This is a genomic window from Catenulispora sp. MAP12-49 (assembly GCF_041262705.1).
In the GTDB taxonomy this organism is placed as follows: Bacteria; Actinomycetota; Actinomycetes; order Streptomycetales; family Catenulisporaceae; genus Catenulispora.
In genome coordinates this window covers 112,941-170,611 of record NZ_JBGCCP010000007.1, presented here as the reverse complement: position 1 = coordinate 170,611, position 57,671 = coordinate 112,941, and the positions used below count along the sequence as shown (strand labels likewise).

Sequence of the window (57,671 nt, the reverse complement as noted above, 5' to 3'; positions counted from 1 at the left end):
AGATGCCCGGCGGGCGTCCAATCCTCGGGCGTCCAGATCTGGCTCGCGTCCGCCGGGTCCACGCACTTGGACTACAACATCGTGAATCCGTACCTGCCGACGACAGCCCCCGAGCCGGAGTACGCCGTCGGGGACCAGCTCTACCGGACGGCCGCGGACCTGACGGCGAGCACCGGTCTGGGCACGCACGACATCGTGGCTGATGCCCGCCTCACCAACCCCTTCCCGCAGTACACCCCGGCTGAAGGCTCCCCGGCGATCGACTCCGCGGACGAGAACGCCGTGGGTGAGTATCCGACCGACATCTATGGGAACACCGCCGTCGACGACCCGCTCGCCGCGAACACCGGGACCGGCGACGGGATCCGCGACCGCGGCGCCGTCGAACTCACCCGCGCGGCCAGGGACCCACTGAGCATGACCGTCGACAAGACGATCGGCATCACTCCCACAACGGTGACGGCGACATTGACCTCGCAGCTGTGGACCCCGGTGGCGTCCTATTCCTACGACTTCGGCGACGGAACAGTCGTCTCCTCGACGAAGACCCAGATGCAGCACACGTACACGACGCAAGGGTCGCAGGTCGTGTGGGTCACGGCCCTCGACGCGCAGGGCAACACCATCACGCGGGCGGCAAGCCCGTGGGTCAACATCTGGAACCCGGTGAACCCGGTTCTGTATCTGGATCCTGTCTACGGCAATCCGATGGCGGTCACCGCGGACGCGGGTCTGACGACCAACGCCTCCAGCGAATTCATCGACTTCGGCGACGGCAGCGGCTCGCAGCCTCTCGACCCGTCGAACGCCGCTCTGACCCATCAGTACACGAAGCCCGGCCCCTACACCGTGACCCTGTCGGCGATCGACAAGGCACGCGACCCGGCGGTCAAGACCAGCCAGAAGTTCACCGCCGTCCTGCCGCCTGCGGGGACCACGCCGCCGTCCACGCCGCCGCCGGGCGCAGCAGTGCCGATCGTCCACCGCATCGCCGGATCGGACCGCTACGCGACCTCGATCGCCGCGTCGCAGGCCCGCTGGGGCGCCGCGGCCAACCTCGACGGCGCGCCGGCCGGTGACCAGGCGCAGGCCGTCGTGCTGGCGCGCGGTGACGCGTTCCCCGACGCGCTCGCGGGCGTCCCGCTCGCCACCTACAAGCACGGCCCCCTCCTGCTCACCGACCCGAATGCGCTCCCTGACGCGACGCTGCAGGAGATCCGCCGCGTCCTTCCCGCCGACGGCAAGCACACGATCTACATCCTGGGCGGCCAGTCGGCCGTGTCCCCGACGATCGAGGCGCACCTGAAGGTGCTCGGCTACAACGTTGTCCGCTACGGCGGCACCGACCGCGCCGCCACCGCGCTGCAGATCGTCCACCTCGGCCTAGGCGACCCGGCCGACATCATCCTGGCGACCGGCGACGACTTCGCCGACGCGCTCGCCGCCGGCCCGGTCGCCTCCGACGGCGCCGAAACCGTGAACGGCAAGCCGGCGGCGATCCTGCTGTCGGGCAAGTCAGCCACTGGCGACGCCTTCACCGACCCGGCCACCGCCGCGTACATCACCGCTCGCGTCAACGCCAACGGCGGGACCTCCGGCTGCGTCAACCCGGGAACGATCATGGCTGCGGGCGGCCCGGCCCTAAACGCGTTCGAGGCCTTGCCCGCGGTGCACAACACGACGCACACCAAGTTCGCATGTATCGACGGCATCGTCGGCAAGGACCGCTACGCCACCGCGAGCCAGCTGGCCGGCCAGTTCGGCCCGGCGGTGAGCCACCCGGGCATCGCCACCGGAACCACCTTCCCCGACGCGCTCAGCGGTGGCGCCTACGAGGCGAGCATCGGACAGCCGCTATTGCTCACCGACCCGGCATCCCTGCCGGCGTCAGCGGCAGCTGTCCTCCAGGCGGTCTACAGCAACGCCTACCTTCCTTGGCCGCGTTCCGTCGCGATCTTCGGGGGGACGTCCGCGGTCAGTGACGCGGTGCGCAACCAGATTGTTGCCACGGTCCACGGACAGTTCCGCTAAAGGTGGGAATGCGCGGTGACGGCCGCGTCCTCAGGTCGAGACGCTCGGCGATTTGACGCAGTTCAAATGCGCATTCTGCTGTGCTGGGGAACGTCCTTCGCTCGGCTAGGATCGCGCCACTGTCTCGCGGTGGGGAGCCGCGTTTCTCGGGAGGGCAAGGCCAATGCGCCGCACCATCACGTCCATCGCTTTATCAACGCTCGCCGTCGGCTCGGGTTTGGCGGTGGTCCGTCCGGCTGACGCGGCGACCGCTGGCGAGCCGAGCGCGTCGCAGCTTTCGTACCGTGCGGCGCCGGGGAACGGCCTGATCTCGGCCCAGGCTGGGCTGCTCTCGTCGGTCGAGGTCAGCGGTACTGCTTCCGACCTCCACGTCTACGCCGCAGACGGAACGAACAGCTGGACGGTCAACCTGGGGGCGGCAACCGGGTCGACACTGACCGCCGGGAGCACATACACGAACGTGGGCCGGTCCCCGAGCGCTTCGTCGGCCTCGCTGGACCTGGCCTTCGACTCCAGCGAGTGTTCGACGCAGTACGCGGATTTCACCGTGTACCAGATCTCGACCGACGCCAAGGGCAACGTCACCTCGCTGGAGGTCGGCTTCGACCAGAACTGCTCGACCTCCGCTTCGGCGCCGAGCGTCAATGCCCTGATCCGGTACAACGCGACCGGGCCGCTGCCCGCGGGCGCGCCGACCGGCCTGCCGCCGGCCGCGCCGCAGGGCACGACCGGCCCGCTCGCGTTCGTGCGCAACGGGCAGATGATCCTGGACACCAACGGGGGGACCGACGGCGCCGACCTGGGTCCGTCGACCGCGAAGATGACGTTCGGCTACGCGGTCCCGGTTGGTGGGGCCGCGTGGTCCCCGTCAGTCAACCGGATCGTCTACACCCGCGACTCCCGGCTGCACTCCTACCTGCCGGACGGCAGCGGCGACATCGCGATCACCGCCGACGGTCCGTACGTCTACAACCCGGACCTGGACCCGGCGGTCGCGCCGGACGGCACCGTCGCCTTCTCCCGCGGCACCGCGATCATGCTGGCTGCCCTCGACGGCAGCTCCGCGGGCCAGGAGTACACGCTCTACACCGACAACAACGCCTACGCCCGGCACCCGACGTGGGCCGCCGACGGCTCTTTGCTGTTCGAGCGCACGGCCATGCAGAACCCCGGTAACCCGGGGCCCACACCCCAGCCCGACGTCTACCGCTTCGCAAACGGCGCTGCCAGGTTGTTCCTGGCGAACGCCGCGCAGCCCACCGTCTCGCCCGACGGGAGCCGAATCGCCTTCCTGCGCACCGACTCCCGTGGCATCAAGCAGGTCTTCACGGTCGGTGCCGACGGTGTGAGCGGCCTGACCCAGATCACCCACGGCGACACCGACGCGACCGAGCCGTCCTGGTCGCCTGACGGCTCCATCCTCGCCTACGTGATGCCGACCTGGAACGAGGTCATCGAGGTGCCGGCCGCCGGCGGCGCCCCGGTCGGCAGCATCCCGAACGCCGACGCCCCGGCCTGGCGGCCGAATCCGCTCCCGTCGCACGTCACCCGGATCGCCGGTACGGACCGGATCCACACCGCCATCGCCGCCTCCCAGCACGACTTCGCCGACCACAACAGCGCCGATCGGTCGCGCGACCAGGCCGGCGCCGTCGTCCTGGCCAGGTCCGACACCTACGCCGACGCGCTCGGTGGCTCCTCCCTCGCGGTCCGCAAGAACGCCCCGCTGCTGATCACCTCACCGACTGCACTGGCCCCGGACGTGACCCGCGAGATGCAGCGCGTGCTGGCCCCCGGCGGAACCGTGTACCTGCTCGGCGGCACCAGCGCCCTGTCCCCGGCGGTGGCCAGCGCGGTCCAGAAACTGCACTACAACGTGGTGCGGCTGGCCGGCCCCGACCGCTACGCCACGTCGGTCGCGATCGCCAAGCAGGTCGACCCGAACCCGCGGGTGCTGCTGATCGCCAGCGGCGACAACTTCCCCGACGCCCTCGCCGCCGGCGCCACCGGCCAGCCCCTGGTCCTCACCGCAGGCTCGACGATGCCCACGGCGACCCTGGCCTACCTCAACACCGTGGACCCGGTCGACCCGGGCTTCGGCGGCGTCACGCAGATCGTCACCGTCGGCGGCCCCGGCGACAAGGCCGTGATCGACGCCTACATGGCCGGCAAGCTCCACTGGGGCGAGGAGATGAGCCGCATCAAGCTGGTCGGGGCCACCCGCCAGGACACCGCCCTGCTGGTCGCCCGCTCCTTCTTCGGCGGCGTCTCCGAAGCAGCCTTCGCCACCTCAGCCACCTGGCCCGACGCCCTCTCCGGCGGCGCGATGATCGGCCACGACGGCGGACCACTGTTGTTGACCGCCCCCAGCGGCCTCTACGGCCCGGACGCCGACTACTTGCACGGCTTGGCCGGCACCGGCGGCCTCACGTCCGTGGACGTCCTCGGCGGACCGGCGGCGCTGCCGACGACGATCTCGCAGCAGATCGCAGCGCAGCTCGGGGTGGCCGGCACAGTCGTGGTCAACCAGGCGCACCGCGACCCGATCCCGCTCGGGACGCGCGCTGCCGCGGGGGCGGTGACGGCCCAGCGGTAAGGATGGCGATGCGTCGGCCCCGGCAGCAAGTGCCTGATGCTTGTGGGAATGACCGACGTTCGGCGGTGCGGAGCGCCTGGGGGTGCTCCGCATCTGCCGTCTCTATCCGTTGTTCCCCCGGGGCCACTGGCGTGCGGCGGCGGGGCAGCAGGCTCGGTGACCCCACACTAGGCCGGTCGGAGCCGGTCGGAGCCGGTCGGCAAATCCGATCTCTGTTACGGTCCCTCGATCGGACAAGCGCTCTCCGAGCGGATCGGGGTGATGATGATGCCGCAGTTCTCGGGTCGAGAGAAGCCGGTACGGCTTTACAGCGGTGGTGAGACAAGAGGACGCCGTGCGGGCATCATTACGGGGAAAGAGATACGAATCCTGAGAACCGATACCTTCACAACCACAGCAGGGTGAGCATGGTGCCCGCGGTCAGATAAGGCCCGAGCGGGATCCGGCTCTTCAGCCGACCGCGGAACAACTGCACTACGCCCCAGACGGTGGCGATCCCCCATGCGACCGTGAGCCCCTCAACCACCGACCCCCAACTCCGGGCGCTGAGTGGCGATCGTCGACTACTACCGTGCGTACACACAGACGGCGGCGTGGGTGGAGAACGACTCCCCGCTACCGACCGGCCACACGCCACCGGGTTCTTCGGCATGTTCGGCCCGGCCGTGATGGCGGCGGTCGGACCTGGCATCCGCACCGCCCACGCCCCACTGTTCGCAATGGTCTATCTCATGATGCGGCTGTCGCCCTCGCAGGTCTGGGAAGGCCAGACAGCATCCGAACGGGCTGGGATTGGGAGCAGTTCGGCCTTTTCCCGGCCCCGGGGGGCCTTCTCCAATGGGCGACCACAGAGCGAGGCCACGGCTTCTACTGGCTGACCGGCGGCCGAGATCCGAACGGGTGGCCGGTCCTGGGACACAACCGCGACGACCTTCGGTGGCACCGGTTCGACGGCTCGGCGGCCGAGTGCGTCTTCAGACTGCTGACCGACCCGGATCTGCGATTCTCCGAAGCTGCCGGGATCGATCGGCCCTGGTTCGGCAGGACCGCCCCGACGAACCTCTGCGCGGCAGCCTCATAGAAGGCCTTCCGGCCACCGTTGCCGTCCGTCGCGATGGTCGTGGCGTTGCCCTTCTCGGCCCGCAGGCGCTCATCGAGCATTCGCAAACAGGCTCCGCAAGCGCTCGTTTAGGGTTCAGCCATGAGTGCCGAAGAACTCCCCGACCGTCTGCGCCGCTTCGCCGAGTCCGAGACGGCCTCGTCGCCGCTGTACAGCGAGCTGGCCGGGCGCATCGCAGACGACACGGACCTGCGAGCTGCGGTCGCGGCACTGGCGGAGGACTTCTCACCGACATTCTTCTTCGCGGCTGTGCACTTCGTACTCACCAGCCACCCCGACGACGCCCTCGCGGCCTACTACCCCTCCCTCGGCGGCGAGCGCGAGCCCGACGCCGAGCTGTCGGCCGCCCTCATGGCATTCCTGTCGGCTCATCGGGACCGTCTGGCCGACGTGCTGGCGACCCACGACATCCAGTCGAACGACCCGTTGCGTGCCGCCCAGCTCCTTCCGGCGCTGGGCTGGGCCCAGGCGTGCTTCGGGCGCCCGCTCGGTCTGATCGAGGTCGGGGCGAGCGCCGGGCTGCTGCTGCACGCCGACCGGTACACCTACCGGTACGACTTCCAAGACGGCTCACGCCTGGAGCACGGCGACCCCTCAGGCCTGCTGCTGCCCTGCCCGGTCTTCGGCGCCGCGACGCCGAAGTCGCTGGCCCCGTTCGTGAGCAAAGGGCTGCGGGTGAGGTCCCGGGTGGGCCTGGACCTGAACCCGCTCGACCCGTCCGACCCGCAGGCCCGAGCCTGGCTGCACGCGCTGGTGTGGCCGGAGGACGCCGCGGGGCGCTCCCGGCTCGAGGCGGCCCTGGAGTCGGCCGCGCAGCGGCCGGTCCGGCTACGCAAGGGTGACGCGCTGCGGATCCTCCCCGACGCGGTCATCGGGGTCCAGGCGCCGGCGGTGCCGTGCGTGTTCGCGTCGAACTCGCTCTCGCACTTCCCGGCTGACAGCCGGACCGCCTTCGCGAGCCTCGTCCGCCAGCTCGGTGCGAGACATGACCTGGTGCTGGTATTGAAGGAACCGGCCGCGGCAGGCCTGGGACTGTTCGCCCCTGATACGCCATTCTCACCGGACGAGGAGGAGAACCTCGCCGCGGTCGTGTTCCAGTCCGGCCGCGAGCGCGTCTTCTCGCTGGGGCGGGCCGGCGCACACGGCGCCTGGCTGGACTGGGACCCTCGGCCGCTGTAGTGCCCTAGAAGGCCGGAACGTGGAAGCCGAGGTCGGCGTCGTCGATGGCGCGGAGCCGGCCAGGTAGGGCGGTGAGGTCATCTGAATTTCACCAGGTCGACCAAACCCATGTGACCACCACAGACCTGGATTTCACGGATCTGAGGTGACGACCCTCGACGGGCCCCCGGACGATCACGTCGACCCAGAACCATCGGTACTACGACGTCGCCCGTGGTGCGTTTGTCGAGGCGTCCGGCATAGCGCTCGGAGAACGCCTGCAATCAATCACCGGCCTCATGTCCCTGGCCGCCGCGCGGAACTACCAGGGCGCAACGGTTGCGTACGACCTGGTAGCGGGCAACCACGCGGAGGAGAACATCATCTACAGCCTCGCTCCTGATGAGATCATTGCGTTCGGTGGAACCTCGCTCAGCCCCTGTGAGGATCTGTGCTATCCGAAAATGATGATCGATGGCATGAAGTTCGGCGGAGGTTTCGGCGGGCGAGCTGATAAGTCACCGTACTCCTACTTCTGGTTGGAAGACTTCGATGAGGCGGTGTCGAAGCAGTGAAGCAGGTTGAAAGTGCGCAGGGGTTTTCCGTTGGTCAGACCTTGCGGATCTGGGCGGAGCCGGAGGAAGTGCACGTCGTCGGCACCCTGTACGGGGGGCTGCTGGTCGAGTGGCCCTGGCGGCAGCCGGACCCGGAGTCCAGAAACCGTTGGGCGGCGATGGGCTTCCCGCTGGATCCGGACGACCGACGCTGGAAGAACACCCCTTGGCGCCTGATGCCGGAGCCTGCGGACCTGAAGGTTGGGAGCAACTGCTACGTGGGGATTCCTTCGACCGTGGTCCGGGTCACCACGATCCTGGACCTCGAGGGCGAGGCGGACTATGGGTGGCTGCCTCGCCCGGAATGGGAGGTCGGGCTGTGTCCGGTTGAAGACCTCGATGGCGAGGACGCCGGGTACGTGATGTACGTCCAGTCGCATGAGCCAATCGAATTTGAGGTGATCGAGTCGTAGGCGCCACATTTCGCCGATTGGCAGCGGAGCCGGAACGGGGACGCCTCTCCTGCCGGCGAAGCTCTGACACCGTGTGTCCGGCGACTCTGATCTTGGACGTCGGGGTTTCGTAGGCTGAGCAGCATGCCGCACGAATCGAACGACCAGCTGCTCGGGCGGCATGGCGAGATCGAGACCCTGGATCGCCTCCTGCGTGAGGTTCGTGAGGGGCACAGCCGGGTGCTGACGCTGCGGGGCGAGGCTGGGATCGGCAAGTCCGCCCTGCTCGACCATCTGGCCGTCCGGACGGCGATCGGCATGGAGGCGTTCGCCGAACGCGCCCGGCGCGAACTGCTTGCGACCGGCGAGACCGTCGCCAAACGCAGTGGGGGAGCAGTGGTGCTCACCCCGCAGGAGGTGCAGATCGGCCGCCTCGTGGTGGCCGGGCACTCGAACGCCGAGGTCGGCGGTCAGCTGTTCCTCAGCCCGCGCACGGTCGAGTGGCACCTACGGAAGATCTTCACCAAGCTGGGAATCTCCTCGCGCCGCGAACTCGACGGCTCGCTGCTGGTCGGCTGAGCGGGTTATGGGTCCCCCCGGGGTGGTGGGTGGAGACGAGGCGTGTGGTCATGCAGGTGAGGTTCGGTGACGTGTGAGGTCGGTGAGGAGCGTGTCGATGACGTGTTCTTCTTCGACGCGGAGTGCGTGAGTCTCGATGTGATGCCGTAGGTCGGGGTCCCACGGGGTGTCACGGGTTTTGGCCTGGGGGAGAGCCGTGCCGAGCCTCCGGGCGACTGCCTCCAGGTATGCGGCGCTGTCATATCGCCAGGGGGCAGCTGGGGCACCGCTTTGTTCGGCGAGGTTGAAGACGCTCGTAGCGATGCGGATGCCGCCCCAGTCGAAGTCGCCGTGATAGCGAAGGTTCGCGCCCCGGGCGAGGAGCTGACGGAGCAGCCGGTTCGCGGCGACTGACGGGGTGCCCTCCAGGCAGACCAGGGGTGGGCATGTGGAGCCGAGTGCGGTGGCGGCTGCCGAGACGACGGCCGGGTTTTCACAGACGCTGATCGTGGTTCCGGTCAGGTCGGCGGCGATGGTGTGGTCTGTTGTCGTTGTCGTTGTCGTTGTCGTTGCCGTCGGCAGGCTGTTGAGGTCGCGGAGGGTCAGGACGAGGGGTTGACCGGCGGCGGCGCCGAGCCTCAAGAGTCGGGGCAGGAAGCCCTCGTCGCGCGGTGGCGGGACGTTGAGGGCCAGGATGCGGGAGGACAGGTCATCGGCGGCGACGCCGGCGCCGGCCCAGGCGTCGCGGCGGCCCTCCGAGGTGGCGGTGTCTGATGCCGCCAGGCCAGTGAGGGATCGGATGGCGCTCAGAACGAGGGCTGTGAGCGGCCGGCCGTCGTCTAGGGCGTGCGCGTGACCGACCGTTTGGGCGGCGAGGATCGGGCGGACGATGCCCGGGTGCGGCAGGGCGGACAGGACGCGTGCGGCCTGCTCGGCAAGCCCGGCTCCCGCTATCGGGTCTGTTGCCTGTCGTTTGAGCAGGCCCGTGGCCCGCACCTGCTGCAACCAAGGGGTCAGATCCGGACGATCGGCTGCGAGCCGGTCCAGTGGTTCCAGGGCTGACTCCCAGGCGCGGTCGGCGGCGGTCTCGACCTCACGGCGGACGGCGATCGGGCCGCGAAGGGCCTGGACGGCGGCGACCAGGCCGTCGGGACTGATCCCTGATTCTCTCAGGACGGTGTCGACGTCGGCCAGGCGCGCGGTCAGGGACTTGCCGCGCCCTGGTGGCCGGCCGAGGAGAAGCTCGAGAGCACGCCGCTGCGCGGGGGCCGGATCGGCCAGCGTGGCTGTGCCGTGGGCTGGTTCGGTTCCCGAGGCGATACGTTCGGCGACCCGGTCCACCAGCCATGCCGTGTCCGGGGAGCCGAGCAGGCGTTGCAGGCGCGGCATGTCGAGGCCTGCGGGGATACGGTCCGTCATCGGGATCCGACGTCGAACAACGCGCCGTCGGTGTCACTGGATGGGGAGTCGCTGTCGCGGGCCCGCTGGGGCGGCAGGTACGGCTCAGCCCGCTGTAGGCGGACGCGATCGCGTCCGTCCCAGCGCCACGGCGTGACCAGGACCGCGTCCACTCCCTGGCTGCGGGCCAGTTGCGCGATGCCGATGCCGGGCACGGTGGGGTAGCAGGCCCATTCCCGTTCGGAGGTCATGACGACGTCCAAGTCGAATTCGGCGACCAGTCCGAGGTATTTGGCCCGGGAGTCGTCATCGACGCCTGCGAAGGCCTCGTCCAGCGCGATCAGGCGTGGGGCGTGCCGGTTCCCGGACGAGTAGTGCGAGGAAGCGGCGGCGAACAGGGGGACGGACGCGGCCAGGACCCGCTCGCCGCCCGAGGCGGGGCCCGAGGCCGAGATCCAGGTGCCGTCCGCGCGGCGTTGGATGCCGAACTCGTGCCAGGCGCGGTAGTCGAAGGCGCGGGTGAGCTGGTCGTGCCAGGTGTCCGCGGGGTTGGCGGCGCGGTCGTCGGCGATGCGGCGCTGAAGGAAGTCGCCCACGGCGGCGCGGTCGGCGGGGCTCCAGGCGTCGACGGCCTTGCGGAGCAGCCGGGTGCGGACGGCGTCGAGGCCCTCCGGCGCGTTCTTCGCGGTGCGCCAGATCAGGCGCAGGGCCATACCGGTGGAGGTGGGCCGGGCTTCGAGGTCGTCGTTCATCGCCTTGACGGTGGCCTCGGCCTCGGTGATCAATTCCTGGAGGGCGCCGGCTACTTCGCCGACGAGGTGGTTCTCCAGCAGTTCGCGCTCCTTCGCCGACAGCAGGCGGGTGCGCTGGGCGACTTCGGTGTCCAGGGCCGCGGCCAGCGACGGCACGTCCTGGGTGCGGCCGGCGAACTGGACGTCCACGACCATCAGGCCGTCCTGCAGGGTCATGCCGACCTGGTGGCCGTGGCGGGCCAGTGCGCCGGACAGCTCCTGCTGCTCGCGCGAGACGCGCTGCTGGACGCGTTCCCACGCGCTGTCGGCGTCGTCGACGGCGGTCAGCGCGGCGTCGACGGCGCGGGCCAGGGCGACCGCCGGGGCCGGGACCCAGGCGTCGGCGGGATCGGCGTGTTCGAGGTCTGGCAGCGCGGCCGCGAGCAGGCCGGTGGCGGTGAAGCGGCGCAGGGCGGCGATGGCCTCGTCGCGGACGGCGGTCGCCTCCCCGATGTCGTCCTGGAGCTGCTGGCGGCGGCCTTCGGCGCGTTCACGGTCCTTGAGAGCCTGCTCTCGGCGGGCGCCGACGGACTTCACGGCGGCTTCGGCGGCTGTGAACGCCGAGCCGACGGCTTCGAGGCGGCGGTAGAGCTCTTCCACCGCCGCGCCGGAGGTCGCGACCAGGGTGCGGTGCCGTTCGGCCGCGGCCTCGGCGGCGGATCGGCTGGTGAGTTCGGCCTCGTCGGCTTCGGCCAGGCGGGCGGTGGCGTCGTGCCGCCGGGCTTCGGCGTCGGCGGCCTCGGCCGCGGACCGGGTGGCCGTGGTCAGCGCCGACCACAGCCCGGACAGGATGGTCCGGTATTCGTTGAGCGCTTCGGTCACGGACTCCAGTGCGCCGAGGTCCGCGGGCAGGTGGACGTCCTCGGCGAAGGCGAGCAGCGCCGCCGCGGCCTCCTGCGCTGCCTCGGCCGCGGGCTCGACGGCTGCGAGCGCCTCCTCGCGCAGGTCGGCGGCGGCCCGAGCCGCTTCGGCATGAGTCGCGGCGCGGCTGTGGGCGTCGCGCAGCACCGCGTCCGACGGCCGGGTGCCAAGCTCCTCGGCGAGGGCGTCCAAGCGCGCGGCGACGGCGCGCGAGGAGTCGGCCAGTGCTTCGATCTGTGCGTCCAGGAGCGCGGCCTGGTCGGCGAGGTCGGCCAGGCGCGCGCGGCGCGCGGCTTCCCGTGCTCCGTCGCCGATGTAGAGGGCTGATTCCTTGCGCCAGCCACCGCGCAGCGCGCCCAGGCGGAAGCGTCCGTCCGGACTGACCCAGGTGTGGTGGCCGTCGCCGTCGCCGCTGGCCGGGACGCCGCCGATCGCGGCGAGGACAGCCGCGACGGTCGGCTCGGTGAGCGCGGCGGCCTGTGGATCAGCCGTGTCGATCGCGGGGCGCAGGGCTGTGGCAAGGGTGGTGTCGGGAGCCGGGCCGGTCGGCGAGACGAGCGTGTCGCCGGCAACGTCGATCAGGCGGCCGTCGGGACTGACCCAGGCGTCCAGGAGGCCGCAGGCCTCCAGAGCGGCCTCCAGGCCCGCACGGTCCGATTCCGTGATGTGGTCGTGGAAGTCCACGACCTTCCACAGGGGCGCGCCCGGCCGGTCGAGGCGGGTATCCGCCTGGCGCGTGTGCGGGATCGGCGGGGCGCTGTGGTGCCCCTGCTCCAGGCCGGCGATCATTTCGGCGACGATGGACCGGTCCTTCTGGACACGGGCGCGTCGGGCGTCGATGTCCGCACTGCGGCGGTTCAGCACAGCGGCGTGGGAACGGCCGGTCTCGTCGGCCCGCAGCATCATCGGGTTGGGGCCGTCGAGCGTGTCGACCCAGAGCCCGAGCTCGGAAAGCGCCTCCTCGCGATCCGGCAGCACGATCTCGGAGCACTCGGCGCTCCAGGTCTGCCATGTGCCGACAAGGGATGTGCCGCACGCCGCGACGGTATCGGCGGCGGCGGCGGCCTGCTCGGCGGTCGCGGTCGCGGTCGCCGCGGCCCGCTCGGCAGCGGCTCGCGCCGCGCCGAGTCGCCGTGCGGCCGCGTCGGATGCCGTGTGCAGACCGCGCAAACCGGTGATCGCCTGTTGGCGGTCGCGGATCAGTGCCTCGGCAGACGTGCGTGCCGGCAAGGTGTCGAACGCTGCGGCGTCGAGTACTGCGATGGCGCCGCGAACGGCGGCATGATCGATGCCCGCGGTCTCGGCCGCGGTCTCGGCATCGCGGTGCTGCGCCTGGACGGTATCCGCGTCGGTGTCGGCGTTGTTTCGCGCCGTCGCGGCGCGAGTCGTCCAGGTTTCGGCGTCCCGCAGGGCGCGGTGGCGGTCGTCGGCACGACTGCGCGCAACGCCGGCCAGCGCGTCGGCTGACGCCGCCAGCCGTTCGATCTCGCGAGCGGTGTCCATCGCGGGATCGCGGTTCAGCGCGTCCTTCTGCGCGGACAACAGGGTCTTGCGTTCGTCGAGTTCGGCCAGTTCTCCCTCGGCGGCGATGAACGCGGTGTTCGCCTCCTCCTGGGCCGTCGTCGCCGCGCCCAGGTCGCGGCCCAGCTTCTCGTACTTGCTGTGGGTGTGCCGTACCCCCGCGGCTGTGCGCTTGGCGGCGACCTGGGCGTAGCGGCGGTAGTGGGAGAGGAAGGCTGAAGCCGCATTGTGCGCCTCGACCAGGGCGGCCAGCGCATCCCGCTCGTCCTGCAGACCCCGGAAGGCCTCGGCGATCTCCCCGACCAGATTGTCGGCCAGCGGTGGCAGCGCCTCGGTGAGGGCCTTCGACAGCAGTTTCTCGTCAGGCTTCTTCGACAGTTGCGGTTGCCGCAGCTGGATCAGGAGGTTGACGAGGGCTTCGTAGCGTTCGGCGCCCAGCCCGAACAGTGCCTCGTCCACCGCGCGGCGGTACGCCTTGGCGGTGGTGTACACCGCGTGCGGCCCGATTTTCTCCTCCAGCGTCTTGCGGGAGTACGACACGCGGTGTTCGTTCCGCAGCGGCAATTCCGGCCCGACGCGCAGGTCGGTGACGAAGAACCAATGGTCGGCGATGCCCCTGCCGCGCACGGCCTTCAGGCCGCAGCCGATCGTCCGGTACAGCGGCACGCCGTCGTCGCCGATCCGGCCGAACTCCAGCCAGGTGTATCCCAGGCGCTCGTCGTGCGGGTGCTTGTCGCCGAGCAGGAGGTTCCACTCCATCCGCTTGTTGCGGTCGCCGTCGGGCTCGACACGGGACGGAATCAGTTCCCCGTCCAGCAGGAATGGCAGCGTCAGTGCCAGGACCTTGGACTTGCCGGTGCCGTTGTTGCCGCGCAGCAGCAGCCGGCCGTCGTGGAAGCGGAACTCCTCGGCGTCGTAGTAGAACACGTCGATGAGGCCCGCGCGCAGCGGCTGCCAGCGGTCGCGGACCGGCTGGGGCAGCGCTTCGGCCGTGGACGTGGTCGGGGTGTTCACGAGCGGACTCCGGCCTTCTTGATCGTCGGTTCGGTCATGGCGAACCGCATCAGCGCCGAGCGCGGGTGGACCCGCGGCTCGCCGTGGTCATCGGGGACGCGGATCACCAGGTTGAGGGCTTCCAGCTTGGCGACGGCCTGCTCGGCCAGGTCGGCGGCTGCCGCGGGTTCCTGTGCGGTCTTGCGCCAATATGAGGCGTGGACCTTGGCCTGGGCTTGGATGAAGCGGGTGAGTTCCGGCAGCGACGGGGCCCTGCCGTCGGTGGCGAGCTTGGTGGCGATCAGCAGGGTGACGTGGCCGTCGGTACCCTGTTCCGGCATGCGGACATCCGTGAGCATGTCGTCCGGGTCGACCATGGCGATGCCCTCTGCGCGCATCTCGGGGATCAGGCCGGTCAGCTCCGTGATGCGGCGGGTGATGGCGACGCGCTGGTTGACCAGATAGGCGCGTTCGGCCTCAGTGAGGTCGGCGTAGTAGACGACCGGGTCATCCAACAGCCGGCGGGTCATCGCGTGCCGCAGCGAGCGTAGGCGCAGGTCGTCGGTGTCGGGCAGCGGTTCGGCGGCCAGCGCCGTCAGGCGGTCCTCGAAGGCCGGAGCGGTCACGGTGGACGCGCCGCGCGAGGTCGCGAGCAGCCCGCCGGTGACCCGGCGGTCCACGTCGTAGAGGACGTCGTTGCCGCCGTCGGAGACGAAGGCCTCCTCATCGCCTTGGACCCGGGTGAGCACGCCCCAGGACAGCAGGAGTCTGACGACGGCGACGAGGTCGGCGCGTTCTTCGCGGCGTTCCATGGCGAAGGTGATCCCCGCTTCGGTCAGCGCCGGGTCGGCCGCGCCGGTCAGCACGCCCTCGGCCAGGCGGCCCAGCGTGGTCTGCGACTCCGAGCGCTCCAGCGCCGCCAGCGCCAGGCACAGCAGCACGTAGCGGCGCCGGGTGAACGGGACTTTGGTCTTCGGCGTGCGCGCCGGACGAGTCGCGTCACCCAGGTCGGCCGGCTTCTTGAACAGGCGCGCGGTCTCGGCGTCCACGGTCAGCCGCCAGCCGGTCTGCTCGGCGAACCAGCCGGCCAGCGCCGCGGCGTGTTTGCGGACCAGGCGGAAGTCGTCGTCGCGGGCGGTCAGCAGCGGTGCGGCCAGCAGGGCCCGGGCGGCGCGGCGGCGTTCGACGTCGTGGTCGGCGGCGGCGGCCGTGGCCGGGGCGGACGGCGTGAGCGGCGTGAGTGGCGTGGTGTCCAGGACAGTCATCGGGGCGGGTCCTCCCGGCCGTGCGCGGACAGGTCGATGATCTCGATCACGTGTTCCGGGCCGGACAGCGTGCCGTCCGCGGTCGGGATCCGCACGATCCTCGCGGCGTCGACGAGCTTGAGCCGGATCTCCATCGTGCCGTCGCCGCTGGTGGCCGTCGTCGTGGAGACGCCGGGACGGCGCGCGGCCAGCGCGTCTCCCAGGACGGACAGGAACAGGCGGAACGCGCGCGGATCCAGGCCGTCCGGGCCGGCCAGCTCCGACAGGAGAACCGGGCCGTCGGTGGCCAGCAGGCGCCGGGCCTCGGCGATCTCGGCGGCCTCGCGTTCGGCCAGCTCGGCGAGTTTCCGACGTCCCGCTTCGCGGTCGATCGCCTTGTTCGCGCTGCCGCGCCGCTCGTAGGAACCGGTCTCGCGCAGCCTGGGGCTGATCAGCAGGGGAGCCGCGTCGGCCCACGGGGTTCCCGGCTGGTATTCGGCGGCCTCCCAGGCGCCCTCGGTCTGGGCGTCGACGGTCAGGTGACGGGCCGGGGCCAGGGCGAACGCCGCACGCCAGAGCCGGTGGGCCGCGCCGTCGTCCGGAGCCTGGGCGAAGAACCGCGCCAGCGCGCGGAAGTCGGCAGACCGGTCCGAGCGGCCGCCGCGTCGTTCGTTGAGGGCGGCCACGGTGTTCACCAGATTGGTGATGCCGCTGACCGCCGCGTTGCGCAGCAGGCGCGCCTGGGACGGGCGTCGGGTTCCGGTGCTGACGAACCATTCGCGAAGCCCGCGCCAGCGGTTCTCCCAGTCGCGCACCGCCGACTGGACCGCGGCGGTGTAGGCGTCGAAGCTGCCGACGTCCGCGTGGCGGTCGGGTACGGCGTCCACCGCCTCGCGGCGGGCGGCGGCCTCCAGGACCCGCGCTATCCCAGCGGTCTCGATCCGCTCGATCAACCCGGCGATTTGCGCGCCGCGGTTGGCCAGGTCGGCGATGAACTTGTCGATGTACTCGATCAGCCGGTCCTTGTAGGCCAGGAACGCGTCCTCGTCGCCGTCGGTGAAATCCACCGCGCGGCGGAGCGAGGACATGAATGCTTCAGCGTTGTCGGCCAGACCGGTGAAGCGTTCCGTGAGGGCGAACAACAGCAGCCCGACGGTCGCCTGATCCGGTGCCTCCGATGCCTCGGCGTGGACCAGGAGCGCGGTGAGCTGTTCGGCGATGTCGGCCAGGGCCACCGTCTGCAGGCGCCCGCGCAGGCCGAGGGCCTGTTCATAGTGCTCGATCGCGGACAACGCGGCTTGGCCGTGCCGGGTCAGCTGGTAGATCTTGCGGGCGCGGTTGAAGTCCTCGACCGTGGTCACCCGGCCCGTGTCGGCGTCCGAACGAAGGTTGCCCCATTCGACGAGCTTGTCGAGGGCCTGGATCAGGGCGTCCGGGTCGGGGAGCGGCGGGACATCGGCGGGCTGCGGCACGCCGGCGCCCGGGACGATCGGATCAGAGTTCCGCGGCCAGTCCGCCAGGACGTCCTCGGGCCGCAGATGCACCGTGAAACGCTGCTTGGCCAGGGAGAAGACGCCGAGCACCGCGCTGTAGAGCTGCGCGTTCGGGGTGCCGAGGTAGGCGAACGGCTGCGGCGTCGGCACGTCGGTCACGGCGTCTATTGTGGCAGCCCGGTGAGGCGGGTTGGAGCCAAACGGGTGAATCGGACAGGTGATGGCCCGTCGTCTTGTGGACCAGGCGACTTTCTTGACCGGATGCCGACGGCTGTGGTGGACCTCGTGCCGGCCGTCGTGGGAAGGTGCCGGCGTGACGCGTAGCAGTGTTCGAAGTGAGGCGTTCGACAGGCGGTTCCGTGAGGCGGCGTTCGCGTGGCTGCAAGGACGCGGGGGCCTGCCGATCGTCACGCGCGAAGAGTTGATGGCGTTCGAGTTCGAGGGCGAACGGATCGGGCTGATTGATCAAGGGCGGGGGATCCGGCGTCCGGCCGGGCTGCCCGGGGCGGTGTCGATCCTGACGACGTACTCGCCGAACCAAGCCTCCGCGCCGTATGCGGACGTGCCAGGTGAGGACGGGTTCCTGCGGTACAAATACCGCGTCGGCGCTGCCGGCGAACCGGACAATCGGGCGGTCCGAGAGGCGATGGCGGCGATGCTGCCGATGATCTGGTTCTACGGGATAGCGGCGGGCACCTATCTGGCAACTTTCCCGGTGTACGCGGTCGCGGAGGAAGCGGCAGACCAGCAGTTCGTGATCTCCGCGGACGTGCCGGTCGATCTCGCGGACGTCAACGCGGGTTCGCTCATCGAGCGTCGATACCGACAGGTACATGCCTACCAGCGCGTTCATCAGCCCGTGTTCCGTGCACGGGTCATGCGGGCCTACGACCAGCGATGCGCGATGTGTTCCCTGCGCCATGTGTCGCTGTTGGACGCGGCGCACATCCGGCGGGACGCACATCCGATGGGGATCGCGGCGGTGTCGAACGGCATGGCGCTATGCAAGATCCACCATGCGGCATACGACCAGAACATCCTGGGGATCCGTCCCGACCTGGTGGTACAGGTGCGGGCGGACATATTGGAGGAACTGGACGGGCCGATGCTGCTCCACGGTCTGCAGGAGATGGCCGGAGTTCGCCTCGCCGTTCCGCGGCACCGCGTCGAGAAGCCGAGTCAAGACGCCGTCGAGGAACGCTACGCCGAGTTCCTGGCCGCGACGCCCTGACCTGTATTCGCATGCGCGTGTCGCCCCTTGCATGTCGGCTGCGGCCAAGGAAAGTAGCTTGAATCTACATAGATTCGATCTACATGGCGCCACCTAAGCAGTGTCGCGAATGCGTGCGATGCCGTCTCACTTACTGCCGACCAGGGCCTCGTCGCGCAAGACGTCGAGGTTCATGAACCGCACGTCGCTGTCGCAGAGCTCGCGCATCTGCGCTGCGATGCGCTGGGTCTCGGGGAGTTCGCTGTTGCGCATCGCGGCTTCGTAGGACGGGAATTCGATGATGTCCACGTAGCGGCCGGTGCGGTCGCGGTCCTGGGTGTGTAGGTCGTGGGTGGCTGTGCGCTTGCCTTCGGTTGCTGTGATCCACTCGTCGAGTAGCTTGTCGAACTCCTCGGCGTGGGTCGTTTCGTATTCCATGATCTGGATGAACGCCGTCATTTTCACGCCTCCTTGCCTGCGGTGAAGTAGTTGTAGACGTTGTACACGGTCAGTGATGTGGCGGGTTCGACGCCGACCTTTGCTGTGTAGGGGAGGATGTGGCTTTCGGCGAAGGCCTCGAAGGTGGCGCGGTCCTGCCAGACGTCGATGGTGCGTGCGCCGCCTTCGATTTCGGTGACCCAGTGGAACAGGCCGCCGTCTGCGCCGCCGGTCTTTGGGGCGAAGCCCATCAGGTCCATCACTTCGTCGTATTGGCGCATCTTGCCTTGGAACTCCATGACCACTGCGATGGGCGTGATTGTGTTCGCGAGTGTCCCGGCGGTCAGGTAGTTGTAGACGTCGTCGAACGTGGTTGTCGGCGGGTCTGTGATGCCCGCCTGGCGGCTGAGGGGTGCGATCTGGTCGCGGGCGAACTCCTCGAAGCGTTCGCGGCTGGTCCAGACGTCGGTGAGTGTCATGCCGGCGCCGTCGACTCTTGCCCAGTGGAACAACAGTCCCGACGGGCCTGGCCCGCGTGGAGTGAGACCCATCAGCGCGCATGTGCGGTCGTACTGGTCGGTAGTGGTGGTGGGGAAGTTCAGCGTGACTCCGACGGACATGGCCGTACTCCTTTCCGGAGTCGGAAGCCTTCTCCTCACCCTAGGCCTGGCCGGCGTGACCAGGACCTGGGCGGAGCGGTGCGGTGCCCGGACCTGCGCGAGCTTAGGGACTTCTAGGCCATTCGGTTGACCCGGCATCCCGTCTACGATCAGTGCGCCGGCTGGCTGTCGGCGCCGATGTGCGACGAGGGCACGAGGAGACACTGATGGCACAGCAGAACGGGCCGATATCCCAGCAGCAGCAGCCGCTTCCGGATTCGGCCAGGGGGCGGCTCGCACAGTCGCAGCAGGGGCGGCCCTGCTTCACCTCGGATCTGTCGGTGAACGAGTTCGTCTTGGCCACGCAGGCCGGGTTCACGCCTGTTGGGCTGGTGATGGGGACGAGCATCTATCACATCGGGATTCAGCCGACGCGGTGGAACACCAGTCAGGAGCTGGGTGTCCTGACGCAGGCGATGTACACCGCGCGGGAGTTGGCGATGGCGCGGATGGAGGCTGAGGCCGACGTGCTGGGTGCCGACGGCATCATCGGGGTGGAGGTGCGGGCGCGGCGGTATGCGTTCTCGGCCGAGATCATGGAGTTCGTCGCTGTGGGGACGGCCATCAAGGCCGAGAACAGTGCCGCGCCGTTGCGGACGCCTGCGGGGCGGCCGTTCACCTCGCACCTGTCGGGGCAGGACTTCTGGACCCTGTGGCAGCACGGATGGGTTCCGCGTGCGCTGGTGCTGGGGACCTGCGTCTACCACGTCGCGCACCTCACCTTCCGGCAGGCGCTCCAGGCCTCGGGCCAGAACACGGAGCTGGCCACCTACACGCAAGCGGTCTACGACGCCCGCGAGATCGCGATGAGCCGCATGCAGTACGAGGGCAACCAGGTCGGCGCGGACGGCATCGTCGGGGTCACGGTGCATGAGAACGACTGGGTGTGGGGCGAGCACGCCATCGAGTTCTTCGCGATGGGTACCGCGGTCAGCAAGCTGCATCAGGACGCGTCGCCGGTGTCGCCGCAGATGACGATGCCCTTGTCAGGCTGAGGAACGCTGCAAATATTGGGCGGGCGCCTGGCAGTTCGGTGCCGGCGCCCGCGACATCGCATCGCTATCGAGCACGGACAAGCGGCGGGTTCAACCGCGCGAAGGCCTCCTGCCGCTCGTAAGGGAAGTACGGATAGGGCGCCTCCTTCCCGCTCGCCGCGTCGAGCCGCGCGACCTGCTCCGCGCTCAACTCCCACCCGACCGCGCCGAGGTTCTGCCGCAGCTGCTCCTCATTGCGCGCCCCGATGATGACGGACGAGATGGTCGGCCGCCGCAGCAGCCAGTTGATGGCGACCTGCGGCACGGCCTTCCCCGTCTCCGCCGCGATCTCGTCCAGCACGTCCACCACCGCGAACAGCCGCTCGTCCTCGACCGGCGGTCCGAATTCCGCCGTCTGGTGCAGCCTGCTCCCCGCCGGCAGCGGCTGTCCGCGCCGGATCCGTCCGGTCAGCCGGCCCCAGCCGAGCGGGCTCCACACCAGCGCGCCGACCCCCTGATCGGCGGCCAGGGGCATCAGCTCCCACTCGTAGTCGCGGCCGACGAGCGAGTAGTAGACCTGGTGCGCCACATAGCGCGGCGCGTGCAGACGGTCGGCGGCGGCGAGGGACTTCATCAGCTGCCAGCCCGAGAAGTTCGACGCGCCGACGTAGCGGATCTTGCCCGCGCGGACCAGATCATCGAGGGCTGACACGCTCTCGTCGACCGGTGTGTGCGCGTCGAATGCGTGCAGCTGGAACAGATCGATGTAGTCGGTCCCCAGGCGCCGCAACGCATTCTCGGTCGCCTTCACCAGCCGCGACCGTGACGTCCCCGCGTCCTGCGGGCCGTCGCCGACGGGCAGGCCGGCCTTGGTCGACAGGAGTACCTGGTCGCGCCGCCCCTTGATTGCCGCGCCGAGCACCTCCTCGGACGCCCCGTCGGAGTAGACGTCCGCGGTGTCGAACAGCGTCACCCCCGCGTCCAGGCTGACGTCGATCAGCCGCCGCGCCTCGCGGGCGTCGGTGTCGCCCCACGCGCTGAACAGCGCCCCCTTGCCGCCGAACGTGCCCGCGCCGAAGCTCAGAGCGGGGACGACGAGTCCCGAGTCGCCCAGCCGTCGGTATTCCATGGCGAACTCCCGCCTCCGTTTGAACTAACGGGACTACAGTCCCGTTAACTTATGAGACCAAGGTAGCACTGTCGCGGCGCTAAAGGGAACTGGGGACCTGTTAGGGCTAGAAGGCCTTATGGGTGGCTGTACCGACCAGCTGGCGGACGAGCGAGGCCGGGACGCTGCCGACGCCGAAGACGGCCACCTCGACGTAGACCTGCCCCTTGCGTATGACGATCACGTCGCCGCCGTACGTGACACCTGAGCGGAGAGCGGTCAGCTGCAGGGCGTAGCTCGCATCGCCATAGGACGAGAACGTCGTCGTCGCCAGGCGCGTCGAGTCGGTACCGGACGCCGGCGTCGCAGAACACGAACTCGCAGCCTTCTGGGCCGCCGACCAAACATCGCGAACCTGCGGATCCGGCCCCGAAGCAAGGATCTCCTGAAGGAACGGCCCGTACTCCGACTGCTGGAAATCAACCTCGGCCCGCGCGGGAAGCCGCGCTGTGGCGTCAGCCGTGATCGCCGAGCACGGAGCTGTCACCGAACTGACCGTGGACGGCGGCGAAACCGCCCAGCCGAACGGCAGATCGGACGTCGCCAGCGACGCTGTCTTGAGCTGTGGGGTGGATTGTTGGCCGCGGTGCGCTGACGAAGAGCATGAGGTGCAAGCGAAGAGCAATGTCGAAACGACCAAGAACGCCGGTGCGGTGATGCGGTTCATACGCTTCGCCTCCTGTGGGGAGGTTACCGCCGTGGCGAAGTCATGAACCTCTCACGCGGAACATTTGGGCAGCGTGGTCAACGCCGAAGCCCGCAACACATAAGCGTCGTAAGTCAGATCCGGCGACTTCACATCCCCGAGCGGGTAGTACACCGCCACCGCGTCGCCGTTCGTCAGTGCACTGCCATACTGCTTCGTCACCTGCGTGAAGGAACCGGTCTTCAAATCCGCGGCGAACGTCGCCGTCGAGTCCGTCCACGTCACCACATCGCCCGAGGCTCCGAGGGAATCCATCGCGTCGCCCTCGTCCGCGGTGTGGACCGTGACGGCGGCGGGCATCCCGGCGTGCCACGCGTACAGCGTCCGGTAGTCGGCGCTGGTCCAGGCCCACGTGGAACCGTCGCTCGCGATCGCCGCCGGAGCGGTCTGGGCCTGGGCCAGCGGCGCGGGAAGTGTCGCGGGGGCGCCGGTGGCGGTCGAGACGGCCGCCAGGGTCACCGGTCCGTCGGCCTGCAACGCCTCGGTCCAGACCAGGAGGTCGCCGGCGAACAGGGAGGAGCCCAGGTGGCCGGTGTGGACGACCTTGTCGTGGCCGGCTGCGAGGTCGTAGAGGTGGACCTGCTGCGTGCCGTCGGCCAGGCCCTGGACCCAAGTCGCCTTGCCGCCGCGGACCTGCGGCCACTCGACCGGGGCGTTCGGCGCGGTGCCGGGGTCGCTGGCGATGATGTGGGGCGCGGCAGAGCCCTGCGAATCCCAGGCGTACAGATCCCAGGCTCCGGTGAGCTGCTGCGAGTGGTCGGCCATGAAGATGAGCCAGCGGCCGTCGAAGCTGACCAGTCCGTAGCCGGCGTACGGTGCGGACAGCGTGAAGACGGTCTGTTGCTTGCTGCCGTGATCACGCGACCAGATGAGGTTCTTCAAGTTCTGGACGCCGTTGCCGTCCATGGCGAAGAACGACGATCCGTCCGGCGCGACCGCTGCCGGGACCAGCGTCTCGCCGGTCTTCGTGGCGATGGCGCCCGACGTTTCGGCCTGAGTCAATGCGGCGGGAACGGCCACGGAGCAGAAGGCCGTGCTCGACGGAGTGGGCGTCGTCGAAGGCTGAGAAGAGCGCGCCTGGACGCTGGGCTTTGCACCGCTGGAACCGGAGCACGCCGAAGCACACGCGCCTGCCGTCACGATCACAGCCACAGCGGCCAGCAGACGGTGTCTCGTTTTGGTGGCAGCCACTGTCGGCCTCCGTATCGCGGTGATGGTGATGGTGATGGTGGCGGTGATGGCAGGACGGAACCCGCGATGGCGGCCGGGATCGGCGGCCATCGCGGGTTCCGAGGTGCGGCAGGGGGACCGCACGTCCGTCGGGCCGACGTCTACCAGTAGTAGCCGCGGCCGCCCAAAATGCGGACCAGCAGGGAGGAGCTGATGTTCGAGTACGCCGGGACGGTGCTCCAGACCGTGGTGGCGGGGTCCGCGTAGTGCGTGGTCGCGCCGCTGTCGAAGTACCCGTCGATGGCGATGTAGTGGTAGATCAGTTCATTGGGATGCCCGGCCAGGTGGGGGCCGCCGGGGACCTCGTAGGCGTTGCCGACCACGCCGTTGCCGGAGTTGATGTCGGACACCAGGTGGCTCTCGTAGCCGGAGACGTAGCTGGACCACGCGCCGGACTCGAAGACCTCGTCGTACTTGAAGCCGCCGGAATAGGCGTTCAGGGCGCTGAGCATGCTGCCCATGTCGGTGCCGTTGGTGGTGGTGTTGAGCACGCCGGCGGCCCAGGTCTGGGTGCGGGTGCCGTGGCCGCTCTCCTTCAGCGTGGATACCAGGGCGGCCGGGCCGCACCAGTAGTTGCGCTGCTCGCCCTGCTGCGAGGGGGTGAGCTCGGCCCAGCCGGAGCCCTTGCTCACGGGACCGGCGTCCGGGGTCACGGTGGCGGAGGCCTGCGCGCCGGCGCTCGCCGGGGTGGCGGGGGCGGCCGCGGCGGCGGTGCTGACTCCGGCTCCGAGGGCGAGCAGGACGGCCGCGCCGCCGATCAGCGGGCGGCGCACGGCCGCGGCGGTGGGTTTGGTTCTCATCGGGTCCTCCTTGGACGAGAAGAGAGGTGACGGTGGCGTCATGGGGCGGCGGGCCGGGCCGGGCTCGTCGTCGGGCCCGACGGGCCGGGGGCCCGGCTCGCCGCCGAGAACGACCATGGGCTACCGGACGAGCCGACCGGAAGTCCTCGGCAGTGTCCGGAAGCAGCCCTGTCGGGGTTCGGACACTCACTACACAGTGTCAGGCTCCTGTCACGACAGGTGGTGGACGGGCGGCTTCGGGATCATGCGTGAAGGGTTGCCTGCGCAGGGTACTGATATTTACTGTGGCCGACTCCTTGCTCGCTGTATGTCAGCCACCGCATACTGGCGTTCGCGCGAATCTTCTATCGCACGGGGGAAGGGATGCTCGAAGCCTTCGGGGTCTCGCCGGCCGCAGAGAAGCTCTACCTGCATCTGTTGCGCGAGCCGGATCTCCGGATCGAGGCCATCAGCGCGGAGCTGGGATGGCCCGAGGGTGACGTGCGCACCGCCCTCGACGAGTTGTCGGGCCTGGCATTGCTCCGGACGTCGCCCGCGCATCCGCGGATGCTGCGTCCGGTGGCTCCCGACGTCGGTCTGGAATCGCTTCTGGCCCGGCTCCAGGCCGAGCTCGTGGCTCGGCAGCACCAGTTGGAGAGCGGCCGTGCGGCCGTGGCCATGCTCACCGCCGAGTACACGGAGGGCCGTCCTCGCCGCGAGCGGACCGTCACTGAAGAGCTGATCGGCATCGACGAGGTGCGGCTTCGGCTGAAGACGCTGACCGCGCAGACCCGGAACGAACTGCTCGCGCTCGTCCCGGAACCGGTGCAGCGTCCCGACACGCTGGCGGCCAGCAAGCCGCTCGACGCGGCGCTGCTGGAGCGTGGCGTCGCGATGCGCACGGTGTATCTGAACAGCATCCGCAACGATCCGCCGAGCATCGCCTACACCGACTGGCTGGCCGGTATCGGCGGCCAGATCCGCACGGCGCCCACCGTCCCCCTGCGCCTGATCGTCTTCGACCGCAACGCCGCCCTGGTCCCCATCGATCCCCACGACAGCTCCGCCGGCGCCACCGTGCTGACCGGAGCCGGCGTGGTGTCCGCGATGTGCGCGCTCTTCGAGCAGATCTGGGCCGCCGCCCACCCGCTGGGCCTGCCGAACGCGCCGGACGCCCAGGGCCTCGGCGTCGAGGAGCGCGAGGTCCTGCGGATGCTGGCCAACGGCGAGACCGACGAGCACATCGCCCGCCGCCTGGGGGTGTCCACGCGGACGGTCGGGCGCAAGGCCTCGGAGCTCATGCGGCGCCTCGGGACGCGGAGCCGTTTCCAGATGGGGGTGCGGGCCAGCGAGCTCGGGTGGCTGCGGCCGCCGCCGGAGGCTTGTTGTGAAGACGAGCTCCTTGGCAGTGCCTGCCTATGACCGGTGCTGTTCACTGTTGAATCAAGGTACTGCGATCAACCTCTCGGACTGCGACACTACCGACTGTGTCAGTCACCCCACGAGAGGAAGACATGACAATCCCTCTGTATAAGAGAGCTGCTGTTGGCGCGGCGGCTGTGCTTGCCGTGACGAGTGTTGCCACGGGTGCGATGGCCGGTACGGCGCAGGCGGCGTCAGGGCAGTCGGCGTCGAGTGGGGCTCGCTGGAGCGAGAACCTGGCGCTGGTGCAGGCTTCCGACTTCAACGTCGCGTGGACCGGCAAGGCGCTCACGGTCAAGGACGGCCGGGTGCATGCGTCGACGTCCCAGGACACGCGGGGCTACGGGCAGGATGTGTTGCCCGAGCACGCGCTGGCCCAGCCGGCGAACGAGGTGGCCGTGACGCTCACCGCCGCGCGGCCTGCGGGGTCGGAGGCGCAGGTCGACGTCCGGGGTCTCGGGGTCAATGGGAAGTGGACGCAGTGGATTCCCGCCGCGGCCGCCGGTTCTACGTCCCTGGCGGAGTCGGTGACGAAGGTCCAGGCGCGAATCACCTTGCGGGACGCCGCGAACGGCGCCGCTCCGACCGTCAGCGGCCTGGTCCTGAGCGCCGACTACGGCGTGGCTCCCGCCGCCGCGCCGCAACTGGCTCCCGCGTCCGTCTCCTACCAGGTGTACGCCACGCGCGAGGGCCTGGTCGGCGGGACCACCGCGAACGGTCACGTCATCCAGCCCAGCGACCACTTCGTGGCGCTGCCGTCGGGTTCGGCCTTGTCGCCGAACGGCAGCGGCTCCTACTCGGTCCAGGTCTGCGGTCCGAGCAGGTGTGAGACGGCGCCGGTGTGGGACATAGGCCCGTGGAACACGCACGACGACTACTGGGACGCCAACCGCGCCGAGTTCACGAACCTGCCGCAGGGCGAGCCCGAGGCGCAGGCGGCGTATCAGAGCGGATACAACGGCGGCCACGACGAGTTCGGCCGGACCGTGTCCAACCCGGCGGGCATCGACCTGGCCGACGGCACCTTCTACAACGTCGGGCTGAACGACAACGGCTGGGTCACCGTGACCTACCTGTGGACCGGCGGCGGTGGCGGCAGCGGGCCGTCGGTCACCGGGATCGGCCAGTGCAGCACGTCGTCGAACGCCGACTGCTCGAGCCCCGCGGCCGGCAACGGGTCGGACTGCCACAGCGGCCACTTCTGCATCTACACCGGGACCAACTACAGCGGCACGGTGTTCTCCTTCTACCACTGCAAATACAACGGCGGTGACTGGGCGCTGCAGAACTGGCTGTCGGCCGGGTCCTACATCAACGACAACTCCGGTGGGACGGACGCCTACACCAAGGACCAGAACCACAACGTCATTACCGCATCCGCACCGGGGAGCAGGAGCACGAACTACAACTTCGACCCGGTCTACTTCGTTCAGGCGTGCTGAGCTGAGGCGGTGACGGGAGCGTGCGCGGCGTCCCTCAGGCCGCGACCAGCGCACGCTCCCAATGCTGCGTGTCGGCGTACTCCCGCATCGTGACGATCCTGCCGTCCCGGACGACGAACACAGCGATGTTCTTCTCGTGGTAGGGCCGGCCGGTCTTCCCGGTCGCCCACGAATCCCACTCGACCAGCACCTGGTCGCCCTCCCCGAAGACGTTGGTAACCTTCACCCCGATCTCCCGCTCCGGATCCAGGTGCGCGAAGGCGGTCGCCAGAAAGCCGTCGATGACCTGGTCGCGGCCCTGCCAGGTGCCCGAGATCGGCAGGTCGCCGCCGTACCAGACGGAGCCGTCCTCGGCCCAGCACTCGCGGATCGCCGCCTGGTCGCCCTCGGCGAGGGCGGCGAAGTAGCGCAGGACGAGCTGCTGGGCGGGGGAGGCGGCTGCGATCGCGGTCATGGCTGTTTCTCCTTGATGCTCAACCGGATTCCGGTTTGTCGGCTGCTTGCCGGCGCATCTTTAGTTCATCGCGATCGGCTCCGGTGACCAATGGGCACTCGGCTCTCGGAGCCATCATGGATCGTGATGATGGCGGGTTACGGCCGCCCCGATGCCGAGGGCTGACATGCGCGCGCCGCAGCCCTCACCCTCGCCAAGGCGTCAGCAGATCCCCCGGCCCGAACACCGCGTCGAGCCCCTTAGTCGCGCCGGTCCGTGCGCCGGTTCGCGACACCGCGAGCAGCGGCACCGGATCGGCGGTGACGCGGTCGCGGTGTCGTTGCAGGGCCACGAGATCGTGGGTGTCGAAGGGGGTGTGGTCCAGCCACTTGACCGAGCCGAGGAACAGTAGGCGGCGGGCGACGGGGGCGCGGTCGGCGCCGACGATGTCGATTTCGACGTCGTTGCTGCGGGTCCAGTAGCCGCCGACGGCTGGGGCCGCGGGGAGGCCGGCGGCGGGGAGGAGGCGGGCCAGGCTTTCGCGGACCAGGGGTTCCACGGCGCGGCCGCGCCAGCTGGGCCAGCCGGTGCGGATGCGGTCGAGGGTGAGGTCGGAGCGCATGCGGTCGATCTCGGGCAGGTGGGGGGCCAGGAAGCGGAACCAGAAGCGCAGGTAGGAGTCCGTGATGCGGTAGCGGCGTTCCTTCGACGGGGCCAGTGATACCGGGAGTTCGGCGGCGACCACGCGCTTGTCCGTCAGTAGCTCGGCGGCTCGGGTCAGGGTCGAGTGGGCGATGCCGCCGGCGGTGCGCGCGATGTTCGTGAAGGTGCGCTCGCCGGAGCCGATCGCGGCCAGGACGGCGCGGGCCTGGGCCTGGTCGGGGAACTCGGCGGCCAGCGACAACTGGGCCGAGGCGGTGAGGGGGCTGAAGGGATCGGCCAGCTCGCGGGTGAGGAAGGACCACATGTCCTCGCCGGCCCGCCAGCGCGCGCAGATCACGGGGAGGCCGCCGGTTATCAACGCGGCGTCGAAGGCGTCGGCGTCGGCCAGGCCGGTCATGGCGGAGACGTCGGCGGGGTTCAGCGGGCCGATCGGCAGTTCGGTGCCGCGTTGGTGGAAGGGGCGGCCGTAGGAGGTGAGGGCTTCCATCATCGACAGGTCCGAGCCGATGAGCAGGAGCAGCACCGGTTTGCGCGACAGCTCGCGGTCCCACGCGCGTTGCAGCACGCTCTCGAAGGCGCCCTGCTCGTCCATCAGGTACGGCACCTCGTCGAGCACCACCACCGACGGCCGGTCGTCGGGCAGGATCCCGGCCAGTTGGCGGAACGCGGCGGCCCAGTTGCCGGGAATGGAGTCGCCGAAGACGTCGGCGTCCGGGAGGTCGGAGGCGGTGACGGCGCGCACGAACTCGGCCAGGGGTTCCTCGCCGATGCCGATTTCCGCGGTGTAGTAGACGTGCGGGACCCCGGCGGTGCCGGCGAATTCCTCGACCAGCGCCGATTTGCCGATCCGGCGGCGGCCGCGCAGGACCAGGCAGCGTCCCGCGGGTCCGGCGCTGTCACCGGCGCTGACCTGGGCGAGGATCTGATGGAGCGCGGCCAGTTCGCGCCTTCTGCCGACGAAACGGGTCATCACGGCTCCCGGTGGGCGAGGTGGGCACGGTGGGTGACAACCCAGCGATCCGGATACTTTCGATCAGGATACTATCGCCCGCGCAACTATTGGGGGAGCCCTTCAGGGGAGGCTTACGCGTGTCCGATCGCCCGCACCGCGTCGATCGTGTCGGCGTCCTGAGCCTTCTTGTCCTCGCGATACCGAACCACCCGCGCGAACCGCAGCGTCACGCCCCCGGGATAGCGGGAACTGCGCTGTACGCCGTCGAAAGCCACCTCGACGACCAGCTCGGGCCGCACCCGCACCGTCCAGTCGTCGGCCGAGGTCTGCAAAGCGCGCAGCCGTTCGGTCTGCCACCCGAGCAGTTCGTCGGTCATGCCCTTGAACGTCTTGCCGAGCATGACGAATCCGCCGGTCTCCGGGTCGCGCGCGGCCAGATGAAGGTTGCTCAGCCAGCCCTTGCGCCGGCCGTGGCCCCACTCGGCGGCGACCACCACCAGGTCGAGGGTGTGGACCGGCTTGACCTTCAGCCAGGCCGAGCCGCGCCGGCCGGCGTTGTAGGGCGCGTCGAGGGATTTCACGACCACGCCTTCGTGCCCGCGGTCCAGCGCGTCCTGGGCGAAAGCCTGCGCGGCGTCGGGGTCGTCGGTGACCAGGCGCGGGGCCAGGGCGGCCGGCGGCGCGATCGAGGCCAGCAGGTCGGAGCGCTCCCGGGAGGGCAGCTCGGTCACATCGCGGCCGTCGAGGTAAAGCAGGTCGAACAGGAACACGGTAAGCGGGATCTGCTCCTGCATCCGCCCAACATCGCGGCGGCTGCCGGTCCGGCTGGAAGTCTCCTGGAACGGCCGCGGACGGCTGTCGGGGGCCAGGGCGAGGGCCTCGCCGTCCAGGACCGCCGAGGACACCGGCAGCGCCCGGGCCAGCGCGACCGCCTCCGGCAGCCGGTCGGTGATGTCGTCCAGGCTGCGGGTGAAGACCTGGACGTGGTCGCCGTCGCGGTGGATCTGGACCCTGATCCCATCGAGCTTCCACTCCAGTGCTGCCGGGGCTGCCTTGGCCAGCGCCGCGGGCACGTCGTCGGCGGTCCCGGCCAGCATCGGCTGGACCGGACGCCCGACCACCAGCCCGACCGCGCGCAGTCCCGGGACGCCGTCGCGCAACGCGGTCTGCGCGGCCGCCGCCAGGTCGCCGCCGAACATCGCCGCCCGCCGCACCTCGACCGCCGGCACCTCGGCGGCCTTCGCGACCGCGTCGGCCATCACGCCGTCCAGCGCGCCCTGGCGCAGCTCGCCGGTCAGGAGCCGGCGCAGGAAGTCCTGCTCCTCGGCGGTGGCGCGGGCGAACAGCGCGGCCAGCAGGTCGCGGCGGCGGGCCTGGGACCCGGCGCCGGAGGTCTGGCCGACCTCCTCCAGGATCCGGTCGACCTCGGCCACTTCCAGCGCGCGGGCCTCGGCCACGTCCGCAGTCCCGTCCGCAACCCCGGCCGCCGGCGCGGGCAGGTCGCGCAGCGTGGCCCAGCCGACGCCGATCTGCCGCTGCGGCAGTTCCCCGGACAGGTAGTGGACGGCGACCCGGATCTCCTCGGGCCCGGCCGTCCGCAGCCGCTCGGCCAGCAGGGCGATCTTGGCCGAGCGGGCCGAGGTCCCGGAGACCGCAGCGGACGTGGTGGCCAGATCGAGCAAGCGCATGAGGAAATGGTCCGCCACGGCACTGACAAGGGCGAGCCGGGTGACCCACACGATCCGCCCCCGCCCCGCGGCAGTGATTTCAGGGCTTCGCCTCGTGTAGTAGGGCGAGGAGGGCAACGGACATTGGACATCGAGGATGAACAGCGGTTCCGCGAGTTCGTCGGCGCCCGGTCGAAAGCGCTGCTGCAGACCGCCTATCTGTTGACCGGCGACTGGGAGCACGGCCGGGACCTGGTGCAGAGCGCGCTGGCCGGGCTGGCGCGCAAGTGGGGCCGGTTGGCCGACCCGAGCCAGGCCGAGGCCTATGCGCGCAAAGCGGTCTACAACGCGCACGTCGACCGGACCCGGCGGTTGTCGTGGCACCGCGAGCGGACGACGGCGACGGTGCCGGACACGGCCGCCGAACGCTCGGACCCGGCGGACCAGGTCGCCGTACGCCGGGACGTGATGGCGGCGCTGCGGCGGCTGCCGCCGGGGCAGCGCGCGGTGGTCGTGCTGCGGTACTTCGAGGACCGGACCGACGAGGACATCGCCGCGGTACTCGGGATCTCGCCCGGGACCGTGCGCAGCCAGCATCACAAGGCGCTGAAGGCATTGCGGGTGAGTGCGGACATCACCGTGAAGGACGGCTTGACGGAGGAGGCGGCGTGTTGACGGAGCAGGACTTCACGGAGCAGGACTTCACGGAGCAGGAACTGCAGGAGGCGTTGGCGGACGCCGCCGACGACCCGGCGGTCGAGAAGTTCATGCTGGGGCTGTCGGATCGGGCGCTCGCCGAGGCCGGGCGGGGGCCGCGGTGGCGGAGGCCGATGCCGGGCAGGCGGTCACGATGGGTACCGGGCATCGCGGTCGGCACGATGTTCGCGGTGGCCGCGACCGTCGGCGTGGTGGCGCTCGACGGCCCGGACGGATCCGGCGGCGGAGCGCCGGGCTCGCTGCGGGCGCCGGGCGCGCTCGGGAACCCGCTGGGGCAGGAGGCGGTCACGGCGTTCGCGGCGCAGTGCTTCGGCGGACACGGCCCGCAGCTGGACCATGCGTACGTCTGGGACCCGGCGACGCAGCGGTATCACGGCCTCGAAGGCACCGCGCTGACCAGCTTCTACCCGTCGCCCGACGGCAAGCAGGCGCTGGTGGAAGTCGGCGAGGTGGACGTCACGCAGTCGTGGGCGGCCGGATCCTGGTCGGACGCGGTCGCGGGCCGGGTGACGCCGCACGCGATCACCGGAGTGAGCGGTGTGCACTGGACGGCCGACGGCAAGGAGATCGTCAGCGACCTGACATGGCAAACCGCCGAGAACACCGGTGGAGTCGCGCTCAAGACCAAGACCGCCGACTTCTACGACCCGGCGTCGGGTCGTCTCCTGGCGTCGGTTCCGCTTCCGCAGGAGGTGCTCAACAGGGTCGCCAGCGGCAAGTGGTCGATCCAGCAGTTCGAGGGCGACCACGATGCGGTGCTGTTCCCGATGCTGAGGGCCGACGGCAACGAGCTGGACTACCTCAACGCGCAGGGCGTGACCGTTCGTACCCTGACGCTCCAGGAAGGCGAGCCGGCGAACAACGGGATCCCGTCCGCACGGACCGAGACGGGCGAGATCTCGCCGGACGGCCGCTATCTGATGGAGATGGACGGAACCGTGCTCGCCGTCTTCGACCTCCAGGCCGGCGGCAAGCGCATCGAGTGGGCGGACGTCACGGGGCACCTGTCCACCGGCTGGATCGGCGACCACCAGATCGCGACCGTGGTGGACAAGAACGAACAGCTCAGCGGATCCCGGGGAGAACCCTTCCCGCTGACCGGCCACAGCGCGGTGTACTCCGTGCTGACCCCGGATCTGAATGTCGTGCAAGAGACGACGTTCCTGCTGCCGGCCGATCCGAACGGGACGTGCACGACGTGGCCCCTGTCGTGGGCGCCGGTCGGGCAGTTCCCGGGGGCGTTCGTGCCCTGACGAACCCCACCCGCAGCCGGCCGAGACCCGGAAAAGCCGTTGCCGCCCGGTACGAGGTGCCTGCCATCCTGACCGGATGCCCACAGACACCTCGTACCACGGCGGCCTCGCCGACTTCTTCGCCGGCGCCGGACAACAGCATCCGACCAACGCGTACCTCGACCGGCCCGCGATGCTCGGCCTGATCGGCGAGGTCGCGGGCCAAGACGTGCTCGACGTCGGGTGCGGGCCGGGGTTCTATGCCGCGGCGATGGCCGACCGGGGTGCGAAGGTCACCGCGATCGACGGCAGTGCGGAGCTGGTGCGGGTCGCCGAGCGGACGGCGGGGGAGCGTGGCACCTTCTTGCAGCACGACCTGGAGCGGCCGCTGCCGTTCGCGGATGCTTCGTTCGACCTTGCGGTGATGGCGTTGGTCTACCACCACCTGTACGCCCGGCGGCAGCTGCTGGCGGAGCTGCGGCGGGTGGTGCGGCCCGGTGGGCGGCTGCTGGTTTCGACGACGCATCCGATGAGCGAGCAGCGGTGGCTCGGCGGTTCGTACTACGAGGGCGGGCGGGTGGACGCGCCGATCGGCGGGCCCGGGAGCGGGTTCACGATCAACTTCGAGCGGATGACCGTCGAGACGTTCGTGAACGAGATGCTGGACGGCGGGTTCGTGTTGGAGCGCCTGCTGGAGCCGCGGCCGTCGGCGGAATTGCGGGATGCGGATCCGGAGAAGTTCGCGCAGTTGGACGTCAAGGCGACGGTGCTGACGGTGGCGTTGCGGCGGCCGGCGCGGGAGGCGTAGCCGTCCTGGGAGCCGGGGTCCGGGTTCGCGTCGCGCCGTCCCGCATCAGGAAGTACCCCGCGGCGAGGCCGAACGCCGCGGCGGTCTCGTGGCCGATCGTCGAGAAGTTCGGCAGCAGGCCGAACCACTGCGCGCTGACGAACGGGTATGCGAAGACCCCCGCGGCCCACGGCCACCGCACGGCGCGCGGCACCAACGGCGTCACGGACGCGGCGATCGCCAGCACGCCGTAGCTGATGCCGTAGTCGTACCCGTTCCACCACTTCGCCGGGTAGCGGCCGGAGTGGATCGCGGCGGCGGCGACGCTGGTGGCCACGGCGGTGGCGATGGTGTTGGCGAGCAGGAACACCGCGGCGGTGCGGACGGCGCCGGCGCGGCGTTCCAGCGCGGCCATGCAGACTCCCACGCCGCCTGCGATGATCAGAAGGTGGGAGAGCACCCCGCTGTCCGTCGCCGTGAAGGCCGGGCTGGCCAGCAGGACCGCGAGCGGATCGTGGGCCATGTTGTGCGGGTTGGTGCTGATCGCGATCTTGAGGTGGTCGGCGGCGGGGCCGGACAGGACCTTCGTCAGGAACAGCAGTCCGGCCAGGATGACCAGCAGGTAGGCGAACGTCAACGGGTTGCGGCGCGGGTAGGAGCGCGCGGCCCGGGCGAGCGGGGGCAGCGCGCGGGCCGCCGTGCGCGGGCCGGAGTCGATCGCCATGAGCCGAGCTTGGCAGAAACGCCCCGACCGATGCCGGATCACCGGCCACAATGGGATCTCCGAGTCGAGGATGGAGGAGCGATGGACAGTGGGGAACGCCCGGACGAAAACGCGAGCATCGAGTGGCACGAGACGTCGGTCCCGCCCGGCATGCCGGTCACGCAGGCCTACGTGTGGGCCATCGACCCCGACGACGGCAGAGTCCTGATCCAGGACCGCGGCCCCCAGCATCCGCACCGCTACACCCTTCCCGGCGGCCGCCCGGAACCGGAGGACGGCGGCGACCTCCTGAAGACCGCGGCCCGCGAGGCGATGGAGGAGTCCCAGATCCTCATCGACACCGACCGCGCGATCTACTTGGGACACCAGGTGGTGACCTGGTTCGAGAAGCACCCGGAGCCGTACGCGCAGATCCGGTACGCCGCCCCGATCATCGGCTACGAACCCATCGGCCCCGACCCCGACAACGGCCGCACCAACCGCCGCTTCATGACCAGCCTGGAGCGCGCCCCGCAGCTCATCAACTGGCACGAGACCGGCGCCGACCAGGCCAAGGCGGCGATGCGGGCCGGAGAGGAACTCGGCTTCCGTGTCGGCGACCCCTCGCCGGAGGGCTACCGCGACGGCGTGAAGGAGCGCTACCTCGTCTGCCACGACTACGGCATGGGCGCCCTGTGGTGGTGGGTCACGGCCCGCAGCGCCACGGAGATCATGGAGCGGGTCGCGGACGTCGTCGTGGTGACCGGGAGCCGCACCGTCCGCCGCGTCGCGGACTGGGACCTGGACGAGGTCGACATCGACGCGGCGGACGAGAACCCGTTGACCAGCCTCAAGGCCACCCGCGACGCGCAGCGCGGACAGCCCGGCTTCGGCGCGCTCGTCGGCCGCGGCACGGTCTACCTGCGCCAGGAATGGGACGAGGACACCGAGCACGGCGAGGCCTTCTACCTCCTGGAGATCGGCGAGGACGGCTACCGCACCCGCCAGGTCGTCGAGTACGCCGACGGCACCGCTGGCAAGACCGGCGACTGGCCCTTCAACCCGCCCTTCGACCTCTACGACCCGGTCCTGGGCCGGGCCGAGGTGGAGCGGGCCGTGTTCGAGGCGGCATGGGAGAAGGCGGAGCCGGAGGCGTACGACGAGGACTGATCCTCATCCCCCGATGCCGAGCGCGTCCACGATCCCCGCGATGTAGCCCAGCTCATGCGCGCGCCCCCGGCTGCAATAGGCCTCCGAAGACGTGTCGCCCCACGTCGCCACGTCCCCGACCAGCGCCGGGACGTGGTCGTCGATGACGAACCCGTCGAACCCGGCCTTGTGCAGCCGCCGCAGGATGCTCGGCGGATGGAAGTTGCCCTCGCCGAGGAAGCACTCCGTGAACGTCGGCACCGTCCCGCGCACGTCCCGGAAATGCACGTACGCGATGTGCCCGCTCGGCCCCAGCAGATCGATGACCTCCGTGACGTTGGCCGCCCCGGCCATCGCCGAGACCGACCCGGTGCACAGCGTCAGGCCCCAGGCGCGGCTGCCGTGCGCCCGGTCCCGCGCCTCGGCGAGCGCCGCCGGGGACGTGAAGATCCGCGCCGCGCCGCCCAACGGCTCGGCGACCGGCGGATCATCAGGATGCAGACTCAGCCGGACCCCGACCTCTTCGGCGACCGGCAGTACCGCGTCCAGGAAGTATTGGTAGTTCGCCCACATGTCCTCGGCGCTCAGCGGCGGTTCGACCGGGTCCTCCGGCGTCAGCTTGTACGCCGCCAAAGCGTTCCCCGCCGCGGTATCGGCCAGATCGAAGGACGACACGTGCGCGCTCCCGCGCCCAGCCGCCTCCATCGACGTCCGCCACACATACGTCGGCATCCAGTGGTGCCCCAGGATCGGGATGCCCGCGGCGGCCATGTTCCGGATCGTGCGCCGGTAGTTCTCGATCTGCTCGTCCCGGCCGGGTGCCCCGCGCTGGATCAGCGCGAAATGCGCGGCCGGCACGTTCTCCAGCCCTTCCAGCCGCAGCCCGTCGCCCTCGATCCGCTTCCGCAGGGCCTTGAGTTCCGCCTCCGACCAGAACCCTTCCTCGCCGCCGAGATTGCTCGGCGTATGAAGCTGCACGCTCCGCAGTCCCAGCTGATGCGCGAACATCGCCGTCCGCTCGTCGTACTCGTCGACGTGCCCCAGAGCCACCCGCATCGCGTCCCTCACTCCCCGTCTTCCGGCAGGGCGACCGCCAGCGAGGCCAGCAGGCCGCCGTCCACCCGGATGTCCGCGCCGGTCACGAATCCGGCCCGGTGCCCGGCCAGAAACGCCACCACTTCCGCGACCTCCGCCGGCTGCGCTATCCGGCCCAGAGGATGCGCGCGTCCCCATTGATCCAGCAGGGCATCGGCGCCCTCCTGCGTGCCGTCGCTGAACAGCCGCGCCGAGTGCCGCAGCATCGGGGTGTCCACCGAGCCCGGGCACACGGCGTTCACCCGCACCCCGTACGGCGCCTCGTCGATCGCCATCGCCCGCACCAGCGCGCCCAGCGCCCCCTTGCCGGCCGTGTACGCCGCGACGTTCGCCTGCGTCGCCACCGCCTGCACCGACGACACCACGACGATCGCCCCGTTCCCCGAGCGCCGCAGATGCGGCAGGGCGGCGCGCGCGGCCAGGAAGACGCCCTTGACGTTCACCGCGAACACCTCGTCCCAGGTCTTCTCCTCGGTGTCGGCCACGGTCCCGTACCGCTGGATCCCCGCCGAGGTGACCAGCACGTCCAGCCGGCCGAAGGCGTCGACGGCCGTCTCGACCGCCCGCGCGACCGCCGAGGCGTCACAGACGTCTGCGACCACCGGGACGGCCTGCCCGCCGGCCGCGGCGATCGCCTCGACGGTCTCGGCCGCGTCACCCTCCCGCAGCCCGTTGACCGCCACCGCGGCCCCGGCGGCGGCGAGCAGCTCGGCCACGGCCCGGCCGATCCCGCTCGCCCCGCCGGTGACCAGGGCGACTCGCCCCGCGTGCTCTTTCACAGCGTTCGTCCTTTCCAGGTCCCTCGAACGAGCGCCGAGGGGGATCATCAAGCCGCGGGTGTCCCGATCAACCCAGCGGCATGGCGCAGAAACCGCCGCCGACGCGGTGCAGCACCGGGTCGGACCAGTCGAAGCGCTCGATGCCGGCGACATCCGGCGCGAAGCGTTCGGCGTCGTCCTCGGGCCGGTAGCCGATGGCCGCGCCCTCGGCGAGGGAGAACCAGCCCCGGGTGTTGGCCGAGATGCCCCACAGCACGCGGAAGGCGGCCGGGGCCGGCGCGGCCAGACATGCCTCGACCAGGCGCGCGCCGTCCTCGTGCGAGATCCACACGGTGAGGTCGACGGCCGACAGCGGCTCGGCGCGATAGGCGCCGAATCGCAGACAGCTGACATCGATGCCGAACCGCGAGTGGTACAGACTCCCCAAGCCCTCCACCGCTGCCTTGCTGACGCCGTAAAGCGTGTCGGGGCGCGGAGCCACGCCTGCCGGGAGGAATCCGTCCGGCCCGAGGTCGTCCCGGGTCCAGAACCCGGCAGCGTGGATGCTGGAGGCCAGCACGATCCGCGGTACCCCCTGCCGGACCGCGGCATCCAGGACCTGCCGGGTGCCTTCGACGTTCACCTCGGCCAGTTCCTCCCAGGTGCCCTCGCCGGGCTTGCCGCCGAGATGGACCACGGCGTCGACGTCTTCGCAGGCCTCGTTGATGGCCTTCGGATCGGCGTACGAAGCCGTCACGATCTCCTCGCCATCCTCGCTGTCCTCGCCGGGCTTGACCTCGTTGATGTCCAGCAGCCGCAATACCCGGCCGGGCCGTGCCAGCAACGGACGCAGCGCACTGCCGATGCGCCCGGCCGCGCCGGTGATCAGGATCCGTTCGGTCATGACAACGCCTCCCCATAGGAATCGGGGACGATCGGGTCCGGCGTGTAGGGAGGCTGGTTGTACGTGTGCCGGCGCCGGAAGCCCTTGATAGGCGGCTCCCAGAAGCGCCAGGCGGCGGCGTCCGTGTCGATCGGCGTGGATTCCGGACCGATGCCGTTGCCGTTCTCGGCGGCGACGGCGTATTCGTAGACGCGGTCCGGGGCGGGTTCGGTGTCCCGGTACTCGAACGCCAGCCCTGAGAACACCTCCCGATAGCCGAGATCGCCCTTCAGCCGACGGTACAAGCGGTATCGCGATGCTCCAAGGACCTCACCCCAGGAAACATCCACGTGACCGCCGCCGAGACCCAGGCGCAGGCCGTCGGGAGCCGGCGGCCGCCTGTCGCTGACGTGGCAGGGGTAGTCGGGCCCGGGCTCGCTGACCTGGTCGGCGTTGGTCGCCACGATGCGCACGTGGTACTTCGTGTCGTTGGCGAGCCCGGTCAGCCGGAAGGGGCTTTGTCGAGCCGAGCCGGCGGTCTCCCAATGGTTGCCGCCGTCCCTGGACAGCTGGATCACATAGGACTCCGCCGCGTCGACATGGCCGAACTCGATGACCGCACTGGCGCTGCTGTTCACCGTCCGGAGCACCCGCGGCGCCGGCGGCCGGGGCAGCCGGTGCGTGAACTCCAGCAAATGCCGCCCGGCCGGCAGCCGGACCAGCAGCTCGGTGTGGCTCAGCCGGGTCGTCATCGGCGCGACGCCGTCCACGAACAGCGATCCGGCGCCGAGGCCGGAGGCGATGCGCAGCGTCGCGGTGGTCTCCTGGCGAGTGAAGAGGACTCCTGTGATGTGAGCCGGGTCCTCGAACTCCAGGCTGACGCCCAGATCCGGGTCGTCGGTGGTGAGCAGCACGTCGCCGGCCCCGATCGCGCTCCCATGGAACAGCGCCAGCCGGGTGCGGCCGTCGTCGCCGATCCGGATGGCGCCGACGGTGCCGGCGAAGCGCAGGCCGTCCGCGGCGTGGTCGATCGGGTGGCCGATCGGGTGGCCGATCGAGTGGTCGATCGAGCCCCGGTCGCCGCGGAACACGTGGTCCACGCCGTGCGGGCCGCGGATCCTGGCGCCCCAGGGCCGGGCGTCGGCGGCCACGTCGCCGCGGTGGCTGACCACCGCGAGCACGTCGGTGTCGGCGCCCTCCCAGCGCCGGATCTGCGAGGTGGAGGTGCGGATCTCGTCCACGAACGGCACATCGCTGAGCATGTGGACGGCCGGCATCCGGTCCGGCGGGTCGGCGAAACTGTTCGCGTCGTGGCCGGTCGCGGCGGCCAGGGTGGACCAGGTCCAGACCATGCGCTGCTTCGGCGCGAACGCGTCGTGGACCGCGATGTAGTCCGAGCCCATCAGCAGGACGCTGCGACTGAGGTACTCCCGGGCCACCGGGCCCTCGGGATGCGGCACGATCTCCGCGTACTGGGCCCAGCCCAGATCGTAGAAGGGGCGCTCCAGCACGTTCTGTCCGATCGCGCGGAAGGCGCCGTCCTTCCACACCGCGCAGGACGTGGCGAACGTGCCGTCCGGGACGCGCCGGTCGCCGGCGTCCTCGGGGCCGTGCCCGCTCCAGGCGCGGCCGTCGGCGTAGTAGTAGATGTGGCCGGAGCCGTTGTCGTCGGCGATGCCCCAGCGGTAGTTCGGGCCGTGGTCGACTTGTTGGAGGAAGACCGCGACCTCGGATGCCCCGGAGAAGTCCGCGCGCAGGGTGATGCCGTAGCCGGTGTACTTGGAGCTGCGAAGACGGGGATTGGTACCGGACTCGCCGACCGTTTCCACCAGCGGCCGCCACGGATCGGGCATGCCGGGCCGGACGTCCAGACCCTTCGCGTTGGCGTCGCTGCCCCAGATCAGGTGCTCGGCGAGCAGCGGCTCGTAGGTGCGCAGCGCGTCCGCGAGGCGGCGCAGTTCGATCGGGGAGCGGCGGGGCCAGAAGGCGTGCGCGCCCTGCGCGGGATGCATGCGCAGCGGGCCGCCGGGGCCATCAGGGCTGTCACGGCCGTCGGGGCCGTGGGGGCCGTCGGTGGTGGCGGTGGTGGCGATGGCGATTGGGGTGGTGGTGGCGATCGGGGTGGTGAGCGCGTCGACCAGCCACCGGCCGAGCGCCGCGTACTCGGGCGTGGCCAGGCGGTTGCGGCCGTCGGCGCGCCGGGCCAGGGCGTTGCCCAGGGTCATCGGGCGCAGGAAGGCCCAGGTGTACGTGGCGATGCTCTCGGTCCAGCGGCCGCCGGCCGATTCGTGGGCGGGCAACGCGGGCCGGGTGAACGTCCGCCCGAGCACCTCGGCGACCTTCTCGAACCGGTCCTTCCAGGCCGGGGCGGCCGGGTGGTCGGGGAAGGCCCAGGCCAGGCAGCCGAGCGCGGCTACGCCGTCGGCATGGAAGTTGGGGTGGCCGCCGAGCACGCGCAGGAGCGGCGTCATCTCCTCGTTGGCCGAGACGTACGCGCACAGGAGCAGCAGCGCCTCGACGCGGCGCCGGTCCTCGGGGCTCAGGGACTCGCGGTGCCGGTCGTAGGCGTCGAGGAAACGGTCGTACAGTGGGCGTTGCAGGATATTGAGATAGCCGCCGACCTCGCTCACGCCCCGGGCGATCAGTCTCGGTCCCTCGTCGCCCTCGAAGAGCGCCTTCACGAAGTCGTCGGCGGTCGCGAACTCGCCCTCGGCGGCGACCGGCCCGGGGTGGGCGCCGTCGTACTCCAGCTGCCAGTCCTTGACCCGGTCCAGGCTGAGCGTGCCCTGCCAGTGATGGAGCTCGCGCGCATACGAGGTCTGGTAAGCCCGGTCTATGGGAGCGTGGTTGTAGAACGCTATGCCGGCGACGCGGGTTCCGGAGCGCAGCGGCCAGGTCCAGTGCAGGAGGCCGCCAGCATGGCGGAAGTGGATCTGGAGCTGGTCCGAGGAGGCCCACAGGGCGTAGAGCCGGTCGTCCCACTGCGCGTGGTCGCGGATGAAGACGCCGCACGCGTCGCCCGACTGTTCATCCCAGAATGCCGCATGCGGCCGGATGTCCCAGGCGAAGCTCGGGGCGTAGGGACCGACCGTGAACATCATGTCCGCGCTCGGGTCCTCAGTGCCGCCGGGCCCGGAGAAGTTCGGGTCCTCGCCACCGCCACCGAGGACGATCGGGTCGTCGATGCGGCGCCAGGCGCGGGCCTGTTCATGGGGCCAGACAGAGGAGAAGCGGTGCGTGGGGGACAGGCCGGTCCAGGCGAGATCCCAGGCGGCGTCGAGGCCGTCCGACATCGTTTCCGACAGCTCGACGAAGTCGCAGCCCGACAGCGCGCGGACCACAGCGGTGTAGCGGGCGCCGTTCGAGAAGGAGTATGCGACTTCGCAGTCCACGAACAAAGGGCCGGCTTCCAGCACCCTGCTCTGGATGGTCTCGACCGCCCCGCCGATCACGGAGCTGCCGACCCAGCCGGAGCCGCGGTCGAAGTGCGCGATGGGGCCGGGGATGCGGCCCTTCGCAGGAACCGTGGCTGGCAGCCGGACCCGCAGCGGGCCGCTGTCGAGCAGGATCTCGTCTGCGCTCTCGGTCACCGTGACTGAGTCTGTCGGCTGCGCGACCGGTCGGCGGGTCTGCGCGGACAGCTGGAATCGATGGGTCTGGCCAGGTCCGAGCTCCGCAAAGAAGCAGACCGTGGCGGCAGCCAAGTACGCATCCGACTTGGTGACTTCCGACAGCTGGAAGGGGACCGGCGCACCGCTGCCGTCGACAAGCCGCACATCCTCAGCCCTGACCGCGGCCGTCTCCCACCGCACCGGATACCGCAGCAGCGTCCGGGGCCAGGCGAACTCCGGATGGTCGATCAGGTCGCGCAGGACGAACTCGACCTGGTCGTCCTGCGCACCCCAAACCTTGCTCACTCCGCGTCCCCCTGCTCGGTCGCCGCCTTGGCCACGCCCTGTGTGCCGAACGCCGCGCCGCCGGCGACGCCTTCGACGAGGAAGCGCTGAAGCAGGATGAACAGCAGCAGGATCGGCGCGGCGACGATGAACGTGCCGGCGGCGATCAGCGGCCAGTTCTGCGTGTTCTCGCCGAAGAACGAGTACAGGCCGCGCGTCACCGGCCACAGCGTCTTGTCCGAGAGCATCACCAGCGGCAGGATCAGGTTGTTCCAGGCGCCGACGAAGCCGAAGATGGCGAAGGTCGCCAGGGCCGGCTTCATCTGCGGGATGACGATGGTGAAGATGAAGCGGATGTAGCCGCAGCCGTCCAGGGCCGCCGCCTCGTCGATCTCGCGCGGGATGCCCTTGATGTAGCCGACGAAGAAGAAGAACCCGGCCCCCGACAGGCTCACCATCAGCAGGTAGCCGGGCATCGAGTTGTACAGGTGCAGCGCCCGGGCCTCGATGAACAGCGGGATCAGCCCGCCGGGCAGGAACCCGGAGAAGATGAAGAAGCTGTAGAGCATGTTCGAGTGCCGGAACCAGCCGCGCGAGATCGGGAACGCCAGGAACACGCCGAGCGTCAGGGTGATCGTGACCGGGATGACCGCGTAGATCAGGCTGTTGATCATCTCCCGGCCGAAGTCCCCGGCGCTCCAGGCGTCGCCGAAGTTCTGCTTGGTCCACGGATGCGGACTGCCGGTCGGATCCTGGAGGAAGCCGGTGAAGGTCTTGAACGACTGCAGGAACAGGTAGACCAGGGGAGCCGCGAACACGAGCGCCGCGATCACGAAGCACAGCAGTTGGCGTCCGCCGGCGCGGGCCAGGAGCGAGGCGCGGGACGGCGTGTGCAGGGTGCGCTTGCCGCTCACAGCTGAATCTCCCTGCGCCGCAGCCCCCAAAGCAGCCCGCCGCCGATCACGACCGTCAGCCCGAACTGCAGGATCGCGAGCATGGAGCCGTACCCGAGCTGGCTGTTGCCGCCGAAGGCCGAGTCGTACATGTAGAGCCCCAGGGTCTTGGTGCCGAAGTTGCCGCCGGTCAGGACGAGGATCAGTGCGTACTCGCCGAGCGTGCCCATCGCGGTGAGGAAGACGTTGACGGTGGTCGCCGGGGCCAGCAGCGGCCAGGTGACGTGTCGGAACACCCGCCACTTGCCGGCGCCGTCGAGGGCGGCGGCCTCGTAGACCGGCTTCGGGATGTTCCGCAGGCCGGCTATGTAGATCAGCATCGAGTAGCCGGAGAACATCCAGATGTTGACGAGCATCACCAGCGGCAGCGCCAGGCTGTTGTCGCCGAGGAAGGCCGAGGTGCTGTGGAAGACGCCGTGCCACGCGGTCTCGGCCGGGCCCATGACCGGGTCCAGGATCAGGGCGAAGATGGTGCCCACGACCGCGACCGAGAAGATCTGCGGCATGAAGATCAGCGCGCGGTAGAAGGTGTACGAGCGGCCTTTGCGGTTCAGTAGCATCGCCAGGCCGAGGCCCACCGCGTTCTGGATGATGGTGACGCCGGCGACGTAGATCAGCGTCGTCTTGATGGCCGGCCACAGCTCGCCCCACAGCGCGGTGAAGCCGGTCGTGTAGTTGCAGAATCCGCAGAAGTTCAGCGGCGTGCCGGGCAGTCCCGAGTACTGCGTGAAGGAGTACCCGATGGTGGCCAACGACGGGTAGAGCCCGAACAGCAGCCACCCGATCCCCGGGATCGAGATGCTGGCCCAGGGGATGAACCGTCGGGTGCGTGAGGTTCCGAAGGGACAGCGCGACACGCCGCCTCCTCTCAAAGAATCAGAGTGCCTACTTGCCGATGGACTTCGTGTAGGCCGCCGCCGAGCGGGCCAGAATCGTGTCCAGGCTGTCCGTGCCGATCGGCGCGAGCTTGTAGTAGTCCGGCCCCGCGGCGTCGTTGGACGCGCCCTGCGGGATCCACGGCGTGGTCAGCTGCACGAACGAGTCGGACGTGTGCTGGTTCAGCCAGTCCATCCACGGCGTGTCGGTGTTGGTGACCGCCGGCTCGGTGGACATCGATCCGGTGGCCTTGAGCCAGTTCTTGTAGTTCGCCGGGTCGGAGAACATCGCCAGCCACTGCATCGCCAGGTCCTTGTGCGGCGCCGAGGTCGGCACCACCCACGTCAGGTCCGGCTTGACCGGTACCCGGTTGTCCGCGGCGTTGTCGGTACCGGGCAGCACGAACAGGCCCGCGTTCAGCTTCGGGTTGGCCTTCAGGATGGTCGCGGAGTCCCAGGAGCCGTCCAGCAGGAACGGGTAGTCATCGGTCTTGACCGCCCAGATGCCCGGCGCGGTCTGCTGGTCCACGCCCGCGGCTGCCGGCTCGATGTACTGCATCACTTGCTGGTACTTGGCGCCGACGGTCTTGTAGACCGGGTCGGTCCAGTTCTGCGTGCCCTGCCAGAACGCGTTCGCGCGGTCGGAGGAGACCTGCGTGGAGTCGGTCGGCTGCTTGCCGGCCATCAGGGTCTGGTTCTCGATGCCCTGCCAGATGCCGCCCTGCATGCCGACCTTGCCGGCCAGGAAGATCGGCGTCTTGCCCGCCGCCTTGAGCTTCGCGCAGTCGTCCAGGAACTCCTGGAACGTGGTCGGGACCGTCATGTTGTACTTGGCGAGCAGGTCCTTCTTGTACCAGATCGCCCCGGCCCCGGCGTACTCGGCGGCCATGACGCCGTACACGCCGCCGTTGTAGCCGACCGCGGCCTGCTGCGCCGTCGGGTCGTAGTTCTTCATGAACGGCTGGTCCTTCAGGTCGACCAGCTGGCCGGCCTCGATCAGCGCGGCCGGACCGCCGGGCTTGATGTTGGTGAAGCTCGGCGGGAACGCCTTCTGCGTCGGCGCGAACTGCGCCAGCACGTCCACCGACTTGGACTGGAGCAGGCTGGTGGACAGCTGGCCCCACGCGCCGTTCGCGGTCGCGGTGTTCTGGAAGTTGATCTTGATGTTCGGGTGCGCCTTCTCGAACTGCGCGTTCAGGGCCTTGGTGAAGTCCACCGCGCCGGGGTTGGTCCACTCGGCGATGGTGAGCGTCTCGGAGGGCCCGGCGGAGCTCGAGCCGGAGGACTTGCTGGAGGAACACGCGGCCGCGGTGGTCGCGGCCACGACCGCCACCAGGGCGATCGCTGCCGGTCTGCGGATGCTCATGACGCTGTCTCCGTTTCCTGATTCCTGGACGGGAGCGAACTACGGGCGTTGCAGGGCACCGTCGCCCCGGCGCGGGGGGCGCCAGGCGCGTCCGGGCTCGGCCTTGGCGGCCGGCGGGAACTTCGCGGCCAGGGCTTCGTCGAGATCGACGCCGAGCCCCGGCGCGTCCGACGGCCACAGGTGGCCGTCCCGGATCTCCGGACAGCCCGGGAAGACCTCCCGGTGCTGCTCGGCGAACAGGTGCTGCTCCTGGATCCCGAAGTTCGGGCCGGCCAGGTCCAGGGCGAGGTTGGCGGCGTGGCCGATCGGCGAGACGTCGCCGGGGCCGTGCCACGCGGTGCGCACGCCGAAGGTCTCGGCGAGGTTCGCCAGCCGCCAGGCCGGGGTCAGGCCGCCGATCGCCGATATGTGGACCCTGATGAAGTCGCACAGGCGTTCGGTGACGACCGGCCGGTACTCGGCGGGATTGACGAACAGCTCGCCGATCGCGATCGGCGTCGCGCACTGGCTCCGGATGGCGCGGAGCCAGTCGAGGTCTTCCGGGGCGACCGGATCCTCGAGGTAGAAAAGGTCGTACTGCTCCAGATCCTTCGCGAGCCGGACGGCCTCGGTGGGGTGCACACGCTCGTGCACGTCATGGATCAGCTCGACTTCGGAGCCGACCTCGCTGCGGAGGTGCTCGAACAGTCCGCGCACCGTCCGCAGATACGCGCGGGGGTCCCACGCGTCACCGGATCCAGCGGCAGCCGGCGCACCGTAGGTACTACCTCCAGGGACGGCTACCTGACAGCGCACGTGCTTATAGCCGGCCTCGATCCATTCCAAGACTTCGTCGGCGACCTCCTCGGCGTCCACCCCGGCGGCATGGGTGTAGAGCGGGACCGCGGTGCGGCAGCGGCCACCGAGCAGCTGCCACACCGGGAGCCCGGCGACCTTGCCCTTGATGTCCCACAACGCCATGTCGACGCCCGACAGAGCGTTGTTCAGGACGGGACCGGAGCGCCAGTACCCCGAGACATGCAGGGTGCTGACGATGTCGGTGATGTCGGCCGGATCGCGGCCGATCAGCTGCGGCGCCAGGTATTCGTCGACCACGGTGGCGACGGCCTTCGCGCGCTGGGTGAAGGTCGCGCATCCGAGGCCGTAGAGACCTGGCTGGTTGGTGTCCACGCGCACCACGACCAGGGTGGTTCCCGTCGGCGCGGTGAGGATGGTCCGGACGCCGGTGATGCGGACGCCCGAGGACTCTTCCAGCCACGGAGGTTCCGGCGGCCGGGTCTCGTGCGAGCTCACTGGCCGATCCCCCAACGCGTGTCGATCCGGCCGCCGGTGAACTGCGCGCCGGTCCCCCAGAACGGGGCGAAGTTGTAGCAGCCCGAGGCGGTTCCCTCGTTCTGCGCCGTCCAGTAGGTGGTGCCGTGGCCGTTCTTGCCGCCGTCGTGGACCTGGACCGCCATGACCGTCTCGTGGACCTGGCCGGCCGGCAGCGCCTGGAGGGCCGCGTACAACTCAGGGAGCTGGTTCCAGTTGATCGCCAGCTCGTAGGTCGTCACCTTGGTGGTGTCGTCCCGGGTGACGACCACGCGGCCGTCGGCGCCGGTGCTCGCGTGCGCGTCCAGTTGGCCCAGCGGCGTCGGAAGCACAGCGTTCGTCGGATAGAAGGTCTGGTAGTTCGTGCCCGGGGCGAGCTGACGGTGCAGTTCGCCGGGGCCGAACGGCAGCGTGGCCACGAACAGGTGCGAGATCGACTTCAGGCACTTCTCGTAGTGCGGGTCGCCGGCCAGCAGGTCGTCGGGGTTGGCGACGATGTCGAACCCGATCTGGACGCTGTCGGCGCTGAACGGGAACAGGTACTGGCCCTGCGCCGAGGCCCACACCAGGTTCGAGGACTGGGTGTCGTCCTCGATGACCGCGCGCACGTACAGGCTCGTGCTGTCCCACGCGGTCTGGTAGCTGTAGGTCTTGGTGTCGCTGACGCCCGCGAGCAGAACAGTGCTCGACATCGTGACCGGCACGACCCCGTTCCACTGGGTCGCGCTGCCGCCCACGGTGATCGAGCGGTTCGGGACGTAGGCGAGCTGGACGGTCTGCGAACCCTTGAGGTGGAAGCCGTCCCGCCCCGGGATCGTGACGTCATAGCCGATCGGGTACTCGTTGCCCGGATCGACCTGGAACGCCTGCACCGGCCAGCACACGACCTGGCTCTCGCCCGGCGCCAGCATCACCGGCCGGGTCGCGGTCGGCGTGGTCCAGCCGGCCGGCGGCGTGATCGTGACGTTCGCGTGCACCGGGGCCGGGGACACGTTCTCCACGCGCAGATCGATCGTGCTGTCCGCGCCGAGCGGCTTCACGAACGACAGCGGCGTGACCTTCACGGGCTCGTCGTAGGTGAACACGGCGCCCTCGGTCAGCAGGGCCTTGAGATCGTTCGGCCGCAGGTCCGTGTCGAAGTACAGGACCTCCCACGGATTCAGCGGCAGCGTGACCGTGGACTTGCCGCCGTCGGACAACTGCGTGCCGAGGTAGTCGTAGACGCGCACGTGCCGCGCGTTGTTCAGGGTCAGCGTGCCGGTGTAGCCGGCGTTCTGGTGCTCCATCGTGCCGTCGTAGAGCTGGTCGGCGTAGATCGCGGCCCGGCCCTTGTTGTCGGTGTGCTTGAACAGGAAGCCCCAGGTCGACCGGGCGGTCGGGTAGAGCTCCTCGAGCAGCTCGCAGTCCTCCAGGACCCGCGCCATCGTGGAGTAGGCGACGATCGCCGCGCCGGGGCTCTTGGTCTTGTTGTCGTACATGTTGAACTCGGCGCCGGAGTAGGTCGCGTCGTAGCACAGCGAGAACCAGAACACCTTGACCGGCGAGTCCTCCTCGGCCCCGGCCAGCATGTGCAGCAGGTAGTTCGGCGTCAGCGTGCGCGCCACACCGTACTGCCGCATGGTCACCGGGTAGTCCGGGAACTGCAGGCTGGCGGCGGTGCCGAGCTCGGTCTGCCACTGCCCGGCCCGGCCCTGGGTCTGGCCGTACTTCTTGTCCAGCTTGATCTGCGTCTTGGTCATCGCGTACTGCGTCGCGTCCGGGAAGCCGTACGCGTGGTTCACCGAGCCGTCGATGTAGCCGACCTTGTCCGAGCCGACCGCGTAGACGATGTCCCGGTTGTAGGTGACCGAGCCGCCGCCGATCAGGTTCACGTCCGGGTAGTCCGGCTTGACCAGGTCCCAGATCAGCTTGGTCATGTCGCGGTAGTCCTGCGCCGTGCCGGTGGCCCAGGACCAGCCGTGCACCCACGGCTCGTTCCACAGCTCCCAGTTCTGCACCAGGTCCTGCAACGGCGCGATGCTGTGGTACACCATCTGCGAGTGGGCGACCATGTCCTTCGGGCGGTTCTGGTACGGCAGCGGCACCGTGCCGTTGGGCAGCGGCTGCACGTTCCAGGACATGTTGTAGTTGATGCCGCCGATCGGCGTGATCCCGAGGGCCAGCCAGTCCTGGACCTCGGCGCGCGCGGCGTCGATCGCGGTCTGGTCCCAGAACACGCCGGGCGAGGGGGCCACGGTGTCGGGCTCGACGGCGACGATGCCGCGGGTCCACTTCACGCCCATCCGCGCGGCGATCTGGCGGCTGGTCGCCCAGGTGCCCTCCGGGCGGATCCCGAGGCCGAACACCGAGTTCGGGCGCAGGCCGGCGACCGTCTGGCGGATGACCCCGAGACCGTGGACGGCGTCGCCGATCAGCACGCTGTTGTCGGACTTCGTGACCGTGACCGCCACCTGATAGTGGTCCGGGCCCAGCGCGCCGAGCGGGATGGTGACCACCCCCGGCGACCCGGCCGGGGCGCTGAACGGCGAGGTGCCGGTGCCCAGCTGTGTGGTGCCGCGCCGGGTCAGGGTCCAGGTGATGGTGCCGGTCATCGCGACCGTGCTGTTGAAGGTGACGACCAGCGCCGCCGCGGCGGTGCCGCTGTTCGGGTCGGCGATGTAGAGCCCTGTGGTGTCGCTGAAATTGACGTCCACCAAAGGGATGCGAACCGCGGCGGGGCTCGTGGTGTCGGCGGCGATCGCGTCGGCCTGGGCATCGGGGCTGCCGATCACGCCGGCCGCGACGGCGCCGGCGGTCGCGGCCGCGCCGTACCCCAGGGCGCGGCGCCGGCTTATCGAGTCGTTGGGGTGGAACATTTCTCGGGCCTCCATAACGACGGAGCAGGTATCAGGCCTATGCGACAGGTGTGATGAGGCACAGGCCGGAGGGGGGAACCGCGACGGAGACCGGCCCGAGGGCGAGGCGTGTGTTCTCCGTGCGGACAGGCCGACCGCAGGCGTCTGACACGGTCAGGCGCACGTCGGCTTGGTGCGGAAGGTCGAGGACGACGCGGCCGGTGGCGGTGGCGTTGACCACGGCGGCCTCGCGGAGCCCGCCCAGCACTTGCAGATGATGCAGATCGAGCGGGACCAGATGCTGTGCGCTGTGCAGGACCGCCACGGCGCGCTCGGCGTCGGCGGCGGTCACCACCGGATACAGCTCGTCGGGACGCCCGGCGCGCAGCCGGCCGCCGGTGAGCAGATCGCGGCGCTCCCGCCAGAAACCGAGCCAGAAGGCGATCATGGCGCGATGCTCGGCGGGCAGATCGGCGAGCCGCACCGAGATCTGCGGAACGGTGTGCAGGACGGCCAGCAGCTGCCGGGCGGCCTGCTCGGGGGTGGCGCTCGCGTCCCACATCAGCATGTCGGAGTGGATCGCGGCGTCCGGGGCGAGCAGCGCCAGGTCCAGGGACTTCACGCGGTTGGCGACGGCGTCGGCCGGACAGTCGCTGGCCCGCAGGACGTTCGCGTAGGCGAGTATCGCAGGGCCCGTGTACGGCTGGCGGAACTCGATGAGGAAGTCGGTGCCGCGGGCGGCGTGGAGCCGGTCGCGCAGAGCGGCCAGCATGACGCGCATCGCGGTGCCGACGTCCGGGATCCAGTCTTCGCTGGCCGAGCCGGAGGTGTTTCCCGCCCCGGCGTACGTCCCACTCGCGTACGCCGAGGCGGAGTCCAGGAAATCGATCTTCAGGCCGTCCAGGCCGTACGCCTCGACGAGGCGCGCACAGCTGTCGACGACGAACTCGCGGACGCGTGCGTGCCGCGGGTCCAGGACGTGGCAGCGCCATTCGGGCCGGGCGTGCGGCGCGAAACCGGCGAGCTCTTCGCGCGCCGCGCTGTCCTGGCCGAGCAACAGCGGGGCGATCCAGGCCATGTACTTCAGGCCGGTCTCGTGGACCGCGGCGACGTGCGCGCCGAAGTCCGGGAACTTCTCGGGCTCCGGTTCCCAGTCGCCGCACCCGGCGTAGCCGCCGCCGGTGCCGCCGCGCTGCCAGCCGTCGTCCAGGATGAGGAGTCCGCATCCTGATTCGGCCGCCAGCTTCGCCTCGGCCTCGATCGCCGCCGCGCTCACCTCTTGGTGGTAGGAGTACCACGTCGAGTAGGTCGCGGTCCGGCCGGCGTCCGGCACGGGCAGCGGTGTCCCGGGAGCCTGCCAGCGCGCCAGTTCGCGCAGCGCGTCGGCGTGCGACCGCCCGGGCTCGGCTATGCGGATCCGGCAGACCTCGCCGGGCTCCAGGTCCATTGCCAGCCAGACGCCGAACCGGCCGGTGCGCTCGCCGACACCGGACTTCACCAGGGTGGTGGCGACCACGCGGTCGGTGGCGAAAGCGAGCATCGCGTTGCCGTCCGCGTCGTACAGACACCCCAGCGGGGCCGAGTCGGCCAGGCCGACCGCGCGCCAGCCGGTCATCCAGTCCGCGGCGAGGTGGCGGTCCCAGCCGCAGGCCGGGTGCCAGTAGCCGACGGCGCCGCCGAGCGGGACGTCGAGACGTACCAACGTTGTCTCCGAAATCCCACCGGCGAGCTCGACGACACCGCCCTCTGATTCTCCGGCGACGATCGGTCCCGGCCCTGGGGCGAGCCGCGTCACGACGGTACCGTGCACCTCAAGAGCACTACCGTCGTTCCACAGTCGACGCGGGTCGGGAAGGGGAATCATCACCTTTCCTTTCGAGGGATTGGTGAGGACCATAGCCAGGCTGAGACAACGTTGTCCAGCGTTTCGGGCAGAGAAAGGAAAGCGCATTCCGATGGTCGATCCGGAGGTATTCGTACCCTGCGATGCTCAAGTCGGAGAGGGTCCGGTGGTCGAGGAAGCGGCCGGACGTCTGGTGTTCGTGGACATCCCGCAGGGCCGTCTCTTGCGGGCTGATCTGCGCAAACCGGGACCCGCGACCGAGATCGCGAACGTCGGCATGAGTCTCGGCGCGGTGGCACCGCGCCGAAGCGGAGGCTGGGTCGCCGCGTGTGCCGAAGGTTTCGGAACCCTGAGACCGGACGGCGCCCTCACTGTCCGGCATCCGGTGCTCGCCGATCCGGCGTTGCGGATGAACGACGCCAAGTGCGACTCAGCGGGCCGATTCTGGGCCGGCAGCACGCACGTGTCCTTCGAACCCGGCCGTGGGGCGCTGCGCTGCTGGGATACCGAGCGCGGGGTCCGAACCGTTGCCGAAGGGCTGACGCTGCCGAACGGCCTGGGCTGGAGCCCCGACGACGCGGTCTTCTACCTGGCGGACAGCATGCGGCGGGTGGTGCTGAGGGCGGCGTTCGATGTGCGCGACGGCACGATCGGGCCCTTCAGCGAACTGATTCACGTCGAAGGCGGACTGCCCGACGGCCTGTGCGTCGACGAGGACGGCTGCCTGTGGCTCGCCGTCTGGGGCGCCGGCGAGGTGCGGCGTCACGATCCGCACGGACGGCTGCTGGCCACTGTGCGCTTTCCGGTGTCGCGGCCGTCTTCCTGCGCCTTCGGCCCCGACGGCACCTTGTTCGTGACGTCCGCGCGCGAAGGAACGGAGGCCGCGCGCGAGCCCCTGGCCGGCTCGGTCTTCGCCGTGGACGCCGGTCTGCGCGGGCGGCCGGCGAGTATATTCGAGGACTGATTTAATGGGAGGGCGCGGCGTCGGTTCACACCGTGCCGGGTCAACCGGCGCTGCGCACCACCAACTCGGTCGGCACGACCACGGTCTTGGGCCGCGACCGGTCCCCGCCTATCCGGTTGAACAGCAGCTCCGCGCCGATGCGCCCGATCTCGCGCACGTCGTAGGAGACCACCGTCAGCGGCCAGGGCACGAACACGGCGGTCTCGAAGTCGTCGAAGCCCACCAGCTCCACCTGCGCCGAGCGGCCGCCCAGCGCGCTGAGCGCGCCCAGGACCAGCCGGTTGTTCAGCGCGAACACCGCCGTCGGCGGCTCGGGGCCGTCGAGCATCGCGTTCACCGCCGCGGTGGCGTCGGCCACGGTGTGCACGCCGTACTTGATCAGGTCCGGCCGGTAGGGCAGCCCGGCCTGCTCCAACGCCTTCTCCGCGGCGCCCAGCCGCTCGGCCATCGTGGAGATGCTCAGCCAGTCCGAGACCACGCCGATCCGGGTGTGCCCGGCGGCGGCCAGGTGCTCGATGGCCATCCGGGCCCCGGCCGCGTTGTCGATCAGGACCGTGTCCGCGCGCAGGTTGCGCGGCGGCCGGTCCAGGAACACGATCGGCGTGCCGCGCTCGATCTCCGGGCGCAGGTACACGTGGTCGGCGTCGGCGGCCGGGACCACCAGCAGGCCGTCCACCCGCCGCTCGCACAGCTCCAGCAGCAGTTTGCGCTCGCGGTCGGCGTCCTCCTCCGAGCTCGCCGTGATCAGCAGGGTGTCGCGGTCCAGCGCGTACTGCGCCGCCGCCGCGGCGATGCCGGCGTAGAACGGGTTCCCCAGGTCCTCGATGAGCAGGCCCACCGTCGCCGAACTGCTGCCGGCCCGCAGGTTGCGGGCCATGTCGTTGCGGCGGAAACCGAGTTCGGCGACGGCGGCGTTCACCTTGCCGACCAGCTGGGGGTCGACGGTGGGGACGTTGTTGACCACGCGCGAGACCGTCTTCAGGCTGACGCCCGCGATCCGCGCCACGTCCGCCATGGTCGGGCGGCGTATATCGCCACCGGCGCTGGGCGTGCTCATCCTGCGGTCCGGCTCCTTCCGGCGACACGGCGCCGGGACCGGTGCCTACGTTGTCTTGTGCCGCTACTGTAGCGCCTCCAGGGTGAAGGTGAAGCTCGCCTCCGTGGCTTCGAGGCGATGGCGGGGCTGCAGGGGGTGGCCGCACGACGCACTTCCGACGCCGTGGTGTGCGTGGTCCACATGGACGTGCACCTGTCCGGAGGGTTCGAGCTCGTCGGGGTGGCGCGCCGCCTCCAGCGTGCCGGTGCTCCACGGACGCACCGCGAGGTCGAAGTGCGGGGCGCCGGACAGCAGCAGGCCGCTGCCGTCGGGCCGGGTGAGCGAGGCCCTGCGGACCTGGTGCCGGTTGCCGTTCTCCTGCGGGAACAGGTAGGGCGTCTGCAGATCGGAGACAGAGCTCTGATAGCGGCCCACGCGCACCGCCGACCGGCTGTCCCGGTAGGCCTCGCCGGGCCCGAGCCCGTACCAGCTCACGGTGTCCAGATCGCCGGGCAGGCGGAAGGAGACCCCGAACCGGGGGAGCGGGCACGGCCAGGGGCGGTTCGGCGAGGTGTGGACGGTCAGGCTCAGCCGGGCGTCGGTCGCCGACCAGACGTAGACGACGTCGAGGTGGTGGTCCCGGCCGGCGGGCCCGACGCGGGTGGTGACGGTGAACGCGTCGGGCTCGGACTCCACCGCGAGCACGTTGTGCACCAACCGGTCCAGGCCCGCCTTGCGCCAGTCGTCGAGCAGCGGCGGCGCGGTGAAGGAGGACCAGCGCTCGTTGTCGATCGGGGCGCGCCACAGGTCCAGCGCGAAGCCCTCGACCGCCAGTCCGGCCAGGCCCAGCAGCTCCCCGGAGGAGGAATCGAAGGTGGCCGCGCCGAGGGTGACGGTGTCGCCGAGGCGTTGCGGCGTCAGGTAGTCGGCCGCCGCGTCGCCGCGGTCGATCGTGGTGCCGCCGGCGGAAGTGGCGTTCAGCAGCGCGTCGGCGGCCAGCGCGACGGCCTGGTCCACCAGCGGATCGGCGTCGGTGACCGGTGCGTCCTCCAGCTCGATCTGGCCCCAGGCGACGCGGTGCCCGGCCGGGGCCCAGGGCTCGTCGGCGGCCAGTCCCGCCTCCAGGGTCAGCCAGCGCTCGCCGGGGCCGGCCGCGTCGGCGGCCTTGGTCAGCTCCTCGGGGTACCGGAAGCGGAAGGCAGCGCCCGGCGGGATCGGCGGAACGGCGAGCTCGTCCTGCGCGATGAGGTCGCCGTCGATCTCCAGCCGCCAGCTCCAGCGCAGATATCCGGTGTCCCGGCTGTGGTGCAGGTTGCGGATGGTGTCGCCCTCGACGCGGACCGGTTCGCAGAGCTTTGCGTACTCCAGCAGGCCCGGCGAGGGCGTGCGGTCCGGGAACAGCAGGCCGTCGGCGACGAAGTTGCCGTCGTGCACCCGCTCGCCGAAGTCGCCGCCGTAGGCGTGGTGCGAGCCCTGCGCGATGCCGTGGTCGATCCACTCCCAGACGAAGCCGCCGGCCAGCCGCGGATGGGCCTCGAACAGGTCGCGGTACTCCAGCAGGCCGCCGGGGCCGTTGCCCATCGCGTGCGCGAACTCGCACAGGACGAAGGGCAGCGAGCGCCGGTGCGCGTCCACGGCCGGATCGGACGTCGTCGGCTCCTGATACACGCCGATGGCGGCCACGTGGTCGTAGTTCGAGTACATCCGCGAGTACAGGTCGACGTAGGAGGCGTCCCGGTCGCCCTCGTAGTGGATCAGCCGCTCGGGGTCGCGCTCCCGGATCCACGCGGCCATCGCGGCCAGGTTCTCGCCGCTGTCGCACTCGTTGCCCAGCGACCAGATCACCACGCTCGGGTGGTTCTTGTCCCGCTCGACCATGCGCTCGGCGCGGTCCAGCAGCGCCTCGCGCCACGCCGGGTCGGCGACCGGGTTGTCGCGCCAGCCGGCCAGGGCGAAGCCGTGGGTCTCCAGGTCGCACTCGTCGACGACCCAGAGCCCGTATTCGTCGCACAGGTCCAGGAAGCGGGAGTCCGGCGGGTAGTGCGAGGTGCGGACGGCGTTGATGTTGTGCCGCTTCATCAGCAGCACGTCCTCGAGCATCGTCTCGGGGCTCAGGGTGCGGCCGGTCAGCGGGTGCCACTCGTGGCGGTTCACGCCGCGGAACTTCAGCGGCTTGCCGTTGGCCAGCAGGACGCCGTCGGCGGTCTCGACGCGGCGGAAGCCGATCCGGACCGGGACGCGCTCGCCGGCGCTGACCAGCTCGCCGGTGTACAGGCGCGGCCGCTCGTCGCTCCACGGTTCCACGTGCGCGATGACGAACGGCCCGGCCGGGTCGGCGTCGGTGATGCCGAGCTCGCCGATGGTGAGGCGGGCGCTGCCGGTGACGTCGACGCGGAGCGTGCCCTGGCCGGTGGCCGGGTCGTAGTCGGCGTGGACGAAGAAGTCCGAGATCCCGTCGCGAGGCCGCTCCAGGATCGCCGCCGACCGGAAGATGCCGGACAGCCACCACATGTCCTGGTCTTCCAGGTAGGTGCCGGCCGACCACTGGTGGACCCGGACCGCGATCACGTTGCGCCGTCCCGGTTCCAGCGCGGCCGAGACGTCGAACTCGGTGGGCAGCCGCGAGCCCTTGCCGTCGCCGAGCAGCGTGCCGTTCAGCCAGACCGCGAAGCACGAGTCGACGCCCTCGAAGCGCAGCCGGGAGCCGTCGGCGGGGAAGTCGCCGGGGACGTCGAAGGCATAGCGGTACTCGCCGGTCGGGTTCTCGCGCGGGACGTGCGGCGGGTTCAGCGGGATCGGGTAGGTGACGTTCGTGTACGCCGGCGCGCCGTACCGCGGCTCGCCGGGCACGCCGTCCATCTGCCAGCACGACGGGACGGCGATCTCGTCCCAGCGCGCGTCGTCGAAGTCCGGGGCCTGGAAGTCCTGGGTGGTGTCATGCAGCCCGGCGGCCAGCCGGAACCGCCACCGTCCGTCGAGCCCGAGCACCGCGGCGTCGGAGGCGAACGCCGCACGCGGCGCTGCGCGGCCGGTGCCGGGGGAGCGGTCCTCGACGTAGGCGAACAGCTGGTTGGTGGTCTCCATGGTCAAGTTGGCACATCCTTAAGATCCGGGATCAGATGATGGCGGCCGGTGGCGGGGCCGTGGACGCGCGCACCATGAGCCGGCCGGCCATGATGGTCTCGTCGTTGTGCGTGGTGTTGCCGTCGAGCAGATCCAGCAGGATCTGCGCGGCGCGCCGTCCCAGGTCCACGCTTTGCAGCGCGACGCTGGTCAGCGGAGTCTCGCCGAGGACCGCGGCGGACGTGTCGTCGAACCCTGCGACCGAGACGTCGCCGGGCACGTTCCGGCCGTTCTCCCGCAGCCGACGCAGGACGCCCAGGGCCATGGCGTCGTTGAAGGCGAAGATCGCGGTCGGCGGATCGGGCGGTCCCATCAGGTGCTGCGCGGCGGCGTACCCGGATTCGAAGGTGAAGTCCCCGTGGACGATCAGGTTCGGGCCGGGTTCTATGCGCGCGTCGCGGAAGGCGCGGTGGACGCCGCGAAGGCGCGCGTCCATCGCCAGCCGGCTCTCCGGCGGGCCGTTGACCACGCCGATACGGCGGTGGCCGAGGGCAAGCAGGTGCTGGGTGACCGCGTAGGCGCCGCCTTCGTCGTCGGGGTGCACCATGGGGAGGTCGTCTTCGGTGTAGCCGATCACCACGACCGGGTAGCCCAGCTCCACCAGGTGCGGCAGCGCCGCCGTCCCGCCCCCGCCCTCGACGATCAGGCCGTCGACCAGACGGCGGCGGTCGAAGCGGCGGTAGGCGGAGGCCGGATCCTTGGAGGTCTCGCGGGTGGACAGCAGCATGCCGTAGCCGCGGGCGGCCAGTTCCTGCTCCGCGCCGGTCATCATGCGGATCAGGTGGTCGTTCGCGAAGGCGAAGCCCGGGTCGTGCGGGATCACCATGCCGACCACCTCGGTGCGGCCGCGGGCCATGGCGCGGCCGCCGGCGCTGGGCCGGTAGCCGAGTTCGGTCATGGCGGCGACGACGCGCTCGCGGACCGCGTCGGTGACGGTCGGATCGCCGTTCACCACGCGGGAAACCGTCTGGTGCGAGACCCCTGCGTGCTCGGCGACGCTGCGCATGGTCGGCCGTCCTGGCATCCCTCACCCTCCCCGGGAATGAACGCTCACTTTACAGACTGGCACTCGCCGGCTGTTGACAGTGTGGTTCGTCGTACCTAGCTTCCTCATTGCCCTCAAGTGAACGCTCACTTTACAGCCGTTCTAGGGAGCTTGGCATGGAGGAGACAACGGGAATGACGCGTCGGCAGCTCATTGTGAGCAGCGCCGGCGCCGTGATCGCAAGCGGGGCCGCCGCGGCTCTGCTCGGTGAGACGGCTACTGCTTCGGCTTCGATACAGGAGGCGTCTGCCACCACCTTTCCCACGCTGAACGTCACGACCTCGTGGGTGGGGAACACGTACGCCGGCGCGACCCAATGGATGCAGGACTTCCTGTTCAACATCGCCGTCACCGCCGACGGCACCGTCTACACCAACAGTTTCTGGGACGAGGGCGGCGACGAGGCGGGGATCTACAAGGACGGCAAGCTCGTCGGGAACAGCCACAGCGCGAACGGCGATGCGGTGGCGGTGAACAGCAAGAACGCGTTCCTGACGGTCGGCAACGGCTTGACGGCGTTCTCGCTTGCGGGCGTCGCGGGCACGGTGACGTTCGCGGTGGGGAGCCCGCCGGCCGCGGCCGCCGCGA

General features: G+C 70.2%; 44 protein-coding genes (2 of these 44 cut by a window edge). 16 read left to right on the top strand and 28 right to left on the bottom strand.

Features of this window, described 5'->3' with window-relative positions; genetic code table 11:
- Together ABIA35_RS16205 and ABIA35_RS16200 are read left to right on the top strand one after the other, a co-directional pair.
- Positions 1–2,031, top strand: the 3' portion of a protein-coding gene (locus tag ABIA35_RS16205; RefSeq protein ID WP_370358399.1) for a cell wall-binding repeat-containing protein. The gene continues 699 nt to the left of window position 1, outside the view; the window shows 2,031 of its 2,730 coding nt (coding positions 700–2,730); its start codon lies beyond the left edge, outside the window; it ends in the stop codon at positions 2,029–2,031.
- 163 nt (positions 2,032–2,194) lie between these two features.
- The gene (locus ABIA35_RS16200; protein ID WP_370339380.1) at positions 2,195–4,627 is read left to right on the top strand and encodes a cell wall-binding repeat-containing protein; all 2,433 of its coding nucleotides are present in this window, start codon (positions 2,195–2,197) and stop codon (positions 4,625–4,627) included.
- Positions 4,628–5,012: 385 nt separating this feature from the next.
- Here ABIA35_RS16200 and ABIA35_RS16195 read toward each other — a convergent pair whose 3' ends face one another.
- Entirely contained in the window at positions 5,013–5,153 is a 141-nt protein-coding gene (locus ABIA35_RS16195; RefSeq protein ID WP_370339382.1) for a hypothetical protein, read from the bottom strand.
- Positions 5,154–5,828: 675 nt separating this feature from the next.
- On the opposite strand from ABIA35_RS16195, the gene ABIA35_RS16190 reads away from it, so the two are divergent.
- The 4 genes from ABIA35_RS16190 to ABIA35_RS16175 all read left to right on the top strand — a co-directional run bounded on the left by ABIA35_RS16190 (position 5,829) and on the right by ABIA35_RS16175 (position 8,490).
- On the top strand, positions 5,829–6,926 hold the full coding sequence (locus ABIA35_RS16190; protein WP_370358398.1) for a DUF2332 domain-containing protein: 1,098 nt from the start codon (positions 5,829–5,831) through the stop codon (positions 6,924–6,926).
- A 278-nt stretch (positions 6,927–7,204) separates the two neighbouring features.
- The gene (locus ABIA35_RS16185) at positions 7,205–7,480 is read left to right on the top strand and encodes a hypothetical protein (protein ID WP_370339386.1); all 276 of its coding nucleotides are present in this window, start codon (positions 7,205–7,207) and stop codon (positions 7,478–7,480) included.
- Complete coding sequence (locus tag ABIA35_RS16180; RefSeq protein ID WP_370339388.1) at positions 7,477–7,932, top strand: hypothetical protein; 456 nt, start codon at positions 7,477–7,479, stop codon at positions 7,930–7,932. Before ABIA35_RS16185 ends, ABIA35_RS16180 begins: the two co-directional genes overlap by 4 nt.
- A gap of 123 nt (positions 7,933–8,055) precedes the next feature.
- A complete protein-coding gene (locus ABIA35_RS16175) occupies positions 8,056–8,490 on the top strand; it encodes a LuxR C-terminal-related transcriptional regulator (RefSeq protein ID WP_370339390.1) in 435 nt (144 codons plus the stop codon).
- A gap of 48 nt (positions 8,491–8,538) precedes the next feature.
- On the opposite strand, the gene ABIA35_RS16170 is transcribed toward ABIA35_RS16175, so the two are convergent.
- The 4 genes from ABIA35_RS16170 to ABIA35_RS16155 are packed head-to-tail and all read right to left on the bottom strand — an operon-like array spanning position 8,539 to position 16,929.
- Positions 8,539–9,888: a TIGR02679 family protein gene (locus tag ABIA35_RS16170; protein WP_370358397.1), complete on the bottom strand. Its 1,350-nt coding sequence runs from the start codon at positions 9,886–9,888 to the stop codon at positions 8,539–8,541.
- The gene (locus tag ABIA35_RS16165; RefSeq protein ID WP_370339394.1) at positions 9,885–14,054 is read right to left on the bottom strand and encodes a TIGR02680 family protein; all 4,170 of its coding nucleotides are present in this window, start codon (positions 14,052–14,054) and stop codon (positions 9,885–9,887) included. The genes ABIA35_RS16170 and ABIA35_RS16165 overlap by 4 nt, the downstream gene beginning before the upstream one ends.
- On the bottom strand, positions 14,051–15,298 hold the full coding sequence (locus ABIA35_RS16160; protein WP_370339396.1) for a TIGR02678 family protein: 1,248 nt from the start codon (positions 15,296–15,298) through the stop codon (positions 14,051–14,053). Before ABIA35_RS16160 ends, ABIA35_RS16165 begins: the two co-directional genes overlap by 4 nt.
- Positions 15,295–16,929, bottom strand: a complete 1,635-nt coding sequence (locus tag ABIA35_RS16155) for a TIGR02677 family protein (RefSeq protein WP_370339398.1) — start codon at positions 16,927–16,929, stop codon at positions 15,295–15,297. The genes ABIA35_RS16160 and ABIA35_RS16155 overlap by 4 nt, the downstream gene beginning before the upstream one ends.
- A 154-nt stretch (positions 16,930–17,083) precedes the next feature.
- On the opposite strand from ABIA35_RS16155, the gene ABIA35_RS16150 reads away from it, so the two are divergent.
- Positions 17,084–18,001, top strand: a complete 918-nt coding sequence (locus ABIA35_RS16150) for an HNH endonuclease (RefSeq protein ID WP_370339400.1) — start codon at positions 17,084–17,086, stop codon at positions 17,999–18,001.
- Positions 18,002–18,127: 126 nt separating this feature from the next.
- On the opposite strand, the gene ABIA35_RS16145 is transcribed toward ABIA35_RS16150, so the two are convergent.
- Positions 18,128–18,439, bottom strand: coding sequence for a hypothetical protein (locus ABIA35_RS16145; RefSeq protein ID WP_370339402.1), 312 nt, complete (start codon positions 18,437–18,439; stop codon positions 18,128–18,130).
- Between the two features lie 2 nt (positions 18,440–18,441).
- Complete coding sequence (locus ABIA35_RS16140; RefSeq protein ID WP_370339404.1) at positions 18,442–19,038, bottom strand: hypothetical protein; 597 nt, start codon at positions 19,036–19,038, stop codon at positions 18,442–18,444.
- 206 nt (positions 19,039–19,244) lie between these two features.
- On the opposite strand from ABIA35_RS16140, the gene ABIA35_RS16135 reads away from it, so the two are divergent.
- The gene (locus tag ABIA35_RS16135; protein WP_370339406.1) at positions 19,245–20,072 is read left to right on the top strand and encodes a heavy metal-binding domain-containing protein; all 828 of its coding nucleotides are present in this window, start codon (positions 19,245–19,247) and stop codon (positions 20,070–20,072) included.
- A gap of 64 nt (positions 20,073–20,136) precedes the next feature.
- Here the strand turns inward: ABIA35_RS16135 and ABIA35_RS16130 are convergent, their stop codons facing one another.
- From ABIA35_RS16130 to ABIA35_RS16115, 4 genes are all read right to left on the bottom strand, one after another.
- On the bottom strand, positions 20,137–21,180 hold the full coding sequence (locus ABIA35_RS16130) for an aldo/keto reductase (protein ID WP_370339408.1): 1,044 nt from the start codon (positions 21,178–21,180) through the stop codon (positions 20,137–20,139).
- A gap of 106 nt (positions 21,181–21,286) precedes the next feature.
- Positions 21,287–21,886, bottom strand: coding sequence for a hypothetical protein (locus ABIA35_RS16125; RefSeq protein ID WP_370339410.1), 600 nt, complete (start codon positions 21,884–21,886; stop codon positions 21,287–21,289).
- Positions 21,887–21,937: 51 nt separating this feature from the next.
- A complete protein-coding gene (locus ABIA35_RS16120) occupies positions 21,938–22,945 on the bottom strand; it encodes a hypothetical protein (protein WP_370339412.1) in 1,008 nt (335 codons plus the stop codon).
- 311 nt (positions 22,946–23,256) lie between these two features.
- Positions 23,257–23,955 carry a C39 family peptidase gene (locus ABIA35_RS16115; RefSeq protein ID WP_370339414.1) on the bottom strand — a complete coding sequence of 233 codons (699 nt, stop codon included), beginning with the start codon at positions 23,953–23,955 and terminating at the stop codon, positions 23,257–23,259.
- A gap of 363 nt (positions 23,956–24,318) precedes the next feature.
- Between ABIA35_RS16115 and ABIA35_RS16110 the strand changes: the two genes are divergently transcribed.
- Both ABIA35_RS16110 and ABIA35_RS16105 read left to right on the top strand, forming a co-directional pair.
- The gene (locus ABIA35_RS16110; RefSeq protein WP_370339416.1) at positions 24,319–25,356 is read left to right on the top strand and encodes a LuxR C-terminal-related transcriptional regulator; all 1,038 of its coding nucleotides are present in this window, start codon (positions 24,319–24,321) and stop codon (positions 25,354–25,356) included.
- A gap of 146 nt (positions 25,357–25,502) precedes the next feature.
- The gene (locus ABIA35_RS16105; RefSeq protein ID WP_370339418.1) at positions 25,503–26,798 is read left to right on the top strand and encodes a peptidase inhibitor family I36 protein; all 1,296 of its coding nucleotides are present in this window, start codon (positions 25,503–25,505) and stop codon (positions 26,796–26,798) included.
- Positions 26,799–26,832: 34 nt separating this feature from the next.
- On the opposite strand, the gene ABIA35_RS16100 is transcribed toward ABIA35_RS16105, so the two are convergent.
- The 3 genes from ABIA35_RS16100 to ABIA35_RS16090 form a co-directional block, all read right to left on the bottom strand.
- Positions 26,833–27,252, bottom strand: coding sequence for a nuclear transport factor 2 family protein (locus tag ABIA35_RS16100; RefSeq protein WP_370358396.1), 420 nt, complete (start codon positions 27,250–27,252; stop codon positions 26,833–26,835).
- Between the two features lie 184 nt (positions 27,253–27,436).
- Entirely contained in the window at positions 27,437–28,864 is a 1,428-nt protein-coding gene (locus tag ABIA35_RS16095; RefSeq protein WP_370358395.1) for an ATP-binding protein, read from the bottom strand.
- 113 nt (positions 28,865–28,977) lie between these two features.
- Positions 28,978–30,534 carry an ATP-dependent DNA ligase gene (locus ABIA35_RS16090; RefSeq protein ID WP_370358394.1) on the bottom strand — a complete coding sequence of 519 codons (1,557 nt, stop codon included), beginning with the start codon at positions 30,532–30,534 and terminating at the stop codon, positions 28,978–28,980.
- 123 nt (positions 30,535–30,657) lie between these two features.
- Between ABIA35_RS16090 and ABIA35_RS16085 the strand changes: the two genes are divergently transcribed.
- The 3 genes from ABIA35_RS16085 to ABIA35_RS16075 all read left to right on the top strand — a co-directional run bounded on the left by ABIA35_RS16085 (position 30,658) and on the right by ABIA35_RS16075 (position 33,270).
- Positions 30,658–31,188: a SigE family RNA polymerase sigma factor gene (locus ABIA35_RS16085; RefSeq protein WP_370358393.1), complete on the top strand. Its 531-nt coding sequence runs from the start codon at positions 30,658–30,660 to the stop codon at positions 31,186–31,188.
- A complete protein-coding gene (locus tag ABIA35_RS16080; RefSeq protein WP_370358392.1) occupies positions 31,182–32,483 on the top strand; it encodes a hypothetical protein in 1,302 nt (433 codons plus the stop codon). The genes ABIA35_RS16085 and ABIA35_RS16080 overlap by 7 nt, the downstream gene beginning before the upstream one ends.
- Before the next feature lie 76 nt (positions 32,484–32,559).
- The gene (locus tag ABIA35_RS16075) at positions 32,560–33,270 is read left to right on the top strand and encodes a class I SAM-dependent methyltransferase (protein ID WP_370358391.1); all 711 of its coding nucleotides are present in this window, start codon (positions 32,560–32,562) and stop codon (positions 33,268–33,270) included.
- On the opposite strand, the gene ABIA35_RS16070 is transcribed toward ABIA35_RS16075, so the two are convergent.
- Positions 33,218–33,973: a rhomboid-like protein gene (locus ABIA35_RS16070; protein WP_370358390.1), complete on the bottom strand. Its 756-nt coding sequence runs from the start codon at positions 33,971–33,973 to the stop codon at positions 33,218–33,220. The two genes, ABIA35_RS16075 and ABIA35_RS16070, sit on opposite strands and share 53 nt — an antisense overlap.
- A gap of 81 nt (positions 33,974–34,054) precedes the next feature.
- On the opposite strand from ABIA35_RS16070, the gene ABIA35_RS16065 reads away from it, so the two are divergent.
- Entirely contained in the window at positions 34,055–35,122 is a 1,068-nt protein-coding gene (locus tag ABIA35_RS16065; protein ID WP_370358389.1) for an NUDIX hydrolase, read from the top strand.
- A 3-nt stretch (positions 35,123–35,125) separates the two neighbouring features.
- Here ABIA35_RS16065 and ABIA35_RS16060 read toward each other — a convergent pair whose 3' ends face one another.
- The 10 genes from ABIA35_RS16060 to ABIA35_RS16015 form a co-directional block, all read right to left on the bottom strand.
- Positions 35,126–36,157, bottom strand: coding sequence for a mannonate dehydratase (locus ABIA35_RS16060; RefSeq protein ID WP_370339435.1), 1,032 nt, complete (start codon positions 36,155–36,157; stop codon positions 35,126–35,128).
- A gap of 8 nt (positions 36,158–36,165) precedes the next feature.
- Positions 36,166–36,975 (bottom strand): SDR family NAD(P)-dependent oxidoreductase, encoded by an 810-nt coding sequence (locus tag ABIA35_RS16055; protein ID WP_370358388.1) that lies wholly within the window; start codon positions 36,973–36,975, stop codon positions 36,166–36,168.
- 67 nt (positions 36,976–37,042) lie between these two features.
- Positions 37,043–37,858 carry an NAD-dependent epimerase/dehydratase family protein gene (locus tag ABIA35_RS16050; RefSeq protein ID WP_370358387.1) on the bottom strand — a complete coding sequence of 272 codons (816 nt, stop codon included), beginning with the start codon at positions 37,856–37,858 and terminating at the stop codon, positions 37,043–37,045.
- Positions 37,855–41,754 (bottom strand): hypothetical protein, encoded by a 3,900-nt coding sequence (locus tag ABIA35_RS16045; RefSeq protein ID WP_370358386.1) that lies wholly within the window; start codon positions 41,752–41,754, stop codon positions 37,855–37,857. Before ABIA35_RS16045 ends, ABIA35_RS16050 begins: the two co-directional genes overlap by 4 nt.
- On the bottom strand, positions 41,751–42,647 hold the full coding sequence (locus ABIA35_RS16040) for a carbohydrate ABC transporter permease (RefSeq protein WP_370339443.1): 897 nt from the start codon (positions 42,645–42,647) through the stop codon (positions 41,751–41,753). Before ABIA35_RS16040 ends, ABIA35_RS16045 begins: the two co-directional genes overlap by 4 nt.
- Positions 42,644–43,543 carry a carbohydrate ABC transporter permease gene (locus ABIA35_RS16035; protein ID WP_370358385.1) on the bottom strand — a complete coding sequence of 300 codons (900 nt, stop codon included), beginning with the start codon at positions 43,541–43,543 and terminating at the stop codon, positions 42,644–42,646. The genes ABIA35_RS16040 and ABIA35_RS16035 overlap by 4 nt, the downstream gene beginning before the upstream one ends.
- Positions 43,544–43,571: 28 nt before the next feature.
- Positions 43,572–44,927: an ABC transporter substrate-binding protein gene (locus tag ABIA35_RS16030; RefSeq protein ID WP_370358384.1), complete on the bottom strand. Its 1,356-nt coding sequence runs from the start codon at positions 44,925–44,927 to the stop codon at positions 43,572–43,574.
- Positions 44,928–44,966: 39 nt separating this feature from the next.
- Entirely contained in the window at positions 44,967–46,220 is a 1,254-nt protein-coding gene (locus tag ABIA35_RS16025) for an enolase C-terminal domain-like protein (RefSeq protein ID WP_370358383.1), read from the bottom strand.
- Complete coding sequence (locus ABIA35_RS16020; RefSeq protein WP_370358382.1) at positions 46,217–49,093, bottom strand: hypothetical protein; 2,877 nt, start codon at positions 49,091–49,093, stop codon at positions 46,217–46,219. The genes ABIA35_RS16025 and ABIA35_RS16020 overlap by 4 nt, the downstream gene beginning before the upstream one ends.
- A gap of 37 nt (positions 49,094–49,130) precedes the next feature.
- Entirely contained in the window at positions 49,131–50,936 is a 1,806-nt protein-coding gene (locus ABIA35_RS16015; RefSeq protein WP_370358381.1) for a glycoside hydrolase family 36 protein, read from the bottom strand.
- Positions 50,937–50,958: 22 nt separating this feature from the next.
- On the opposite strand from ABIA35_RS16015, the gene ABIA35_RS16010 reads away from it, so the two are divergent.
- Positions 50,959–51,879, top strand: coding sequence for an SMP-30/gluconolactonase/LRE family protein (locus ABIA35_RS16010; protein WP_370358380.1), 921 nt, complete (start codon positions 50,959–50,961; stop codon positions 51,877–51,879).
- Between the two features lie 40 nt (positions 51,880–51,919).
- Here the strand turns inward: ABIA35_RS16010 and ABIA35_RS16005 are convergent, their stop codons facing one another.
- The 3 genes from ABIA35_RS16005 to ABIA35_RS15995 all read right to left on the bottom strand — a co-directional run bounded on the left by ABIA35_RS16005 (position 51,920) and on the right by ABIA35_RS15995 (position 57,062).
- Positions 51,920–52,936: a LacI family DNA-binding transcriptional regulator gene (locus ABIA35_RS16005; protein WP_370339457.1), complete on the bottom strand. Its 1,017-nt coding sequence runs from the start codon at positions 52,934–52,936 to the stop codon at positions 51,920–51,922.
- A 63-nt stretch (positions 52,937–52,999) separates the two neighbouring features.
- On the bottom strand, positions 53,000–55,999 hold the full coding sequence (locus tag ABIA35_RS16000) for a glycoside hydrolase family 2 TIM barrel-domain containing protein (RefSeq protein WP_370358466.1): 3,000 nt from the start codon (positions 55,997–55,999) through the stop codon (positions 53,000–53,002).
- A 31-nt stretch (positions 56,000–56,030) separates the two neighbouring features.
- Positions 56,031–57,062, bottom strand: a complete 1,032-nt coding sequence (locus ABIA35_RS15995; RefSeq protein WP_370358379.1) for a LacI family DNA-binding transcriptional regulator — start codon at positions 57,060–57,062, stop codon at positions 56,031–56,033.
- A 137-nt stretch (positions 57,063–57,199) separates the two neighbouring features.
- On the opposite strand from ABIA35_RS15995, the gene ABIA35_RS15990 reads away from it, so the two are divergent.
- Positions 57,200–57,671, top strand: partial view of a hypothetical protein gene (locus ABIA35_RS15990; RefSeq protein ID WP_370358378.1) — the 5' end (the start) only. It continues 1,673 nt past the right edge of the window; only the first 472 of its 2,145 coding nucleotides appear in the window; it begins with the start codon at positions 57,200–57,202; the stop codon falls past the right edge of the window.

Bases quoted from the DNA above. Each gene is read 5' to 3' on its own strand.
- ABIA35_RS16060 (WP_370339435.1), bottom strand. From the start codon at position 36,157: ATGCGGGTGGCTCTGGGGCACGTCGACGAGTACGACGAGCGGACGGCG.
- ABIA35_RS16140 (WP_370339404.1), bottom strand. From the start codon at position 19,038: ATGTCCGTCGGAGTCACGCTGAACTTCCCCACCACCACTACCGACCAG.
- ABIA35_RS16115 (WP_370339414.1), bottom strand. From the start codon at position 23,955: ATGAGAACCAAACCCACCGCCGCGGCCGTGCGCCGCCCGCTGATCGGC.
- ABIA35_RS16130 (WP_370339408.1), bottom strand. From the start codon at position 21,180: ATGGAATACCGACGGCTGGGCGACTCGGGACTCGTCGTCCCCGCTCTG.
- ABIA35_RS16000 (WP_370358466.1), bottom strand. From the start codon at position 55,999: ATGGAGACCACCAACCAGCTGTTCGCCTACGTCGAGGACCGCTCCCCC.
- ABIA35_RS16200 (WP_370339380.1), top strand. From the start codon at position 2,195: ATGCGCCGCACCATCACGTCCATCGCTTTATCAACGCTCGCCGTCGGC.
- ABIA35_RS16125 (WP_370339410.1), bottom strand. From the start codon at position 21,886: ATGAACCGCATCACCGCACCGGCGTTCTTGGTCGTTTCGACATTGCTC.
- ABIA35_RS16190 (WP_370358398.1), top strand. From the start codon at position 5,829: ATGAGTGCCGAAGAACTCCCCGACCGTCTGCGCCGCTTCGCCGAGTCC.
- ABIA35_RS16050 (WP_370358387.1), bottom strand. From the start codon at position 37,858: ATGACCGAACGGATCCTGATCACCGGCGCGGCCGGGCGCATCGGCAGT.
- ABIA35_RS15995 (WP_370358379.1), bottom strand. From the start codon at position 57,062: ATGCCAGGACGGCCGACCATGCGCAGCGTCGCCGAGCACGCAGGGGTC.
- ABIA35_RS16015 (WP_370358381.1), bottom strand. From the start codon at position 50,936: ATGATTCCCCTTCCCGACCCGCGTCGACTGTGGAACGACGGTAGTGCT.
- ABIA35_RS16135 (WP_370339406.1), top strand. From the start codon at position 19,245: ATGGCACAGCAGAACGGGCCGATATCCCAGCAGCAGCAGCCGCTTCCG.
- ABIA35_RS16110 (WP_370339416.1), top strand. From the start codon at position 24,319: ATGCTCGAAGCCTTCGGGGTCTCGCCGGCCGCAGAGAAGCTCTACCTG.
- ABIA35_RS16020 (WP_370358382.1), bottom strand. From the start codon at position 49,093: ATGTTCCACCCCAACGACTCGATAAGCCGGCGCCGCGCCCTGGGGTAC.
- ABIA35_RS16160 (WP_370339396.1), bottom strand. From the start codon at position 15,298: ATGACTGTCCTGGACACCACGCCACTCACGCCGCTCACGCCGTCCGCC.
- ABIA35_RS16075 (WP_370358391.1), top strand. From the start codon at position 32,560: ATGCCCACAGACACCTCGTACCACGGCGGCCTCGCCGACTTCTTCGCC.
- ABIA35_RS16170 (WP_370358397.1), bottom strand. From the start codon at position 9,888: ATGACGGACCGTATCCCCGCAGGCCTCGACATGCCGCGCCTGCAACGC.
- ABIA35_RS16005 (WP_370339457.1), bottom strand. From the start codon at position 52,936: ATGAGCACGCCCAGCGCCGGTGGCGATATACGCCGCCCGACCATGGCG.
- ABIA35_RS16090 (WP_370358394.1), bottom strand. From the start codon at position 30,534: ATGCGCTTGCTCGATCTGGCCACCACGTCCGCTGCGGTCTCCGGGACC.
- ABIA35_RS16145 (WP_370339402.1), bottom strand. From the start codon at position 18,439: ATGACGGCGTTCATCCAGATCATGGAATACGAAACGACCCACGCCGAG.
- ABIA35_RS16100 (WP_370358396.1), bottom strand. From the start codon at position 27,252: ATGACCGCGATCGCAGCCGCCTCCCCCGCCCAGCAGCTCGTCCTGCGC.
- ABIA35_RS16070 (WP_370358390.1), bottom strand. From the start codon at position 33,973: ATGGCGATCGACTCCGGCCCGCGCACGGCGGCCCGCGCGCTGCCCCCG.
- ABIA35_RS16175 (WP_370339390.1), top strand. From the start codon at position 8,056: ATGCCGCACGAATCGAACGACCAGCTGCTCGGGCGGCATGGCGAGATC.
- ABIA35_RS16065 (WP_370358389.1), top strand. From the start codon at position 34,055: ATGGACAGTGGGGAACGCCCGGACGAAAACGCGAGCATCGAGTGGCAC.
- ABIA35_RS16095 (WP_370358395.1), bottom strand. From the start codon at position 28,864: ATGACCCGTTTCGTCGGCAGAAGGCGCGAACTGGCCGCGCTCCATCAG.
- ABIA35_RS16030 (WP_370358384.1), bottom strand. From the start codon at position 44,927: ATGAGCATCCGCAGACCGGCAGCGATCGCCCTGGTGGCGGTCGTGGCC.
- ABIA35_RS16185 (WP_370339386.1), top strand. From the start codon at position 7,205: ATGTCCCTGGCCGCCGCGCGGAACTACCAGGGCGCAACGGTTGCGTAC.